Raw genomic sequence first — 43,042 nt, forward strand, 5'->3', positions numbered from 1 at the left:
TGGCGGGAGTTGAAAACGGGGTGCAATGTCCCCTGCATCGTTTGGTGCATGGTCGTCGGGTGCTTTTTGTGTCGCAACTCCAAGTAACCACGCTCTCAGCTCCAAACGATGCTTCTTTTAACTTCGGTATCCGGGTTGAACTGAACCAGGACATCCCCTAGACACCTCATTAAAACCGCCCTCGTTCCATTCTTCATCGCCCTGGGCTTTGCGTCCCTGCCAACGGCCCGCGCACAAGAGCTCAGCAGCGCTCCAGCCGGCCAGGGCATGAAATGAAAGGAGATCATCAACACCTACTGCGATTCGGTGTTCGCAGTGGTCATGGAAAAAATACTCCGGCAGCGGCTTCATTATCGAGCCCAAATACGGCGCTCAGGCGGAGCGTGCGGATCACTCCTTCCTCGTCACCAGCCTGCACCTGGTCCAGGGTGCCTCAGAAGGCCACATCCTGAACTCGGATCAGGTGACCTATCGTGTGGACGGGCTGGTGCATGCCGACATTAAAAATGACATCGCCGTGCTGCAGGTGCCGCAGCTCAACGTCAAAGGCGTGGAACTGACCGACCCCAGAAAGTCCCTGGAGAAGGGAGACGATGTGGCCGTGTTTGGTTTCCCGACCTATCCCGAGTTTTACGAAGGCTCGCTCTCCACCGGCATCGTCTCCGCCTACTGCCGCAAACGCGATGAACTCACCCACGTCGTGGTGCATGAATTCCTGCAGCTGACCACGCCGCCTGCCAAAGGTTCCAGCGGTTCGCCGGTGTTCGACAAACATAACAAGGTGGTTGAAATGGTGAATGCGCTGTACAATCCGAATTGAGGCGGCGGTGTTGGATTCGCCACGTTTGCAATCGCTGCGCTGGCCAACAAGGTGAACGACCTCGTGCCCGCCCTTCAGGAAAAAGGCAAGAACGGCCGCCCCGGCACCAGCTTCGCCGTGGTGCCTCTCAGCTACATTCGCAAAGGCGTGACCATTGAAGACATGGAGGCCCTGCAGACCGAGGAGTTCATCCAGTTTCGCAATGCCGACACCAGCGGCCAGCGCGGGCTGAAAAAAGAGCATGCCGAAGCACTCCTGAAAAAAGCCGAGCAGTCACCGCTGGCCCAGTACCTTCTGGCCAAGGCGCTCTACGATGTGAAGCTCGTCGATGAAGCCAAGAAGTCCTATGAACGCGCCACCGAGCTCGATCCGACTTACAGAGGCCTGGCACTATCTCGGCCGCACCTGCCTGGACCAGTACATGCAGGTCATCGATGACAAGAAAGCCGGCAAAACCGAACTCCTGGACCTAGCCATCAAAGCCTTGAGGAATGCCACCGAACGCCTGGATGTGCCGCAGACCCGCTACTATTTTGGCGAAGCCCTGCTCGTGGCGAACCGGTACAGTGAAGCCTCCGAGCAACTCGAAACGGCCTTTCGCATGAACGACGAAGAGCCCAACATTGCCGGTGCTTATTTCTACGCGCTCGTGAAGGCCAAATACTATGACCGCGCCCGGCAGATCTATCCCGTGGTGCAACGCATGCAGTCCAACATGCAGCCCAAGCAGGCTCAGCGCGTGGAAACCACCGCCAAAGACATTTCGAAAAAATAGCCCCGCTCAGCAATCCCGTCCGCCCGTCCCCCATGTGCTCCCGTATCTGTTCCTTTTTTCGCCACTCCACCCTGCTGCTCCTTCTCTTTGCGCTGACTTCCTGCGGTTCGCTCTGGGTCCAATATCAGCAGCGCAAGGTGAGCCTCCAAACCCAGATGGCCACGGGCAGAATCACCCGCCGCGTTTACAATCAGAAAATCGCGGAACTGGAAAAGTGGTATGAGCGTGGCGGCCACACCTCCTCCAGCAGCGGCAGAAAGTCCGGTTCCAGCACCAAGAAAGCCAGCGACAGCGCGAGTACTGAAACCTCGCCCATCATGTCTTCTTCTCCAAGCTCATCCTCTTCCAACGGTGCTTATCCGCGTTCCACTGATGGCATGCATGACGTCACCCGGAAAACCAAGAGCGGCATCAACGAATTCTGATCTCAGCCACGGGATGATGCGTACCGTCGGGTGAAGCTCAGGGATGAAGCGCAGAAACGCGGGCTTTGTCCACGCCTGGCGGAAGAATGTGGCTGGCTGCGGTGCGTACGAGTTTGCGTTTGCGCTGCGGGTGTGTTCACGCTGGGGGCTATACCCCTTTTGTCACGACCGTTGAAGCAGACCTGTTTTCTTCAATAGCCAAGGGTGTTAGACCTTGGCAAGGGCGAGGAGTGCTTTGATGCGGGGGAGGTCTGAGGCGGAGGTTTTGGCGACGAAGCCGCGGGCGTGGGCGAAGTGGACGTCTGGCTGGGTGCTGATGCGGGTGAAGTCGTAGAGGGGGCTGTCGTTGTGGCGGGAGAGGCCGTAGCCGGTGCCGCGGCGGTCGGGGTAAATGAGGGCGGCGGTGGTGGTGCTTTTGCTGATGCTTTCGAGATAACGGGTGATGCCGGCGGAGGGCTCTTCGGGGATGGGCTCGGTGCGCGGAAGGTAGAGGACGTGGTGATCGGTGAAGGTCCAGAGCTGGGCGTTTTGGGCGACGAAGTCGAGGCGGGAGCGGAGATCGCGGAGGTAGTCGAGGAGGTCCTGGCCGATGTAGGTGAGGAGTTCGTAGAGGGGCTCGCCGGGAGAGAGGCTCTTGGCTTTGGCGAAGCGGCGGAGGATGGTGATGTCGATGGGGGAGGAGAGTTTGTTCATCGCGGTACGATCAACGCCGAGCCACTGGGAGGTGACATTGGGGCCGCGGGTGTCGAACCATTCGGCGGGCTCCAGCCAGTCGCAGAACTGGCGGGCGTCTTCGTAGAGGCCGAGGTGCTGGAGGACGAGGCTGAGGGAGCAGACGGGCGGGTGATCGGCAGGAAACTGATGGTGGTCAAAGTTGTGCAGGGCGGGGTCGTGCTGGCCGCCGACATCGACGACAGCGGTGGCGGGATCGGCGAGGTCCTCAGGGGTGGGCTCGCGGCGGACGATGGGGACGCGGTGGACGGCGGCGAGGAGGGAGCAGGCGAGGAGCTCGTCTTTATGAGAGCCGCCGGGGTGGGTGAGGATGAGGGAGAGCAAAGTTTGAAGTTAAAGGTTTAAAGTTTCAGGTTTTGCTTCTTCGCCCGGCGAGTGCTCAAGGACAAGGAGGTTGTGGAGAAAGGGAGGTGGAGAGTGAGGGGTGGAGGGAGGCGGCGGGCGGACGGAAGGGGAAAAGACGAGGGTGGGTGCAGCGGCGCTTTGTGGGGGACCAGGATGGTCCCCCTCCTGCCGGAGGGCTATTTTGTGGTAGGACCTGCTATGAAAGGATGCTCCCCTGCCCTGCTAGAGTCTGCCTTGTTCCGGCGAGACGGGGCCGACGTCCATGCCGTCGTAGGAGGCGATGCCGCACTCGGCGGCGAGGTGGTAGAACTCCTGATTGCGGGCGTGGAGGGAGGCGGGAGTGTGGGTCTCGACGCGCTGGACGTGGAGGACGCTGCTGGTGCCGTCTTCGGTGAGGAAGATGCTCACTTTGTGGTAGCCGTCGGAGGCGAGTCTGCGAGCGAAGGTGGAGAGTCGCTGCTGGTCGCGGTCGGTGAAAAAGTAGGCCCAGAGGAGATCGCCTTCGATGTACCAGGATGCGTCACGGCGCATGCTGGCGAACATCTTTTGGACGGCGTCGAGGGTGATCACAGCGGGATGCTGTGCAGGAATGATGCCAGAGGGGGCTGGATGCTCGATGCTCGATGCTGGGGCGAGGTGAGTTAATGGACGATTGTTTTGGCCCCTCACCCCAACCCTCTCCCCGAAGGAGATTTTGGAGTTTGCCTTCGTGAGTCTGGGGCGGGGAGAGGGAGGACCGTATTTGGAGGCGCTTCGTTTGCTGGGGTACAGGGTGGAGATGAGCGGCCTGCTGAGGAACCGTGGCTGCGGGCGGGGATGGAGTACATCCTGTGGCTACTTGGCTTTGGCGAGGGGGAGCTTCTGAATGGAGAGCGTGGCGGTGCGGGTGCCGGCGCGGATAATTTGAAGTTCTTCGCCGACTTTGAGGCGGACGCTGCCGGTGGTGCGGGAGGACATGTATTGACTGCCGACGATCTGAGGAGGCTGGTTGCTTTTGGGAGGCACAGGGGTCTCCCAGCCGAGGTTGTAATTGACGAGAATGGAGCCGGACTCCTCCAGGGTGAGGTCGCCGCCGAAGTTGACACCGGAATCGGCAAGGACGGCTGTGAAGGTGCGGGAGGCGACAACGAGGGAGATTTCGAGGGGATCGCCGTCTTTTTCTTTGTCTTTTTCGGTGAGGATGAGGGTGATCTGGTAGTTGTCCGGGAGGGTAGTGGGGACGGCGGAATAACCGGGGGAGACGGGCATGCCTGGCGGCTGCATCGGCGGCACTGGTGCGAGCGGACGTGGGGCGTTCTGTGCGAGGAGGAGGCCAGGGAGAAGGAGGAGGAGGAGGGAGAGGAGAATGAGTTTCATGGCGGGATTGGGACGGGTGGAGGGGGCGGAAGATTCAGAGAAAGTGGTACGGAGACGCAGGCTCTAGGTGCGTCTGGCGGAGCGAGATGGGTACTGTGCGGCGGCGGTCCATGGGCAGTGGGCCGATGGGGGCTGGCTCAAGTGAAGGTGGTAACGAGCAACGTGATGAGGAACAGGACGAAGAGGAGGCAGATGGCGAAGCCGACCTTTGCAGCGGTATCGAGCCGGCGATGATGCCGGTAGCCCGTGGGGAGGACGAAACAGGGAATGGTGACGATGAGGGAGAGCAAGGGGACGAAAGAGAGGAGGCACCAGGCGGGATGCCAGCCGATGTTCCTGAGGCGCGAGCACACGGGCACGATACTCAGGTACATGAGGGACGTGGCCCATGGCTGGGTGGTGTACGAGGCGCAGATCTGGCTGGTGAGGGAGATGAGGAAGACGGAGGCCAGGAAGGCGAGCCGTTTGATACCGGGATAGAGCCGGGGATCGATGACGGGGACCTCCGGGAGAACGTTGGAGGCGGGAGGCTGGTAGGGATTGATGTCTTCGGGTGGAAGTGGTGGGGGTTGCGGGAGTGAGGGGGGCATGAGGGATTATGATTTATGATTTATGATTTATGATTTGCCGGAGGCGGGGAGGGCCTAAGAGGGGGCCGAGCGGGAAGACGCTGGCGCGTGAGGAGGGGGCTCAGGGGAGCGCGGAGAATTGGGGGATTGCGGGGCGCTGACCGACAGACAGGAGTGTCTGTCGTACTTCCGGGGCGGAGCGCTGGGGTGAAGCGGCGCGATTGGGAGCGAGGACGAGGACGATTGCGGAGGAGCGGTGCCGGTGGGAGGACGCGAGGCCTCAGTGTGAATGGGTGTGAGGATGTAGCAGGGAGTGGTAGCCGGAATAGGCCATGTAGAGGGCTAGAATGGTGAGGAGGACGCAGGAGATGTAGGGGGCTTTGCGCATCCAGTCGCCGAAGCCGGTGAAGCGTTTTTGGGCGCGCTGGACGCTCCAGGCGGCGGCGGCGCCGACGGTGACCATGGTGAGGGCGAGGCCGAAGCTGAAGGCGCCGACGATGGCGAAGCCGAGAGCGCCTTTTTTGAGCTGCAGGCATACCAGAAGAATGGTGAAGGCAGCAGGACATGGCATGAGGCCGCCGGTGATGCCAAAGAGGATGATCTGCGGGGTGGTGACGCTGCGGGAGCTGAAGCGGCGGGCGATGTCTTCGGCGTGGGCGCGCTCGTGGGCGTCCTGATAGACGTCATCGCCCTCGGCTTTGATTTCTTCGGCGATGACGGGGGCGGGTGACTGGCCGGGGGCGGGTGACTGGCCGGGGGTGGGCGAGGAGGCGGCGGCTTCGCTGAATTTGAGGCGGTAGGTGTGGGCGTGGTCGGAGTGGCCGAGCGTGAGGGTGGCGGTGAAGGTGTGGGGAGCAGGGAGCGGAGCGGTGGCTTCCCAATAGCCTGCGGCGGTTACGGCTTCGAATTTGAAGAGCTGGGTGCTGCCATCGAGACGCGCGGTTTCGAGGGTGAGGTGGTTGCCTTTGGGAAGTGGCAGGGGTGCGCCCGTGGCGGTGCAGGGATGGATGCGAAAGCGGGAGGTGGCGGTGGCGCTGTCTGACGCGATGGCGATTTCGAGCCAGCCGTGGCCGGTGTCTAGAAGCATGCCGCCGTGGGGTGTGGACGGGGCGTGGGGACGCTCGGGCGGAGGCTTGGGACAAGCCTCCCTACCTTCGGAAAGGGTGGCGAGGGCGGTGAGGCGTTTGGGGACTTGAAAGCCGGCGGGGAGGGCGAGGTCGTGCTCGAAGGGGGGATCGGGGATGTGGGTGAAGCGTGGGCGCTGGGCGGACAGGCTGGCAGCCTGTGTCACGGGCGGATGGCTGTGGCCGTGGGGCTCTTCGTGGGGATGGGCGTGTGCGGATTGGTGGGAATGTGAGTGAGCGTGTTCGTGCGCGTGGGCTTCGGCGACTTCGCGGCGGGTGCGGAGGTACATCCAGACGGCGAGGCCGAGGATGAGGATGGCGGAGCCGATTTGCAGCCAGGGCTCGACGGTTTCGGCGTCCCACTGGCTGCCGTAGTTGAGCGCGAGGGCGGCGAGCACCCAGATGAGGAGGCTGTGGGAGATAGCGGCGGAGAGGCCGAGGAGAATGGCCTGCCAGATGGTGCCGCGGATGGCGATGATGAAGGCGGCCATCATGGTTTTGGAGTGGCCGGGCTCGAGGCCGTGCAGTGCGCCGAGCAGGATGGCGACGGGGACGTAGAGCCAGACGTGGCCGCTGCTGAGGTAGTCGGAGAAGTTTTGCATGGCGGCTGAGAGTCAGGTGGAAGGTTGCAGGAGATCCCAGAGGTTGCCGTAAAGATCTTGGAAGACCGCCACGGTGCCATAGGGTTCTGTTTTGGGCGGGCGTACAAACACGACGCCGCGAGAGGTGTAGGCGGCATGGTCCCGCCAGAAGTCATCGGTGTAAAGAAACCAGCCGACGCGGCCTCCGGTCTGGGTCCCGATGCGTGCGCGCTGCGCGTCCGTGGATGCCTGCGCCAGGAGCAGGCGCGACTCACCTGCTCCAGGCGGTGCGACGACGACCCAGCGCTTTGACTGCGCGGGAACGGCGCTGTCTTCAATGAGAACAAACCCAAGAACGCCGACGAAGAATGCGAGTGCTTCGTCGTAGTCCCGCACGACGAGTGAGATGAGTCCCAGGGATTGTTTCATGTGAAGGATGTTTCGGCGGCCGGGATGAGGAGGCAGATGAGGCCGCTGCTCTCAAGCCGTCATCGCGCACGAGTGTGACTTTGCGGCCATAAAGATTACACACAGCTTATTTGTCGTGCTTCGCGTGAATGATTAAAAAAGATGAATGGATCTCGAATAGGCGCAGGCATGCCGCGTCAGATGTGGACGCTGCACGAATGCGGCGACTCATCAAAAAACAAAAACGAAAACAAAAAACTCCTCCTCCCATCATGAAAAAGATTATCGCTCTCCTCGCAGCCAGCGCCAGCCTTGCTGCTTTTGCTCCTGTCAATGTGCAGGCGTTTGACGGACACGGACATGGACATGGCTCCAGCTCGAATCTCAGCTTTTGGAACAACTGCAGATCCTGCGGCACGGCCATGTATCGCGAACGCGTCGTAGTCGGGCATGACCGGCATGGGCATCCGATTTTTGGTTATCGTGCGGTGAGTCATCAGTGCCGCCCGGTGAGTCATCATCATGGGCATAATCACGGAGGCAGCATGGGACACTTCGGCCATCGCTGATCGGACGTGAATGAATGCATCAGTGTGCGGCCCGCCGGGGAACGAGGGTTTTCCGGCGGGCTTTTATTTGGTGCAGGTGAGAGAGGAAGTGGGCGTTTGGGAACTTGTTTTCGAAAAGGGGCCCGCGAGACGTTCGGCGGAGGCTTGGGACAAGCCTCCCTACCTTGCGGTAGAGCGTTCGAGTGCGGAGTGGGAGTTTGGGTGCTTGTTCCAAAAGCGGCGGGTGGGGCCGGAGGACGGGCGAAGAGGCGAATGCCATCAACGGACAAACAAACCGATCACCACGAGGACGAGCACGAGCATGCAGAGGGAGGCGATGATCTTGGCTGGAATGTCGAGCGTGCGATGCTGCTGGTAGCCCGCAGGCAGCAGCAAAGCTGGAATGGTGACAAACAAGCTCACGAGAGGCACGATGCCGAGCAAGCACCAGGCGGGATGACGCCCGATGTTTTTGAGACGTGACTGAAGCGGTACGAGGGCGAACAAACCGACAAAAATGCCGACGCCTATCGACTTGGAAGCCGCCTGCATGACGGCTGCCGCCACGTTGATCAAAATAGCCAGCAAAAAATACATTGCGCGACCAATGCCCGGGTAGCTCTGCGGTGCGGCATCCGCTCGCTCCACGACGATGTTGGCCTGTGGTGCCTGATATGGATTGAAGTCCGCAGGCGGTGTCTGCACCAGTGCCGGGGACGTGGCGGGAAAGAGACTGGTGTAAGCGGCCCAGCTGCCGCCCTCCGCGCAGACCTGGACGTCAGGCGCCAGGCTTTGGTCTGCGTGGATGTTTTGGAGTTCAAGCTCTGTGTAAGGGCCCTGAACCTGTCCGTTCAAATGCAGGTAGTAGTTAGGCATGGCGTCCCGGTGGTGGCTAAGTCGAAGATGGGTGGTGAACGCGGGTTTGCCAAGGGTTAATGAGGATGGGGATGCCGGGAGACTTCGGAACGCAGCAGAAAGATCAGCGTGGTTGGGATTTTACGATGAGGTTTGATGAGATCAGTTGAGAATTTTCTGTTCCGTCTCTGCCACGCCAAACTGGCCGACTGCGAGGATGTTCGCAGGCTGACAGTGTTTGCGGCGCGCTCGCAGACGGGCGGGCTTACGCCACGGCCGTCCTACGTGCATGGCTGAGCGTCTGCATTAGTCGAGAAAGCCACTTTCTGCTCGTGCGCTTGTCCAGACTCGTTTTTAACTGCCTCTGGCTTCAATCGAGAAGTTGGGAGCCGGACCGGCTGCTGCGAAGCGAACCCGGCACCTCGATTCTTCAATGGCTGGTGCGGGAGCCGCGAAGGCGCTTACTTTTTGGCTTTGGGGGCTTCGTGTTCGTGGTCGTGATCGCAGATGCAGGCGTATTCTTTGTATTTGCAGGTGGGGCATTGCTCGAGGTTGAGATTGAACTTTTCGTTCACGGCTTTGGCGCCTTCTTTGGCGCGGATCTGGACGACGGTGGGGTGGTCGTTGCCAGAGGGGATGGTTTTGTCGCTGATGAGCTTGTTGCCGTCTTTGGTGAAGGTGAGCTTGGTGGGGGAGGAGCGCTCGCCGAGGGTGACGGTGACGACTTGCTCGGCGGGAGGGACGACTTTGTTGTCGTCATTGACGAAGCGGATTTCGACCTTGTTGTCCTTGTTGACGAAGAACTCAGCGTGGGGCTCGACTTCGGTGATGAGACGGCCACCGGTGGGGCCGGCTTTGATTTTTTCGTGGTCGTGGTCGTGTTTGGGATCGGCGGCGTTGAGGGTGAAAGTGAGGGCGAGGGTGAGGAGGGTGGTGATGAGGATGTGTTTCATGGGTGTGGTTCTTGGTTCTTTGTTATTGGTTGGTGGATAGGAGGGATGTGCGGGTGTTTGGATGAGGCTGGAATTTGCAACCACTAATCGGACCCTAATGGCACACTAATGATTCAATTAGGGGTGTGATGTGGATGGTAGAAGAAGTGGATCGGATTAGTGTTTTATTAGTGTGTGATTAGTGGTTTAGAAATATGTGGGAGGAGTTTGGGGCGGTGGGATTGAAAACTGAGAATTGTAAACTGAAGACTGAAAATTGGGGCGGGTGACAGTGTTGCTGGCGGTGGCTGAGGAACCGGATTCCGGCTAAAGCTGGTACTACAATACGAAGAGGCAGGGGTGGTTAGTGGAGGTGGGGATGTTGATCAGAGGTTCGAATTTCATGCGAAGTGGAATGGTCGAGGACGAAGGCGGGGGCTCAGTAGTTTGGTTTCATCCTTCATCCTTCATCATTCATCCTTTGTTTTAATGGGAGGCAGCGGCGTTTTGGGAGATGGCATGAGCGGCGGCTTTACGGCCTAGGAGCCAGAACATGGCGGGGGTGATGGCCATATCGAGGAAGGTGGAGGAAACGAGGCCGCCGACGATGACGACGGCGACGGGATGCAGGATCTCTTTGCCGGGTTGATCTGCGGCGAGGACGAGGGGGATGAGGCCGATGCCGGCGCTGAGGGCGGTCATGAGCACGGGGACGAGGCGCTCGAGGGTGCCGCGCTCGATCATGCTGCGGGTGAATTTTTCTCCTTCATGACGCATGAGGTGGAGGTAGTGGCTGATCATCATGATGCCGTTGCGAGCAGCGACGCCGCCGACGGCGATGAAGCCGACGAGGGTGGCGATGCTGATATTGTTGAGCTTGAAATAGGTGAAGGCGAGGCCGCCCATGAGGGCGAGAGGGATGTTTACCAGCACCTGCAACGCGAGGGAGGCGCTGCGGAAGTAACCGTAGAGCATGAGGAAGACGGCGATGAAGACGACGGCGGAGAAGAGAACGATGTCCTCGGTGGCCTCCTGCTGTGCCTGGAACTCGCCTTCAAAGGTGATGAAGTAGCCCTGGGGCAGTCTGACCTTTTCGTTCACTTGTTTGCGCAGGCGTTCGACGAGATTGGTGACGTCCTGCACGGTGGGCTTGATGGCGAGGGCGAAGCGGCGCTGGCTGCCTTCGCGGAAAATGACGTTGGGGCCTTTGGCTTCGCGGACATCGGCGACGAGATCGAGGGGGATGTGCTGGCCTTCCTCGGTCTCGATGGGGAGGGAGGCGATTTTGTCTGGGGAGTCGCGCCACTCAATGGGGAGGCGCATGACGAGGCTGACCTTGCGCTGGCCTTCGCGAAGCTCGGCGAGTTCCTGGCCGCCGATGAGGGCGGAGAGCATGCTGTTGAGCCGGCCGGGGGCGATGCCGTAGGCCTTGGAGCGGTCGCGGTCTGCCTCGATGCGGAGCTGGGGGATGGAGGCGGTCTGATCGAGCTTGCAGTCTTCAAAGCCGGGGATGGCTTTGGCGATTTTTTGGATCTCGATGCCGATGGAGCGGAGCTGCTCGAGATCGGGGCCGAAGATCTTGATGGCGACGGGGGCGGAGACGCCGCTCATCATGTGGCCGATGCGGTCTGCCAAGGGGCCGCCGACGACGGCGAAGACACCGGGGACGGTTTTTATGCGGGAGGTGATGTCGGCGAGGACTTCTTTGCGGGTGCGGGTGCGGGAGTTGGCCAGTTGCGCCGCATCTGGCGTAGAAGGGGCGGAGGTGGTGGAGCTGGCGGGAGCGGTGCGACCCAGTTGCGGCGCAACTGGGCTACTTGGCTCGCGAAAATCGACGTCGAATTCGGCGGTGGAGACGGGGACGACGTGGTCGCCACGCTCGGCGCGGCCGAGGCGGCGGCCGACTTTGCGGACTTCAGGGACACTGAGGATCTGCTGCTCGATGACGTCGGAGATTTTGTTCATCTCTTCGAGTGAGGTGCCGGGTGCGGCGGTGGCGGCGACGAGGGCGGTCTCTTCCTGAAACTTGGGCAGGAAGTCTTTGTTCATCTGCGGATAAAGGGAGAACGCGGCGACGAGAAGGAAGAGGGCGAGGGTGAGGACGAGTGCGGGCTGGGCGAGGGCGAAGCGGAGGAGGGTGCGGCGGAGAAGGCCTTTCATGGCGCGGGTGAGCGGGCCGTCGGGATGGGTGTTCTCGGTTCGCTGTTCTTGGTTCGCTGTTCTCAGTTCTCGGTTCGTTGTTGTTGGGTCGGGGGAGGCCGGAGTATTTGCAACGCAGAGGTTAGAAGACCGCAGAGATGAGGTTTCTGATTCTGTTTCTGGACTCTGCGGTGTCCCCTGCCCTGTGGGTTTGGATTTGAGCTTAGACTTGGGATTGAGGAGGAGGGAGCAGAGGACGGGGATGGCGGTGAGGGAGACGATGAAGGAGGCGACCATGGAGATGATGGTGGCGATGGCGATGGGGGCGAAGAGCTTGCCCTCCACTCCGGTGAGACCGAGGAGGGGGAGGAAGACAAGGATGATGAGGACGGTGGCGTAGAGGATGGAGTTCCGCACTTCGCCGGAGGCCTGGGCGATGACTTGGAGGCGGGGCTGGCGAGTGGCTGTATGTGGGGGCAGGAATGCCCCCGGTACGGGTTCGGGGAGTGCGGCGTTTTCTTTGAGGCGGCGGAAGACGTTTTCGACATCGACGATGGCGTCATCGACGACCATGCCGATGGCGACGGCGAGGCCGCCGAGGGTCATGCTGTTGACGCTGATGCCGAGGGCCTGGAAGATGAGCATGGTGATGCCAAAGGAGAGCGGCATGGCCATGAGGGTGATGAAGGTGGTGCGGAAATTGAGCAGGAAGAGAAAGAGGACGAGGGTGACCATGATGGCGCCTTCGGCGATGGCGCTTTTGAGATTGCCAAGGGCGTTGTCGATGAAGTCTTTCTGCTGGAAGAGGAGCGTGGTCTCCACGCCGGGGGGAAAGGTGGGCTTCAATTCATCGAGCGCTTTTTTGATCTGTTCGGTGAGCTTGCGGGTGTCGAAGCCGGGGGCCTTGGTGATGGACATGATGACGCCGTAGGTGGGCGATTTCTCGGGGGCCTGGCTGACGGTGGCGTCTCCACGCATGGGCTCGATGCCCCAGGCGACGGCGGCGACATCGCCAATGGCGACGGGGCGGTCGTTGACCTTTTTGATCATGGTTTTGGCGATGTCTCCGAGATCGGTGCTCATGGCGAGATTGCGGACCATGATCTCGGTGGGGCCGGTGTTGATGAAGCCGCCGGTGGTGGTGTTGGCGGCTTCGGTGATGGCTTCCTCAAGCTCGGCGAAGGTGACGTTGTTGGCCTGCATTTTCCAGGGGTCGGGCTGGACTTCGATGCGCTTGACGCCGCCGCCCATGTTGAGGATTTCGGCGATGCCGGAGACGTTTTGCAGGCGGCGTTTGATGGTCCAGTCGGCGAGGGAGCGGACTTCGCGCGGGGGGATGTAGCCGGGCTCGCCTTCTTTGATGGTGCTGCGGACGCCGACGAGGAGGATTTCTCCCATGAGGGAGGCGACGGGGGTCATGAAGGGCTGGACGCCGTCCGGGAGATTTCCGCGTGCGCCTTGCAGGCGCTCCTGCACAAGCATGCGGGCGCGGTAGATGTCTGTGTCCCAGCCGAACTCGGCGTAGACGAGGGAGAGGGAGACGTCTGAGTTTGAGCGGAGGCGGGTGAGGCCGGCGACGCCCATGAGGGCGCTCTCGATGGGCTGGGTGACGCGCATTTCCACTTCCTCGGGGGCGAGGCCGGGGGACTCGGTGAGGATGATGACGGTGGGCTTGGTGAGGTCTGGCAGCACCTCCACGGGAAGCTGGGTGAAGGTGCGCAGGCCCATGACCATGAGGATGATGGCGGCGCCGAGAATGAGGGCGCGGTTGGCAAGGGACCAGCGGATGAGGTGATTGAGCATGGCCTAAACTGGATGAGGCAGAAGTTTAAGGTTTAAGGTTTCAAGTTTGGGGAAGCTCAGGGGGATGCGGAGTGGTGGGAGGAGCTTGGTCCGGAGGGAGGGTAAAAAAATTAGGGGTAAAAAGATTCTCTCCGGAGGGGACTTGGATGGGTGGGTCGCTCGTGTGCTATTTGCGTTTGATTTGTGGTATGAGGTGGTGGGATGCTGTGGGTGAGGCAGGTGCGGGGAAGCTGGGGGCGATGCGGAATGGCGGGAGGAGCTTGGTCCGGAGGGAGGGTAAAAAAATTAGGGGTAAAAAGATTCTCTCCGGAGGGGACTTGGATGAGTGGGTCGCTCGTGTGCTATTTGCGTTTGATTTGTGGTATGAAGTGGTGGGATGCTGTGGGTGGGGCAGGTGCGGGGAAGCTGGGGGCGATGCGGAATGGCGGGAGGAGCTTGGTCCGGAGGGAGGGTACAAAAATTAGGGGTAAAAAGATTCTCTCTGGAGGGGACTTGGATGGGTGGGTCGTTCGAGTGCTATTTGGGTTTGATTTGTGGTATGAGGTGGTAGCAGGCTTTGAGCTCCAGTTGCGGCGCAACTGGACAACTTTAGGTGCGTTGCTCGGAGTGGTCGTGCTCGTCGGTGTGAGGGGGGCGGCGGGTGAGGAGGGAGATGAGGAGGAGGACGGAGAGGAGGGCGGTGGTGTATTTCCAGATGGGGCTCTGGGGAGCGGTGGTGGCGGATTCGTGGTCGTGATCGTGATCGTGGCCTTCTTCGTTTTCGTCTTCGTGGTGATGAGGGGTGCCGCTTTTTTTGGCTTTCATTTCGGCGAGTTTTTCGGGGGTGAGTTCGGAGCCGTCTTCGGCGTGCTCGTGGCCGTGGGCGGCATCGAGGGCTTCTTTGAGGGAGATGGCGCTGGCGCCGGCGAAGGAGAGGGAGTAGGCGCCGCGGGTGACGACTTCATCGGCGGGGAGGAGGCCGTTGGTGATCTCGACGTAGCGGTCATTGATCTCGCCGACGGTGACGGGGCTTTTGATAAAGGCGTTTTTGAGATCGAAGTCTTTGACGTAAACGAAGCGGTTGCCGCCTTCTCCTTGAAGAGCGGAGCGTGGGACGGCGACGACGCCTTCGCGCTTGCTCATGACGATGCTGAACTCCGCGCGCATCTCGGCGCGGAGCTGGCCGCCGGTATTGGGGAGGCGGAAGATGGCGTCGAGGGTGCCGCTCTGGCGGTCGGCACTGGTGCCGAAGCGGAGGAGCTCGCCTTCGAATTTTTCATTGGGCAGGGCGGCGACTTTGATGTGGGCTTTGGTGCCGGGCTTCATCTGGCCGGCCTGGTGCTCGGGGACACGGGCGACGGCATAGACTTCGGTAAGATCGGTGATTTCGAGGACGGCATTGCTAGGCTCGATGGGTGCGCCGGGGTGCTGATTGACCTGGGTGACGAGGCCGCTGATGGGGGCCTTCAGGGTGATGGTGGGCGGGGGATCGCCGGGCTGGCGGCTTTCGACTTTGACGATGTCATCGCCTTCTTTGACGGTATCGCCAGGGGCGACGCGGAGCTCGACGATGCGGCCGGCGATGCGGCTGCTGAGGTCAGCGATTTTTCCGGGGATGGCCTGGATTCGCCCGAGGGAGAAGAGGGTGGTCTCGAAATCGGCCTCCTCGACTTCGACGGTCTCGATGCGGAGATTTTTGACGCCGGTTTCATCGAGGACGATGGTGTTGGAGGCGCGCTTGGTGTCCTCGGCCGCGTGGAGCGGGAAGGTGGTGGCGAGGAGGAAGAGGAGGATGGGGCGCATGGGGGCGGATGCTGGATGCTGGATGGCGGAAATGGTGGGAGGTGTGGAAGCGGTGGGATCGAGGACGAGTTCGAGGAGGAGGACGAGGAGGAGGACGAGGACGAGGTGTGTGGAGCACTGGGGCGAACAAGCGGCAGAAAGGGAGGAAGAGGAGGAGTAGGAGGAAGAGGAAGATTGTTTTGAGGTGGGAGGACTATTTGGCAGGTTGTTGGGGGAGAGCGGGGGCGTGCTGGCCGGTGGCGGCTTCGTAGCGGATGCGGGCAAGATGGAAGTCGCGGAGGGCGTCGAGGGAGGAGGATTCGAGCTGGAGGCGCTGGTCGCGGGCGCGGAGGACGGAGAGGAGGGGGGACTGGCCGGATTCGTAGGCTCGCTGCATGGCGGACATCTGCTCTGCGGCGAGAGGGAGGAGGGTTTCGCGGGTCTCGCGGACGATGGCGGCATTGGTCTCCATTTCGCGGCGGGCGGTGCCGGCTTCTCCGGTGATCTGCACGGCGAGGGCATCGCTCTCCAAACGGGCGCGCTCGGCGGAGGCGGCTTTTTCTGCGATCTCGCCCTGGTTGCGGTTCCAAAATGGGAGCGGAAGGGAGATGCGGAAGCCGGTGTAGCCGGTGTGGACGCGGTTGCTGGGGGCGACGTCCTGGAATTCATTGGAGGTGAAGAAGCCGGCCTTGATATCGGGGATGCGCCGGGCACGGGCGAGCTGCTGGTCTGTCTGCGCGGCGGCGATCTTGGTCTGGGAGAGCTGGAAGTCGGGCCGCATTCTCCAAGAGGAAATACCAGGAAATGTCATGATGGTGAGGTCTCCGGAAATGATGAGGCTGTCCTCAGGGCGGAGGCCGAGCATGGGCTTGAGCTGGCCGAGGAGGCTGACGCTCTGGGCTTCGAGGAGGCGGGCTTCGACGCGGAGGCGCTGGGCATCGAGCTGGATCTGCTTGGCATCGAGGGGGGAGACTTCGCCGGCTTTGGCGCGGCCGGTGGCGAAGTCGGCAAGCTTTTGCGCGAGCTCGGTCTGCTGCTGGCGAAGCTCGCGCTGGCGGGCGAGGGTGAGGAGGCGGATGGCTTTGTCCTGGGCGTCTGCGATGAGGCGGCGCTCGGCATCGCGGACTTCGAGCTCGGCGCTGGTGACGAGCTGGGAGGTGAGTTTTTTCTCGAGGCTGAGGCGGCGCGTGAGAGGGAAGGTCTGATCAAAGGAGTAGATGGCGGTCTGAGGGCTGACGCGGCTCTGGCTCTGGAAGTCGTAACCGACGGTGGGATTGGGCAGTCTGCCGGAGCCGAGCTGACGGCCGCGGGCCTCTGCGATGGCGAGGCGCGCAGCGGTGAGGTCGGGGTGATAGACGCGGACGCGCTGTGGGATGGAGGAGAGCGGGAGATCGAGCGCGCGCGCGGGGACGGCCACGAGCACGGTGCTGAGCGTGAGCAGCAGGAGGGGGAAGATGCGGAGTGGCTGGGAGTGCATGGGGGGCGGAAGGGTTGGCCGAAAGAGGGGGAGGTGAGTCGGTGCGTCAGTGAGCGGGTAGCGGGAGATGGGGGCCAAGGAGGCGTGTGAGGGAGGGCGGGAATGATTGACCGGAGCGCTACGCGGGAATGGTGAGAGTCCTTGGGGCTGGCTATTGCACGGGATGGGGCCGCGAGATTTGAATGCGGTGCGGGCAGGGATCTTCGATGATGCAAGGAGGCTGCGCCTCCGTGGGCAGGATAGGATGATGAGTGCGTGACTCATCGAGCAAACGTGAGGGGCCGCGACGAATGGTGCGCTCCCCTGCCCTGCTTCAAATCCGCAGGACCATGCTATGGGCGACTTGCAGCGCGGCCGGTGGTGGCCGCTCGCTCTGAGCATGGGGAGGTGTCTTTAAAGAATGCGCGGGAGCGGGCGCGTGGAGGAGGAAGAGGTGATCGAACGCTGGCAGCTCGGTGATGAGGATGGCGACGAAGGTTGGCGTCGCGGCTTGTGCCTGGCTGGAGGTGGCGGCGGTGGTGGAGACTTTGAGAGGTACGTGGCGCTCAGAGTGCTCGTCGTGATATGGCTCTTCGTCCGCGTGAGCGTCCGCGTGATCGTCCGCGTGATCTTCCACATGCGTGGTGGTGCAGGGTGTGTAGCCGCCGCTTTCGGCCGCGTGGTGGCAGTGCTCCGCCGACGTAAGCACGGCGACGTCATGATGATGGCAGATGTAACCACGCTGCAAGCCGAAGACCTGCGCTCCAGCGACCAGCATGACCGCCAGTGTGGTGAGGATGCGCGTGAGGAGGGTCGGCATGACGGGAAGAAGATTAATGGAGATACCCGGGGGAGAGCAAGGGGGAAGTTGGGCGGAAAGGGGGCGGAGTTGACGGTGGTTTACGGTTGTTGACCGTGGTTGACAGTTGATGGGGCTGGGACGGAGTGGTGGCGAATGGGTGAAGTGATGATGAAGAGTGAGCGCGGGGCGAGTGACGGTGGGGTGCGGTTTATTCCGCGTCTGCGGGAGCGGGAGGCGGAGTGTCCGCGGTGGGGCGGATGGATCGGCCGAGGAGCCAGGCGATGAGGGAGGGGATGAGGGCGAGGAAGGTGACCGTGCCTGCGGCGACTGTGAGGATGGCGAACTGGTGGCGGCAAAGGGAACGGTAGTATTCGTCCAAGGCGTAGCCGAGGTTTAACATCGCGATGTTGGCCAGCAGGCCTGAGAGGGCTACCAGCCAAAAGCGTTTGGCGGACCATGTGGACCGACCTGCGCCCATGTGTGCGGCGGCGCGGAAGATGAGTGACGCCAGGGTGACATTGAATGCGAGCTTGATGTAGTCGAGGGGTGTTGCTGACATCCCAAAGACCTGCCGGAAAATCTCCTGCATCATCCCTTCAGCACTCTGGAGATCATGAACCTCGGTGGAGACCCTGATCGACGCGGCAAGGCCTTGGAGCAGGAGTGGTTTTAGGAAGGTGCTCATGCGGAGTGGTGCAATGCATCACAGCGAGGGGAAGGCGTCAAGGATGGGAGGTGTGATGGGGTGAGCTTGCTCTGGTTCTAGCGATGGTGGGGAATGGGTGGTCCAAGGCCGTGTTTGGCGTCGAAAGTATTTTTTGCTTCATCGCCTCACCGCTTCACCGCCAAACTGGCCGACTGCGAGGAGGTTCGTAGGCTGCCAGTGTTTGCGACGCGCTCGCAGACGGGCGGGCTTACGCCACGGCCGTCCTACGTTCATGCCAGCGCCGTGTGGGAGGCGCTATTCTTTGATCGGGGCTTGGCCCGCGCTCCTCGGACCGCATGCGCAGCGGCTGATCATCAGGTTTTTAAATACGGCCGAGGTTTCGCCCGCAGCAAAGTCGTGCCTGTCACGAAAAAGAATGCAGATCTTCAAACTTGTGAAATGCTCTGAAAATACCCGGTAAATGAGTGATTTTCTCCCTCGCCCCGATCAGCTTTCCAAGCCTTCCGATCCTTGGAGGGGACTCACATTCTACTATGTCACCGCGGCGGTTTTTTTCATTGCATACGTTTTTCTGTATCCTGTCTATGCCATCCTGGACTACTTCCGATTCATCAATTCCGATCATGGCGTAGGCCATGTGCTTTACATCGTTTACATGCCGCTGGCCTATTTGGAGATGCATAGCGAGACTGTCTCAGCGTTCTTCAAGTGGCTGAAGGAACTTTACACGGATCCCTTTTTTGGACCGCTGGAACGACCATGAGCCCAAGCACCGGACTGTGGAAAAAGAGGCCGGGCGTGAGTGTCGGTGAGGGAGAGGGTGAGCGCACGCAAGGGCGGGGAGTTGCATTGGACTTGCGAGGAGCGCTCTTGAGTGGCTGGGTGATGGATGAGTGTGGATGAGGAGCATGAATTTGAGATCGAGATGCTGACGACGCTGGAGGCGATTCGGAGGCGGCCGGGGATGTTTGTGGGGGCGGATGGGGTGTGCGGGGTGGCGGAGCATTTGGTGTGCGGGGCGCTGTGCCATGGGCTGGCGGAGCTGGCGTGTGGTGCGGCGACGGGCGTGGAAATCGCGGTGGATGGTTTGCGCGTGCGAGTGGCGGATGATGGGACGGGGTGGCCCGTGCATGTGGGGACGGACGGGCGGCGGTTTGCGGAGAGGGTGCTGACGGATCTGTATGCGTGCCGTGATTTTAAGCAGCACGAGGAGCTGGCGCATGAGCTGTGCCGGGTAAGCCTGCCGGTGGTGGTGGCGCTTTCGAAACGCTTTGTGTTTCAGACCTGCCGCGAGGGCGCGGTGTGGCGGCAGGTGTATGTGGAAGGGGTGGCGGAGGGGCCGCTGGCAGAGGTGAATGAGGAATCGAAAGCGGGCACGGTGATGGAGTTCGTGCTGGATGAGGGCTTCTGCGGCGCGGCGCGGATTTCGGTGCCTGCGATTGAGGCGTGGGTGAAGGCGCTGGGGGCGAAGGTGCCGGTGGGGAGCGTGAGGGTCAGGGGGAGTTGACGGTTGTTGGCGATTGTTGACAGTGGTTGACGGTTGTTGGCGTGGAGTGACTTGGGGACGAAGGCTCAATGACGAATGACGAATGACGAGTGACGAATGACGAATGACGAGTGACGAGTGACGAATGTGGAGGGCTGGGGATTGTGCTTGAGGGGGGAGCGACGCGGGGAGTAGAATCGCGGGCATGGGACTTCGATTTGTGATTGTGTTTGGCGCGGGGATCGTGTGCGGGGTGGCTTTGAAGTGGGGGCTGGAACTGCGGCAGGCGGGTGGTCGGCCCGTGGACGGCACCAAGAAGGAAAATGCGGAGGTGGCTGTCGCAAACAGATCTGGAATGACGACGTCGGCAGTTGCTGCGAAGGCATCTGCCGGGGTGGCGGGCGGTGAGTCGCTGATGATAGATGTGCCGTATGTGCCTTCGTCTCCGGATCTGGTGCCGAGCCTGCTGCTGGTCCTGCTGGCGGTTTATAGAGAGGATGGCAACGAACCAATCCCTTTAGTACGATACAGCGACCGCATGGTTTCAGCGCTGGCTCTAACTGAGAATGAGGTCAAAGTGACTTCGGCGTATCTCAGGCGGGTGGTGGACAACTGGACCTATGTGGTGAAGTTGTCCAAGTCGGGAGAGTCGCGATGGGAGCTGAGTTATTCCGAGAGTGCGGCGAAGGCTACTCTGAAAGACATCGCGCAATGGGCGGAGGAAACGCTGGGGGCGCGACGCGGCTACCTTTTCATGGTGCTGATGGAGCACGATTTCCGCGCTCTGTTTCTACCGGAGGACGTGATACTGGAGCGAGAGTCCGATCTCGTTTGGAGCCTCACCGTGGGGCAGGAGGGGCACACCTACGAATTGAAAGATCACCAGGCGGGATCGCCGATGATGAGGCTGAAGGCGAAGTGCGAGGGGAGGTAAAGGAACTCTGAAAAGGGGTGTCAGATTGGTTGCTGTTGGAGGGCGGTTTTGGCTTCCTTTGTGCACATGCACCTCGCAGGACAACGGAACGCTGGGTGATCGCGGAGCGTTGAGGGATCAGGATGATCCCTCTCCTGACGAAGGCGCTGGGTGGGCGGGAAGTTGGGGATACCACTTCATACCAAGGATCCAGCTACGTCTTTGACGTCAAACACACCCAACATACGACTGGTTGGCGCCTGGGTCTATTCGGGTTGGATGCCGAGCCTGCGGTCGAGGAGTGTTGTGCACATGCACCTCGCAGGACAACGGAACGCTGGGTGATCGCGGAGCGTTGAGGGATCAGGATGATCCCTCTCCTGACGGAGGCGCAGGGTGGGCGGGAAGTTAGGGAGGATGGGGATACCATTTCCTACCAAGGATCCAGCTACGTCTTTGACGTCAAACACACCCAACATACGACTGGTTGGCGCCTGGGTCTATTCGGGCTGGATGCCGAGCCTGCGGTCGAGGAGGGTCATGATTTCGGTGATGTCGAACCAGACTTTCTGGCCGCTCTCGGTGGTCATGACGTCATAGGCTCTGCCGTCTTTTTTGATCAAGGCCTGCTGGGTGGGACGCAGCTCTTCGACCATGAGGAGGTCGTATTCGTCCGAGGTGCGGGTGACGTGGTAGGGCTGCTCCTCGGTGCCAGCGCCGGTGCTCTTGATGCCATCGAGGAGGGCGGTGTAAACGACCTGCTCAAAGCGTGATTCTTTTTCGCGCCCGAGCTTGTGATAGGCAAAGCCGAGGGACATGTGGGCGCCGGGACTGAGGAGGTGATTGGGAAAGAGGCTTTTGGAAATGGTCTCGATGACCTGCTCCCAGCTGCCGGCTTCCATGAGCGCGGAGATGCCGTCGAGTTCCGAGGAGTAGGGATCGAAGCCCTCGGAAGAGAGGGCGGCCTGGCGGAGGGCCATGAAGGTTTCCAGAGAAGGCTGCTCCAGGTAGGTGAAGAGGTGTTCGCGCATGAGAAAGGGGAGGGATTTTTAATTATGAATGATGAATGATGAATGATGAATGATGAATGATGAGGACATTCTGGGGAGGGATGTCAATGGCGAGGCGAAGGGCAGAGTGGGGTGGGCGGATTGTGAGGGCGCTGAAATGACGATGGCACGAAGAGGATTGCGGGATGAACGTGTCGGGCTTACCAAGTCTCTGACATTGACTGCTGCTGAGTTATTTTTTGTATGACCCCGATGCCGGCAACTGAGACTGTGACTGTGAACGCCCGCGCTGCTTCGCCGTATCGATGGCCAATGCGCCTGCTGGTGATCAGCCTGGGAATGATCGTAGTGTGGGCGATCGGGCTGGTGGTTTTTGGGGGGGAGCCGCTGAAGATGCTGCTGGGGGAGATGGGGAAGCCGGGGCCTGCGAAGCCGGAGGTGATCGGGGCGATCTTGGAGAAGTTTTTCACCGTGGAAATGATCGTGACGGGGGCGATCGGTGGGATTGGGATGATGCTGTTTCAGGTGGCGGCGGTGTGGTTTCTAGTGGTGTGCATTGTGAGGTTGAACCGGGGGAGCTAGATGCTGGATGCTGGATGCTGGAGGACTCGGAAGGGAGGAGGGCAAAAAGATTGGGGGGAAAAAAGATTTTTCCCGAGGGGGATTCGATGAGGGGAGCCGGAGTTGAGGTAGAAAGATTTGGGGTAGAAAAATTTTGCCGGAGGGGTGTTCGGAAAGAAAGAGGGAGTAGGAGGATGGGAGTTGATCAAATCGGCAGGTGTGGGGCGCTCTTCATGGGGGTATGGGGGAGTTGCGATGGGAGGAGGGCGCGGTTGGCAAGGGACCAGCGGATGAGGTGATTGAGCATGAAGGGGAATGCGAATACTGGATGCTGGATGCTGGATAGCGGATGCTGGATGCTGGATGCTGGATAGCGGATGCTGGGGCGCTGGGAGGGGCTGGCAGGGTGTGTCACGTCCGGAGGTTAGGCGCTGGTCTTATGGGGGTGAGGCGTTTTGGGCTTTTGTTTTGAATTTTTCGACGTTACAGGGAGTCACAAGGGGCCTGACGTGCTGTGTCTGTGTTAAGAGAGAGTTTTAATGCGGGCGGCGTGGATGGCTGCTTTTTTTTGTTCCTGCTGCTGCCGTTTTTTTTGATCGACTGACAAACCAACCAACTCGTTTTTTTTGGCTGAAGTCTGGCCGGATGCTGTGTGCCTGATGTGTGGGTGCGGGGCGGAGGGGCGGGCTGCGGCTTTTCCTTTTTTCCTCTTCTATTCTCTGCATGAAAACATACGCGCTGCTGATCCCGGGACTGATGCTGCAACTGCTGGTGGTGTGCGTGCGCGGGGCGGAGCCTGCGGGTGGGAAGGCGGCTGATGCCAAAGCGAAAGCGGCTGATGCCAAGGCGAAAGCGGCTGATGCCAAGGCGACGGCGCCTGCTGCCGCGAATGAGACGGTGGGGGAGCGGGGGAGCGTGAAGAGGCTGGAGTTCGAGGGGAATGTGACGTTCTCCACGGAGAAGGTGCGGAGGTCTCTGCGTTTGCAGGGGGACTGGATGCTGGCTGCACACCCGGCGGCGCCGCTGGAGGGCTATGTGAAGGCGACGCGGGAGGCGCTGCTGCGGGGCTACCAGCGCGCGGGCTTTGCGCTGGCGGAGGTGAAGGAGACGCGCTGGCTGGAGAATCCGCCACGGCTGCTGTGTGTGATTTCCGAAGGACCGCGCTACACGGCGGGTGAGGTGACTGTGTCCGGCGCGCGTACGGTGCCGGCGGCGCTGATCGTGGAGAAGCTGACGACGAGAGAAATACCTGCGCCGGCGGATGTGAAGCTGAGTTTTTCGGCCACGACCGGCTCTTCGCCTTCAGAGGGCGCGGCGAAATCGCCGGACACATCGAGTGCGTTGGGCCCGAAGAAGAAGATCGAATGGGAGAAGGGCAAGCCGGCGAAGATGGACGAGACGAGGCGCCGGGAGCTGAAGGAGGTGGTGGTGAAGATTTTGGAGAAGGCGGGGCTGATGCAGGCGCAGGTGAAGATCGAGGTGGAGCGGGATGATGCGGCGAAGACGGCGGCGCTGAAGGTGATCATTGTTTCCGAGGGACCGTCCGCGGTGCTGAATGACATCCAGGTGACGGGGCTGAAGCGGGACAGCCGGACGGCGCTGCTGAAGTACCTGGGGCTGAGGACGGGGCTGCCGTTTCTCTCGGGGCAGGTGCAGGAGATCGAGAAGCAGCTGCTGGAGAGCGCGCGCTACACGTCCTACAAGGTGAAGGCGACGCCGCACAAGGAGGGACAGGCGGAGATGGACCTGAAGCTGGAGCTGGTGGAGATGCCGGAGGCGCCGAAGCTGGATGTGAAGCTGTCCCAAACGCATGAGACGCTGATGAAGGCCTCCGCGTGGGTGAGCGAGGTGCTGAACTCCGGGCGCGAGGATCTGGTGGTGGAGGTGAGCGATTTCTCCATGGCGGGAGGGCGGATGGATGTGAAGGTGATCTACAATGCGCTGCTAGGCCTGCAGGCGAGCGTGGCGGTGGCGGACGATGTGGAGGGAAAGAAGAATGTGCGGAAGTACGAAGTGCTCTATGCGCGGGAGGGACTGCAGGCGCTCTTCTCCACGCATGACGGGCGCACGAAGCAGTGGCTGAACCAGACGGTGAAGACACCTGCCAAGGGAAGGCTCTTTGTGGAGATCAAGACGGATGAGCCGAAGGATGGCAAGACTTCGGGGACGCTGAATTTCGGCGGGGGGCTGCGCCAGAGGGATGAAGAAGGGGATCTGAGGCTGCTGAGATTTGAGCTGGGGATGACGCCGGCGGCGGCGCTGCTGAGGGAGCTGCGGCCGGGCGATGGGTGGCTGCACAAGGACGGACGGCTGACGCTGCCAGACATGGAGCTGCCGGGCGGGGATGATTTTTCGTTTGCGATCGATGAGGCGACGGGCCGCCCGCTGTTGATGAAGGGCGGCTTCTGGGACAAGAAACACACGACCCTCAAGCGCTACGCACTGCGCATGGAGGCGGGTGCGTGGGAGAAGGGGCTGCGGGAGCTGAAGAAGGAGGCGGCGGGGCTGCCGAACAGCCTGGTGGAAGGCGGGGCGCTGGCGTCGTGGGCGGGCATGGCGGTGGCGGGCTATCTGCAGGGGGATTTTGGGACCAAGGATGCGCCGGTGCTGACGCCGGAGGAGACGGCGCGGAAGATCGCGGCGGCGCAGGCTGTGGCGGAGAAGGTGGGCGCGTCAGCCTCGGTGCTGTGGGCCAGTGTTTTTGGAGGTCCGGAGGGAGAGTCGTTCGATGTGCCGGATGATCCTGAAAAGCCCAGGCGGGACAACGAAGCGACGAGCGTGATGCTGGCGAAAATGGGGATCCTGGTGGTGGATTCGCTGGCGCCGGAGGGGAGCTGGCCGTGGCTGCTGGCACGGGAGGTGTACTACAGCACGAACGGGAGAAACGAGTACACGGGCCGCATTCTGGCGCAGGCGCTGGAGGATCCGCGGCTGGGGCCGGTGGGGAGCTACGCGGCCTCCGTGCTGCTGGACTGGACGCTGCCGGCGGAGGCGGGGACTTTCCGCAACCTGGCGCATGCCAAGCTCTCGGCGGAGGACTTCCGGCGGGACTGGGGCATGCTGGTGGAAAATACCACGACGGAGCAGCGCGTGGCAGCCACAAACCTGCTGGAAAAGCTGCGTGACGGCGACGCCGCCGTGACGGGCTGGCTGAAGGACCTGAACCTGACGGCGGGAACCGGAACGAAGGCGGCCATGCCCGCGGTGATGGAGGTGTTTGTGGCGGAGCTGCGGCGCGACAAGGAGCGGCCGCTGGCCTCGGCGCTGACGGCGGCGATGGACCGGGTGTGGGACGAGGAGCTGGGCGTGAAGATGCGCATGCTGCTGGCGCCGAAGGGCCGGGACGGCCAGCCGGTGGACCCCGCGACGGTGGCGGCGGTGGTGGGCAATGTGGAGATCTCCCGGCAGTCCCTGGCGGAGGAGATGGCGCTGCAGCGGATGGTTTTCCTGGCGAAGCCGGGCGCGACGGTGGCCAGGCTGAACGCGCAGCGGGCGGAGATGGAGGAGCGGACGCTGCAGAGGATGATCGAGATGGAGCTGTACAACGCGGCGTGGAAGGCGATGGGGAATTTTGTGAAGGTGGAGTATGGGGACAAGGACCTGAACGACCTGATCGCGCAGGAGTTTGACGGCAGTCAGGCGCGCCTGGAGGAGCTGCTGAAGAAGGAGGGCACGACGCTGATGGCGTATCGCGAAAGGCTGGCGAAGAAGGCGGTGGCGCTGATGATGTGGAACAAGATCGGCGAGATGGCCGGGGTGCCGACGGAGGAGGACATCGCGAAGCAGATGGCGGTGATCAAGGACAGGCCGGAGGCTCAGCCGGAGCGGCAGGTGAAGCTGCGCACGATCTCGATGCCGAAGACGACGGTGGAACGGGACGCAAAGGAGCAGAAAAAGCTGGTGGACGAGGTGCGCGCGGCGGCGGCGGCGGCGAAGACGGCGGAGGAGTTTGGCAAGCTGGCGAAGAAGCACTCCACGGACAGTCGCGCGGAGGACGGGGGTGTGATGGACTGGATGCCCCCTGCCCTGCTGAGCCCGGCGATCGGCGGGCAGCTGGCGGCGATGGAGCCTGGCGGTGTGAGCGCGGTGCTGGACCTGGGCTCGGTATGGCTGATCGTGAAATACGAGGAGGAGCGCCTGCAGCCGAAGTCTGCGGCGGATCTGCGCAAGGCGGCGATGGCTGCGGCGAAGGAGCGCAAGGCGGAGGAGTTCCGCGAGCAGTGGCTGCGCAATGTGCGCGGGAAGTTCAAGGTGGAGATCCTGCCGCGGGCAGACTCGATGAACCGGGAGAAGGACGCAGGAACGAAGACGAAGAATACAGGGTGCTAGGGCTCGATGCTGAGGTGCTGGATGCTGGATGCTGGATGCTGGATGCTGGATGCTGGGCGGAGTTTGAAAACCTCCTCAATGACTGGCTTTAGGTTGTAGGAACAGGTCTTCAAGGGCAGGTGCGGAGCGTCGTGCGAGTGCGGAGCCTGCGGCATCGGAGTGCCGCGCTCCCAGGGGTGTCTGCCGGCGTGAGGCAGGCCTCATGGCGTACGGACGTCCTCGCAGTCGGGCGGTTTGGCGGAGGGTGTCTTGGAGCACTGCAACATCTTCGACGCCAAACACGGCCGACCTACGACCGGAGCGCTGCGCGGGAACAAAGACGTTGGCTGTCTGTCCAGGTTTTCAAATACGGCCTGGATGCTGGATGCTGGATGCTGAGGTGCTGAGGTGCTGGATGCTGGATATTGAGGTGCTGAGGTGCGGGGAGGGGAATGTTGTTTGGCGGGTGTTTTTTGGCTTGCTGTGGAGGGCGTTGGCGTAGGATAGTGGTCGAACTGAATAGAATATCTGATATATTTTTTTATGAACAATTTAAAGAAGACGTGCGCTGTGATTGTGGCGCTGGGAGGCTTTCTGGCTGCTGCATCGTCGCCTGAGCCGAGACAGAATTATGCAGGGCTGCTGCAGGTTGCGCAGGAGGAACCAAAGGCGGACAAGGATGTGTACGAGCGCTGGAGCGTGGTGGGTGAATGGCAGGTGACGCACCCGTACTGGACGGATGTGCTGACGCTGAACCCGAATGGCACGGCGATCGCACGGGACATGCAGACGACGGCGAAATGGACGCTGACGGCGGAGGGCGGGACGCCGCTGCTGGTGCTGCGATGGGACGCGTACGGAACGGAATCTCTGGCGATGGTGGGGCCGAATCACTTCCGAGGGCAGATCGCGCCGGAGTCGTTTATGGACATGCGGCGTGGGGAGAAGAAGGAGGCGGAGTAGAGAGCGGGTGGGGCTGTTTTTGGTTTTTGGTTTTTGGTTTTTGGTTGGCTGTTTACGGTACTCGGCTGGCAGCAGGTGGGTTGGCTGGAGGGGTGATGGAGGCGGCGGGGCGGAGGGTGAAGGGATCAGGATGATTCTTCTCCTGACGGGGTGCTGGGTGCGCGGACGCTCTGGAGGAGGGGGACCATCTTGGTCCCCTGGTTTGGAAGCGGTGGGCGATGCGCACGTGTGAGGGATCAGGATGATCCCTCTCCTGACGGAGTGCTGGTTGCGCGAATGCTCTGGAGGAGGGGGACTATCCTGGTCCCTTGGTTTGGAAGCGGTGGGCGATGCGCACGTGTGAGGGGCGGAGTGCTGGGTGCGCGAATGCTCTGGAGGAGGGGGACCATCTTGGTCCCCTGATTTGGAAGCGGTGGGCGATGCGCACGTGTGAGGGATCAGGATGATCCCTCTCCTGACGGAGTGCTGGGTACGCGGACGCTCTGGAGGAGGGGACCATCTTGGTCCCTTGGTTTGGAAGCGGTGGGCGATGCGCACGTGTGAGGGATCAGGATGATTCTTCTCCTGACGGAGTGCTGCGCGGAGGGCTTGGTGGTATGGACTAGGTTTCCAGGGATCGTGGTATGATGTGGTGGGCTCGAACGTTTTTCGGGACTGATCTCCGCGGCCATTTGAGTGCGGTGGAGGAATGAAAGGATGTGAGTGGCGCTTGGTGAAGAACTGGCATCGCTGATGAGGAGTGTCATGCGGGAGCCTGTGGTGACGGAGCATGGGGGGATGGGGAAACGAGTGGGGCTGTAGATCGGGCGATCCTGTCCGTGAAGAGCGCGTTGCTTACGGGCAGGATTGCCCGTGCTACTTTTCGCTTCGGTGTTCTGGGCTTTATGACACGACGAATGGGCTTAAGTGAGGGCGGTTTATGTGGGGCATCTTGTCTTATTTGATCTTTCTCATCTTAGATCGTCTCGTCTCATCTCAGAGACGCTCGGCGATACTCGGTGCGACTCGGTGCGACTCGGTGCGACTCGGTGCGACTCGGCGCGACTCGGCGCGACTCGACTCGGCGCGACTCGGCGCGACTCGACTCGGTGCGGCGTGGAGAGAGGAGTGGGGAGTGATAGAGGTGCTGATGATGCGGGATGCGCGATCATCCGATTTTGTGAACTTTGTGATGCTGTGAATCGTGCATGGTTGGTGATCTTTTATGGGCGCGCTTTGAAGGAAGGTTCAGGTTTTCTCCATCGTGTGAAGGCGTGAGAGCTGCTTTTCCCTTGGAGAGAGGGCAGGTGAAGAAAGGGATGAGGAAAAAAATGAGGGGCTGGAAAAAATAGACCCGGCCGGTTGCGAGGGTGCGGCGTTTTCAAAACTTGCAACCTGGGTGGTTGAAGTCGTGGCGCTTGTGCGTTTTGTCTCTACCCCCCTGCCCTTTCCACCTTTTTTGAACCTGACGCCAAGAGCCATCATGATGAACGAGAAAGGATGTGACGTATGATTTGGGGCGGATGTCTTGGGAGCCGGGGATATTTATCGCATGAGCACTGGAAGGCTGCGGTGGAGCAGCTGCGAGATCATAAGCTGAAGGTGGAGCTGGACGTGGGGGCTGGAGCCTCCGCGTGCTGGATTCAGCGAAGCGAGAAGTCCAGATCGGGCGTGCTGGTGCTGCACGATGCCGCCGGGGAACAGCAGGAGAATGTGCTATTGCTGTGCAAGACGCCGCTCCTGCGGGTGCCGCTGGTGTCTCCGAAGGTGTCCGAGGCCGAGGAGCTGCTGCGGGAGGTGATGGGGGTGTTCCGGCTGTATGGCTTTGTGGCGGGGCCGGTGTGAGCGGGGTTTGAGGCAGGAAGTTAAAAGTTTGAGGTTTAATGTTTAAAGTTGGGAGCGGAAATTGAGCGGGCTGTGGAGCGGTGTTTTGCTTCGTCGAGCGGTGCCAGACACGAGCGTGGGTTCGCAGGGGAAGAGTTCATACGGGAAGCCGTGATGAAGGTGCGCGAGCTGGGAATCCGGCACTTGGCAAGTGCCGCTCTTTGCTCTTTAGATAGAATAGAGCGTGCCGAACAAGGTCACGCACTTGTCATGATCCAGGAACCCACCGAATCGTCCGGCGAGCAGGCAGCCGCAGTCATCCTGACTTTGCCCCTTCATCTGGAGGTGATGTTCGACCAGGAGGCGGACCGGAAGTTTGTGCGCCTGGTCCATGGCGGGGCGATCAAACGGGAGCTGGCAGCGTTTTGGGCGAGGAATGGTTTTGGATACGCGGGGCTGCTTCTCGGCATCTACAGTTCACTCGTCAACGAGATGGTTTTCACGGCCTGCATGATCGTCGTTTTGGGGGCTTGGCTTCTGCAGCAGCACCGGGTGGTCGCGGTTGCGATTGCCGCTTCTCTAAATGCGGTCTCGGAGCCCATGCGCGTGAGCGTTGTGATCAGCGAAGAGGGAGTCGTTGAAGCGGCAGGCGGCATCGAGGCACGAATTGGCTGGTCTGCCATGAAGCAGTGGGTGCTTTCCGAGGGGATTCTTTGCATCCAGACGACCAACGGAAGATGGGTCTGGCTGCCTGGCCAGGGCATGGAGCCGGCGCTTCGTCTGGAGGATCTTGCGAGGCTTTTGACGAGCAAAGGGGTGCTTGAGCGCGCGGCGGCGTAGACCAACTCTCAAAAATCTTGTCACATTGCCCGGGCGGCGTAGCGGCCCCATTGGCTGCGTTAGTCGCTTGCCTGTTATTCTTCAATAGCAGACGGCGCTCCCGCCTTGCCACTGGGGCCGCTGCGCTCGCCGGTTCAATATGACAATCTTTTCGAAAACTGGTCTAAGAGCGCCAGCTGCCGTTCATCATTGTCCTTGTGAGAGTGATTGACGATGCATGAGCCATGGCTTTTGAGGTGCTGGCCTGGCTCAGGGTTTTTTGAGGGTCCGGGGGGCGGAGGGATGCTCGCTGCGGGTGCGCCATTCGGGCTCGGCGACGCGCTTGAAGGTGGTGACTTTGCCGTCCTGATGCTGGAAGAGGTAATGGGCGTGGAGGCCGCCGCCGATGTGGAAGGAGTAACCGAGCGCGGCGCCGTCCTCGAAGTCCGGGGGGCCGAGGTGGTCCTTCAGGTCGTCGAGGCTGCCGCCGATGATCTTGAGGGAGGTGAGGTGGGACTCGAGCTCGGTGTAAAGGCGGGCTTCGATGAGAATGCGGACATCGACTTCCTTGAGCTGCTTTTTGAGGTGGTCGAGGGCGCTGGCGAGGGTGGTGTCGTAGTGCTTCAGGGTGGGCTCGTGCCGGGGGGCGATGAGGTAGTACTCATGGCAGTAGCGGTAGGCGGGAGCGAGGTGCGGGGGGGCGACCTGGGCGGGAGCGAGGATGGTAGAATCTACCACGCCAAAGGGGTTCTGGATTTTGCTGCTGTCTCCTCCGCCGTCCGCGGGGGTGCCGGGGTGGAGGCGGAGATGCTCCTGGCGGCGCCTGGCGATCTCGGCCTCTGAGGGGTGCCGGACGTAGGTCTGGTAGATGCCGTCAAAGAGGTCCCGATGCTGAACGCGATGCAGGGCGATGAGGCGGATGCGGTCTTCGAGAAGGGAGGGGTTCAGGCGCTGGAGTTCGGCGGCGCTGAGCTTTGCGTCTGCGGTACCGAGCTGGTGCATGAGGAGCTCGAAGCGCTCTCCGTCTTCGAAGCTGGTGGAGTTTTTCTGATTGCTGAGGATGAGGGAGATGATCTCCCCGAGGGGGCTCTCCGCCGCGCAGGCATGGGAGAGGGTCAGCAATAATGCTGTCACAAAGCACAGAGTGGTTTGGAGGGGGTGGCTGGCGGGGCCTGTCTGCTTCTTCAAAATGGGGTGTGAAGCTTCGTGCGGGGCTAAAGGTTTGTCCAGTGGGGAGAGGTGGAGGAGGGGGTAGATATAGTACGCAGAAAGGTGAAAGATGACCTGAGGTGGTGCGTTCCGCGCGGGAGGAGGAGTGGAGGAAGGTGGGCTGAGCCTGAGACATGGGGCCTGGCGCTTGCGGCCTGGGAGCGTGGGCTGCTGATGATGGTCTGGGGCGGGGCGTGAGGCTGTGTGCCGGAAGGTGGCGCGGGAGTGCAAGAAATGGTGTGTGTTTGACAAGCTTTTTTCCGAGGGACGTCCGAATGATTGAATGAGGGCCTGCCGCGGGTGCGTGCGTGCCCGGGCTATGGTGCCTGATTTCTCCAACCTTCCCCCCTTCCCTTCCCTTTTTTACTGCCATGAAAACGATCGTCGCGCTGGTGGACCTGTCTGACCTGAGTTTCAAAGTGCTGAAGCAGGCGCATGCGCTGGCCTCTGCCTTCAAGAGCGAGGTGGTGATCCTGCACGTGGTGCCGAAGGAGCCGGTGGTGGTGGACGTGGGGATCATCTCTCCGACGGTGATGCGGGCGCCGAGCCCTGCCTCTGTGGAGGTGCAGCTGGGGCAGCTGGAGGAGATGCGGGAGTCGCTGACGAAATTCGGCGTGAATGCGCGGGTGGAGCAGTTTCCGGGCGCGGAGGTGGACACGGTGCTGGCGGAGATCCAGCGCCTGGAGGCGGATCTGGTGATCGTGGGTTCGCACCAGCACAGCCGGATTTACAATCTGCTGATCGGGAGCGTTTCCAATGATGTGCTGATGAAGTCGAAGTGTCCGGTGCTGGTGGTGCCGCCCTAATTATGAATTATGAATTATGAATTATGAAGGGTGAAGGGGTGGTGGGAGAGGTGAGGTGGCGGCTTGACGGCGGGATGGCGCTCTTTTTGATGAGGCGACCCTGCACCTACTCATGCCTGCCAAACCTCAAGATGCCGCTGCTGCTGCCGCCAAGAACGATGACAAGCTCCCGCCGACGCCTGCGTGGGTGATGACGATCCTCATTCTGGTGCTGCTGGGACTGGCGGCGGTGACGACCAAGCTGGCTCTGTATCCCTCAATGCCGGCCGAGTGGAAGAAGATCTTCAACACGCCGCAGATGCCGATGGCGGACGTGAACAAGCAGCTGGCGGAGAGCCATGCGGTGATGGAATCGGTGAAGGCGGCGCTGGACGACACGGTGGAGACGTGGACGCTGAAGCACAAGACGGGCGCGTGGTCCGCCAAGGTGACACTGGTGAAGTCTGACAAGGGCCTGGTGTACGGCCACGCGGAGGTGAGCTGCGATGTGACGAACCTGCCGAGCTTTAAGCGGACGTGGGTGTTTCCAGAGAAGGATGGTAAGTGAGGGCGGCTGGATGCTCGATGCTGGATGCTGGATGCTGGATGCTGGATGCTCGATGCTGGATGCTCGATGCTGGATAGCGGATGGGGGATAGAGGAGTGATGCTGCGAGCGCTTGGAAACGGGGCTGTTTTTGTGCGCAGGTGCTTCGGTGGGAGGTGGGTTGGGTTTGGCGGCGGGAGAGCTTCCATGCGGCAATGGTTTTTTGGCCGAACCGACGAATGCGAGGATGTTTGTACGCCATGGGGCTTGCGGAAACGCTCGCAGACGGGCGGGCTGTCGCCACGCCCATCCTACGGCTGGCATGGGGGCGGCTGTTTGAGCTTTGGGGGGAACTTTTAGACGTGGTTGCTTTTGTGGCCGGGGCGGCTCAAGCCGGAACTGCCATACGAAGGGGCTGGGGTGGAGTTCGAGTTCGAGTTCGAGTTCGAGTTCGAGTTCGAGTTCGAGTTCGAGTTCGAGGACGAGGACGAGGACGAGGACGAGGACGAGGACGAGGACGAGGACGAGGACGAGGACGAGGACGAGGACGAGGGCGAGGGCGAGGGCGAGAAGGAAAGGGAGGAAGAGGAGGAGTAGGAGTAGGAGGAAGAGGAAGATTGAGGGGAATTGGGTGGCTAGGGAGTCTTTGAAGAGAGGTGGCGGTGGAAGAAGGAGAAGACTTCGGCGAGCTGGGCGTCATCGAGGCGGAACCAGTGGAGCTTGCCGGGGACTTCGATGAGCTGGACTTCTACGCCGGCGGCGCCGAGGGCTTCGAAGAAGCGCTCGCTCTGCTCGACGGGGACGACGTGGTCGTGGGTGCCGTGGATGAGGAGCACCGGGGGCATGGCGGTGGCGTAATTGATGGGGCTGGCGGTGGCGGCGAGGTCGGTCTTTTCGCTCATGCGGCCGCCGAGGAATTTTTCGATGAGATTGATCTTTTTGCGCTTTTCGTAGAGCCAGCCGAGCTCGACGAGATCGCTGGGAGAATAGAGGGCGCAGACGGCGCGGACGCGGGATTTGCCTTCTTTGGAGGCGAGCAGTGCGGCGAGGTGGCCGCCGGCGGATTCGCCCGCTGCGCCAATGCGGTTGGGATCGAGCCCGTACCGGGGGCCGTTTTTGCGCAGCCACTGAAAGGCGGCGCGGCAGTCGTCGAGCTGGGCGGGATAAGGGGCGGTGCCGCTGAGGCGGTACTGGATGGAGGCGACGGCGATGCCGCCGCTGGTGAGATCGCGGATATTGATGTGGTAGCGCTTGCTGCCAAAGGCCCAGCCGCCGCCAAACATCCACATGACGACGGGAACGGGTTTGTCGCTGCGGGGGACGTAGAGGTCCATGCGGAGGTCATGCCCGCCGGGGGAGGAGAAGACGAGGCTGCGGTAGATTTTTTCATTGGGCCGCGCGGGGCCGTAAGGCGTGCAGCTGGCGAGGAGGAAGAGGAGGAGCAGACCGAGACTGGTGAGGTGGTGCAGGCGGGACGCGATGGGGGTTCGTGAATGAGGCGGCAAAGTCGGAGGCTGAGGCGGGCATGGGGTCATGGCTGACGGGAATTCGTGGGTGGATGGGCCGCAGGCTTTGTGTGGTTTGCGAGGAGATGCTGGAAAAGCGAATGTGACGAGAGGGGCTATGGAGACGCTGGTGAGACGCGGGAATGCGGAGGATGATTCAGCGAAGGGTGTGAGGCATGTGAAAAGACCTGGGCAGCTTGGTGAAACTGAGACTGTCTTTAAAAATGCAACCGGCAGGCCGAAGGAAAGACCGGAGGTGGATGAGCGCTGCTAGGCGCGGAGCCGAGGGGCGGGTGCGGAACATGGCCCGGCGAGCATGTGACCTGTTTTCTCATGCCCCAGATCTTCCATGTTCAGAATGAAGCAGGCACGACATCAAGATGATGAGTGCGAACCCCAAGGTGAGCGCTTCAAAGACCGCGACCTCTAAGGCCGCACAAACCGCAACTCTTTTTAGCCGGTGGGAATGGCGGGTAGGGAAATGGCAGACTCAAGACATTGGGATTATGGGACTAATGATGTTTTTAGGCATGTTTCTCTTATCTGAACCAATGTTTGCTTGCAAAGGCTGGCGGCGGGAACTTACTGCCGGGGTCCATTGTTCAGGTTTTTTGTTCTGCGTGCAACGTTATGAACTGTGCTTTCCAACTACGATGGGATGCCGCCTTGGCGGGGAGTGGGATTTTTCGAGGGCCTGAATGGCGTGCGCAGAGGGGACTGCATGATTGCGGGCGGGCGAGCTGGTGGAACGAATTTCACGGAAGCTGCCGAAGGCAATGAACCTGAGACTTTTTACTCCAAGAGAATCCAACAACGACAACTCATCTCTCCACCACCAGTGCTTATGAATGCAACGCTCCCAACCCAACTGATGAACGCCGCCACCTGTGCCGCCCCCGAGAAGAGAACCTCGCCGCTGCGTGCGGCGGGCAGGGCGGTGTGGGGACCGCTGTGTGCGCTGGGACTAATGGTACCAACCGCTGTGCTGGGATTTGGGAATGAGGGACACCAGACGGTGGGGGCGATCGCGGACAGGCTGATCGCGGGAAGCCCGGCGGCCAAGCACGTGAAGAAGCTGCTGGGGGATGAAACGCTGGAGCACGCGGCGACGTGGGCGGACGAGGTGAAGCATGGCCCGAAGACGGCAGAGACAGAGGCTTTTGCGGTGCGGAACAAGGAGCACCACAACTACCACTACACGGATGTGCCTGTGGGCCTGAAGAAGTATGCGGAGGGCACGCCGGGCACGGGCGTGAATGATGTGGTGCATGTGATCAACCGCTGCATCGCGGTGCTGGAGAGCGGAAAGGACTCGAAGGAGATGACGCAGAAGGAGGCGCTGAAGGTGCTGGTGCATCTGGTGGGAGACATCCACCAGCCGCTGCATGTGGGTGCGGCGTATTTTGATGCGCAGGACAAGATGGTGGTGCCGCAGACTGAGGCGGAGGCAAAGAAGGAGTCCGACCACGGGGGGAATGACATCGAGTTCCGCAGCGGTGTGCTGCATTCCTACTGGGATGACAAGACGGTGCAGCATGCGATGAAGCTGGAGAAGGCGAAGACGGTGGAGGAGATGGCGGAGGCGCTGAAGAAACAGGAGCCGGCGGATTTGAAAACGGGCGGCGCGCTGAACACGTGGTCCGCCACGTGGGCGACGGAGATCCTGCCGGACGCGGAGAAGGCTCACCGGGATCTGAGCTTTGGGCCGCTGCACGCGGTGACGAAGACGGAGTTTGGCAAGAAGAAAACGGTGATGCTGCGAACGGCCACCACGGCGAACGCCCAAGCCGCCAAGGACTACGATGAATGGAGCGCCAAGGTGGTGCACGACGGGCTGGCGAAGGCGGGATTCCGACTGGCGGCGGTGCTGAAGAAGATCTGGCCGAGCGAGTAAGGAGTGGCCTGAGGGGCCTGCCCCCTTCCCCTCCCTTTTCAATTCCATCCTATACCTGCCTTTTCCATCCCCTCTCCATTTCAACGTTCCGCACTCTCCACTTAGCCTTTCAGATTCCTCCCAGCGGCACCGTGAGTGAAGGAGCCTTTTCATTGAAGTCCAAAATTAACCACCCAAGAATGATCCACCTATGAGCGCGAAACTTGTCAAAATCATCAAGGAAGACACGAAGTACTCGGCAACGATCGATGCGGGGCCGAAGTTTTATGTGTCGCATGCCACGAAATACCAGAAGTACCGGGGGATCACGAATGATGCGCATCCTTCAGCGCCGTTTTATGATCCGGCGGAGTTTCCGACGCTGGGATACTGGGCGAAGTTCATGCTGCCGACGGGGTATGTGGAGAGCGTGCTGGCGCTGACGAACCTGAACACGTATGACTCGGCGGCGTTTACGTTCGGCTTTCTGCAGTTCGCGGCGCATGTGCCGAACGGGGATTTTGTGCGCTTCTTCCGCAGCCTGCTGGCGCGGCCTGAGGCGGCGGATTACTTCCCGGATCTGTTTCTGCAGAACGGGCGCATCATGCGGAAGCTGATCAATGGGACGACTCAGCTGGAGGATGACAAGAGCACGCAGGCGCTGATGGATTACCTGAACCCGAACGGGACGGTGATCGATGACATCGAGGTGATCAACGGGGCGAAGTTCATCGACTGGACGAAGAACGTGCCGGAGGCGCGGCAGCTGCAGGTGGCGGAGGCGCTGAACACGGTGAGAAACATCCTGAAGCATGCGGATCTGGTGATCGGGCTGGGCGGGCGGCTGGACACGATCTGCCTGGTGATCATGGACATCATGCACCAGGGGCGCGGGAAAACTTCGGCGATCATCCAGGCGCTGCACAGCAGCACGGTGGAGTCGAAGCAGCTGACGGCGCTGCTGAAGATCGGGGCGGCGTCGTACCCGGACCGGATCGCGGGGCTGAAAAAGAAGATCAATGAACTGGTGGCCTCCGGGGATCTGGGGGTGAAGAGATACCGGAGTGCGACGGGGGATTTTGGGTAGGAGGGTAGCGGAATGACGAATGTGAACTGTGAATTGATGACGAACTTAACAACCACGAACGACCATGAGTGAAATCATTCTAACTGAAAGCCCCCTTCCCTCCGGAGTGAATGGAAATACGCCGCCTGCGGGCGGGCAGGCTGAGCATGTGACCGAGGTGCCGATGGTGGATTATGCGGCGGTGGAGAGGATGGCGGTGGAAGCGGCGCAGCGCTCCGTGGCGGAGCGGGTGGAGGCGGTGCAGCGCAACGTGGCCGAACGGGTGGAAGACATGCAGCGCAATGTGGCTGAACGGGTGGAGGCGATGCAGCGGGCCGCGGCGGAACTGCATGGAACGAGCGACATCGCGGGACTGCGCGAAGGCGGCAGGGACACGGTGCTGAACTGCGAGATCCGCGAGCTGATTTATCACAGTGCGATCTTCATTGTGTACCTGGATGAGAAGCTGCGGGTGCAGTACCGGGGTGACTGGAGGTTTCCGGAGGGGAATGATGAGATCTGCTTTGAACTGGCTCGGCTGGAGGCGCTGACACTGGGCAATCAGTCGTTCTTTGGCATGAAGGCGGATGAGGAGCAGATGCTGGCGATGCGGAGGCTGATCGGGGAGGTGTTTGCCAAGCTGCATGGAGCGCCGGACACGGTGCGGGCGCAGGCCTGCCTGACGAAGGCGGACGCGGTGATCACCGGGATAGTGACGGACAACACGCGGCTGAAGCGGGTGGTGGCGGCGGTGTTTATCACCGCGCTAACAGGCCTCATCGGCTGGATCTGGGTGCAGTGCCATGACAAAGGGACGGGGCTGAACCCGGAGAATGAATTCGGGCTGTGGATCCCGCTGGGGGCCATCGGCGCGCTGCTCTTCAGTGTGACGCGGATGGGGACGATGGAGGTGAAGCCGTTTTCCAGCAACTGGCTGGTGCTGTGGGAGAGCACGGCGCGTATCCTGGCCGGGGCGATAGGTGCGCTGCTGCTGGTGGCGGCGGCGAAGGCAAACCTGCTGCTGGGGGTGCTGTCTCAGGCGACGACGAATGCCTCGGCGTTCTGGGGTGTGCTGACGCTTTCGATTCTGGCGGGTGTGAGCGAGAGGCTGGTGCCGGATTTCATCACGCGCATGGATGGAAGCAGCAGCGGTGCGGCTGGCGGTGCCGGTGCGAATGCGGGTGGCAATGTGAACGCGGGTGGAAATGCGAATGCTGGCGGGAACGCGAACGCTGGGAGGCGCTAGTTTTTATATGGTTAAGCGTCCGGTGAGATGCGGAGCGGGTCATTGTTCCGCAGGAACAAAGCTACTTTGCTTCGCCAAGGGCCGGAGCCCAAAGCAGCTCAGTTCCTGTGGAACTGAGGAGAGGCACCGCCACGCCGGACGCGTGCGCGGCCCTAGCAAGCCAATTGCTGGAAAACATTTCGTATGTTTAACCATACAGAATCGGGTGCGTGTTTGCCCATGGGAATACTATAAACCACCATTTCATGATACCTCTGAAATGAGAGTGGCGGCTTGAACGCAGCCGCGAAATGATGCCCAAGGCTGTAGCGGGCGCGCTGCCTGCGTGGCATGTCTCCGGCTCATAGACTGCAGGCGTGGGCCCTCCGCTTTTAGATTTTCCCTTTTCGACTGCGAGTTTTTCTTTTGAGATTTCATCGGCTGCTTATCTTCTAACCATGGCTTTTGCGCTTTCCACTGTGAGTTATCATTTGGGTCTGCCGGATGGATCGGCGGGGGTGGCGGTTTCGAATGAGGCGTTCATCGGGGCTTCGGATGAGAGCAATGTGCTGCACCTGCACCTGACTGCGGATGGGGAGCGGGGGAAGCCGGTGCTGGATCTGAATGAGGAGTTTCCGGGGTTTCCCGCGAAGAGGAAGAAGAAGGCGCCGGATGCGTGGCGTGAGTCTGATCTGGAGAGCGCGGCGCAGGTGGGAGAGCTGGTGTACTGGATCGGCTCGTGCAGCCGGGGCCGGGATGGCAAACGGGCGAAGGAGCGGGAGGTGCTGTTCGCGACGCGGCTGGTGAAGAGGAAGGGCGGCGTGAAGCCGGTGCCTGCGGGCAAAGTTTACAAAGGGCTGCTGGATGATCTGGTGGCTGCGCCGGCGCTGAAGAAGTATCGGCTGGCGGAGTCGGCAAGGCTGGGGCCGAAGGAGGGGCCGAGTGATGAGCCGCCATGCTGGGGCGGGCTGAACATCGAGAGCCTTTGCGCGGAGCATGGGGGCGGGCGGCTGTTTATCGGCTTCCGCAATCCGATCCCCTGCGGGCAGGCGCTGCTGGTGCCGCTGCTGAATGCGGCGGAGCTGACGCAGAAACGAAAGAAGAAGCCAAAGGCGAGGATACGCGCGAAGTTTGGCGAGGTGATGCTGCTGGATCTGCACGGGCTGGGCCTGCGGGACATGGTGTGGTGGCGCGGGCGGTACCTGATCCTGGCCGGGTACTATGACGAGTATTTGAACCGGCAGACCAAGGCGCCGGTTTCGCGGCTGTTTCAGTGGACGGGAAAGCCGGAGGACAAGCCGGTGCTGCTGGAGGACGTGGACCTGAAAGGGCTGAACCCAGAGGCGCTGGTGGTGTTTCCCAACAAGCGGGTGCTGATCCTGAGCGATGACGGCGGCCTGAGGGACGCGGACGGAAAGATTCTGAAAAAGGCGGGAGAGGCGATGTGGAAGTTCCGAAGTGTGTGGCTGGAGGAGGTGTGAGGGCGGAGCGGGAGATGAAGATGATGGGGACCGATTAGCGCGTAGGAGGGCGCGAGGAGGTCCGGCATGAACGTTCCTTCGTCTAAGCGACAGTGAGGCTCCGCCGTTTATGGAGCAGGCGGGTTCGGATTATGAGGCCGGGGGTGTGTTTGTCTGCTGTTTGCACCGTGGCACCGTTTTCCTGCAGTTGTGGGAGCGGCGGCACACAAAGCTAAACTTAACATTTTGGTGGAAGATATTTCAGGTGCGGATGAAGCTGGTCCGATAGGAGTAGAAGAAATTTTCGTGCCACCTCAAAACCCATGAAACACGCGTTCTTATTTTTACATCTTCTAGGTTCATTGGCCATTTCTTCTGATTCAGATACCAAAGAACTTTTTTTGAACTGCCGTAGCGGAGTTACCTTAGCCCAAGAGCTTAGCAAAAACAACTTCGACCCATCCCTTTGGCGTTTTGGTGATGTCCTCACAAAAGATGCGGGCTATGTGGATGTGCTATTAGCCGATGAGGCACCTGCTTTGGCATCTTTGAGACAGGTTTTTGTGGCAAAATCCCCACTTTTTTCACCTCAAAACCAGTCCCCCTGGAACGAGATCTCATTTTCTGTGCAAGGAAGGCCTTTTCTAAAAGACGCAATCACACACGGTGGAGGGAGTTTTGGCTATGTGGAACTGGAACAATGGCGTTGGCACAACATTTCAGGCTCCTTAGTTTTTCAACTCCTCCCTGGTGATGGCAAGGGTGAAAGAGTCATTGGGATGCCCTGCAAACTTCCCAAGTCCTGGATGCCCATTTTCAACCCGGCTGCTTCGCTTCGAAACGAGCGTGCGAGATGGTTCTCACCGGGACTGACTGATTTGGACATCAACAAGATGAGAGAAAACATCACAGCAAATAATCCCTTGTGGAGGTTGTGCATCACTCAACGATTGATTGAGCTCGGCCGCCTTCGGGAGGCGGATGTAAAAATAGCATTGGAGACTGCGACAGCTCAAACACTCGAACTGGGTTGCATGCTTGTCATCTTATTTAACGACAAGTCCCCTCATGAGTCCGCCATTATGGAGTGTGTTAGGAGAGCGGAGCATGATCAAAAAAGAGCCGAAGGCCTGGCGCTTGGATGCCTTACAAGTGCAGCAGGCAGGCCTAGGTCTATTGAAAGGGCATTCGAAAGTTTAGATTTACTCAATCAACTAAAGAAGAAAGCCTCCGACCCCATGGAAGACAAAGAAAAGATGATCGATGGCATTTTTTCAAAAGATGCAGATATTGAATATCGAGTTGGTCATAAGCTTCATGCACTGGCAGGGGGACTTAACAAGGATTTGAAGCAAAAGATTAGCGACATTTTATCCTATATGCTGACACCGTAGCGCTTGAATAATATGAGTCCACAAATCAACTACTGGCCTTGGCCTGGAAAAGTGGGCGGGGGGGCAAATAATCGACAAATAGGGAAGCTGACATCAGGTGGTGATTTGGAGCTGATCCAAAAAGCTGCGGAGTGGGGCTGGGGCTTTGGCGCGGGTCCTTTTGAGGTCGAGGCGGCGGAGTTGCTGGCTGACGTTGGCGGCGGATTTCATGGACAGCTTTTGGGCGAGCCATGGATGGGAGACCGTGGTGCGGCGGGATAAGAAATGGGCGAGGAGGAGCTTTCGGGGATCTGAGCCTTTGAGGTCGGTGAGTTCGGAGGGCTTGAGGCCTGCGGCTTTGAGGCCCTGGGCGAGCCAAGTCACCGCCTGCTGCTCGCCGTGGGCTGCGAGGTGGGGATTGCCTTTGTGGTTGCGGGATTTGGGGCTGCGGTTTTTGAGGAGCTTTCCGGCGAGCTTGCGCATGGACTCGCCGAAGGCCTGGGTGCCCCAGTACCAGCCGCGGCGGAGGTGGCTGGCGCGTGCGTCCACCTCGGCGGGCAGCGGGGGGACTCCGCAGCTTTTGATTTCCTCGGTGATGGCGCGGCGGTCGAGGCGCTTGATCATCTGGCGGCGGCCTGCGGCGGTGTCCGGGAGATTGAAGGTTTTGAGGCCGGCGGGGGCGTCGAGCCATTGGGGGCGTTTTGTGGGTGGCAGGGCGTAGCCGCCGGCGATGCTGCTCCAGGGGTAGTCGAGGATGCTCTGCTTGGCCTTGGGCCGGATGAGACGCGCGCGCACGGGGTTGAGGTGGATGTAGTCCATGAGCGTCTGGTAATGGTAGGGGTCATCTCCCTGGACGAGGACGGCCTTGTAGCGGTCGCCAAAGAGGCGGCCCCACTTGCTGTGGCGGACGTTGTAACGGCGGGTGAGGGTGTTTTGGAGCCAGGCCATGCCTGCGACGAGGTTGGGCTCGGGGGTTTCGATGAAGAGGTGATAGTGGTTGTCCATGAGCACCCAGGCATGGACGCGCCAGCCGGTCATCTCGCAGGCCTGGGCGAGGGTGTGGAGGAAGAAGCGGCGGTCGTCGTCGTCAAAGACGATGGCCTCCCGGCGGTTGCCACGGGCCATGACGTGGTAGTAAGCGCCGGGGGACTGGATGCGGATGCTGCGTGGCATGATTGACAAATAGACGGGAGCAGGCAGCCTTGTCAATTCTTTGCACCCTGTCCCCGGTTTCACGCAATGGACTGACGCGAATGGAGTGCATGTGCATGCAGGAGCCGGGGCGTTGCGTGCGGCGGAGACACATGCAGCCTGCTTCGGCGTGGCGGGAGGACGCTGCTGGGGGACGCGGTGTGTGAAGAAGGCGCTGGGTTTGCTGCGCTGCTGCTGGGACTGAACCCAGGGCGGCGCTCGCTTAGGCTCGCTGGCCCTGGGCTACGCTAGGCCGCACCTTCGGTGCTAAATCATGGAGGCAAAGCCGACGATAACATGACTTAATCGGGGGGCCACGTCAGTCTATTGTGCAAAGCTCAATCATTGAGGCTTGTGCAATGGACTGACGCGAATGGAGTGCATGTGCATGCTGAAACCGGACCGTGTGGCGGAGGCACATGCTACCTGCTTCGGCGTGGCGGGAGGACGCTGCTGGGGGACGCGGTGTGTGAAGAAGGCGCTGGGTTTGCTGCCCTGCTGCTGGTGCTGAACCCAGGGCGGCGCTCGCCAAGGCTCGCTGGCCCTGGGCTACGCTAGGCCGCACCTTGGGTGCTAAATCATGGAGGCAAAGCCGACGATAACATGACTTATTGAAAGTTGCACAATAGACTGACGTGGCACTTCGTTATTGAGGCTTGCGCAATAAGCTGACACGATCGGAATTCGCTTGAGGGGGATGATGCGGGGAGGCAGCGACTGCGTGGCGGAATGGCGAGGCAGACGCTGCTGGAGGGCGCGGTGTGTAAAGAAGGCGCTGGGTTTGCTTTCCTGAAGGATGCACCACGTACCAGGGTAGCCTCGCCGAGGCTCGGCAACCCTTCGCTATG

Annotated in this window: 38 protein-coding genes; 21 read left to right on the top strand and 17 right to left on the bottom strand. The window is 60.8% G+C overall.

Translation table 11 applies throughout. The features are described 5' to 3' along the window. Window positions 1–349: 349 nt before the first annotated feature. From ACILSR_RS31545 to ACILSR_RS31560, 4 genes are all read left to right on the top strand, one after another. Window positions 350–820: a serine protease gene (locus ACILSR_RS31545; RefSeq protein ID WP_395753843.1), complete on the top strand. Its 471-nt coding sequence runs from the start codon at window positions 350–352 to the stop codon at window positions 818–820. A gap of 63 nt (window positions 821–883) precedes the next feature. Beyond that, entirely contained in the window at window positions 884–1,258 is a 375-nt protein-coding gene (locus tag ACILSR_RS31550) for a hypothetical protein (RefSeq protein WP_395753807.1), read from the top strand. Beyond that, window positions 1,167–1,595, top strand: a complete 429-nt coding sequence (locus ACILSR_RS31555; RefSeq protein ID WP_395753808.1) for a hypothetical protein — start codon at window positions 1,167–1,169, stop codon at window positions 1,593–1,595. Before ACILSR_RS31550 ends, ACILSR_RS31555 begins: the two co-directional genes overlap by 92 nt. 32 nt (window positions 1,596–1,627) lie before the next feature. Beyond that, a complete protein-coding gene (locus tag ACILSR_RS31560) occupies window positions 1,628–2,020 on the top strand; it encodes a hypothetical protein (protein WP_395753809.1) in 393 nt (130 codons plus the stop codon). 207 nt (window positions 2,021–2,227) lie between these two features. Here ACILSR_RS31560 and ACILSR_RS31565 read toward each other — a convergent pair whose 3' ends face one another. From ACILSR_RS31565 to ACILSR_RS31590, 6 genes are all read right to left on the bottom strand, one after another. Beyond that, window positions 2,228–3,076 carry an MYG1 family protein gene (locus ACILSR_RS31565; protein WP_395753810.1) on the bottom strand — a complete coding sequence of 283 codons (849 nt, stop codon included), beginning with the start codon at window positions 3,074–3,076 and terminating at the stop codon, window positions 2,228–2,230. Between the two features lie 243 nt (window positions 3,077–3,319). Then, window positions 3,320–3,640, bottom strand: a complete 321-nt coding sequence (locus tag ACILSR_RS31570; protein WP_395753844.1) for a ribonuclease E inhibitor RraB — start codon at window positions 3,638–3,640, stop codon at window positions 3,320–3,322. A gap of 291 nt (window positions 3,641–3,931) precedes the next feature. After that, window positions 3,932–4,453 (bottom strand): hypothetical protein, encoded by a 522-nt coding sequence (locus ACILSR_RS31575; protein WP_395753811.1) that lies wholly within the window; start codon window positions 4,451–4,453, stop codon window positions 3,932–3,934. Between the two features lie 137 nt (window positions 4,454–4,590). Then, the gene (locus ACILSR_RS31580) at window positions 4,591–5,043 is read right to left on the bottom strand and encodes a hypothetical protein (protein ID WP_395753812.1); all 453 of its coding nucleotides are present in this window, start codon (window positions 5,041–5,043) and stop codon (window positions 4,591–4,593) included. A gap of 259 nt (window positions 5,044–5,302) precedes the next feature. Further along, window positions 5,303–6,748: a sulfite exporter TauE/SafE family protein gene (locus tag ACILSR_RS31585; RefSeq protein ID WP_395753813.1), complete on the bottom strand. Its 1,446-nt coding sequence runs from the start codon at window positions 6,746–6,748 to the stop codon at window positions 5,303–5,305. Window positions 6,749–6,760: 12 nt separating this feature from the next. Then, window positions 6,761–7,156, bottom strand: coding sequence for a VOC family protein (locus ACILSR_RS31590; protein ID WP_395753814.1), 396 nt, complete (start codon window positions 7,154–7,156; stop codon window positions 6,761–6,763). Between the two features lie 251 nt (window positions 7,157–7,407). Here ACILSR_RS31590 and ACILSR_RS31595 point away from each other — a divergent pair, with 251 nt between their 5' ends. Next, on the top strand, window positions 7,408–7,704 hold the full coding sequence (locus ACILSR_RS31595) for a hypothetical protein (protein ID WP_395753815.1): 297 nt from the start codon (window positions 7,408–7,410) through the stop codon (window positions 7,702–7,704). A gap of 258 nt (window positions 7,705–7,962) precedes the next feature. On the opposite strand, the gene ACILSR_RS31600 is transcribed toward ACILSR_RS31595, so the two are convergent. From ACILSR_RS31600 to ACILSR_RS31630, 7 genes are all read right to left on the bottom strand, one after another. Further along, a complete protein-coding gene (locus tag ACILSR_RS31600; RefSeq protein ID WP_395753816.1) occupies window positions 7,963–8,559 on the bottom strand; it encodes a DUF4339 domain-containing protein in 597 nt (198 codons plus the stop codon). Window positions 8,560–8,999: 440 nt separating this feature from the next. Continuing rightward, on the bottom strand, window positions 9,000–9,491 hold the full coding sequence (locus ACILSR_RS31605) for a hypothetical protein (RefSeq protein ID WP_395753817.1): 492 nt from the start codon (window positions 9,489–9,491) through the stop codon (window positions 9,000–9,002). A 465-nt stretch (window positions 9,492–9,956) separates the two neighbouring features. Continuing rightward, entirely contained in the window at window positions 9,957–13,412 is a 3,456-nt protein-coding gene (locus ACILSR_RS31610; RefSeq protein ID WP_395753818.1) for an efflux RND transporter permease subunit, read from the bottom strand. Between the two features lie 588 nt (window positions 13,413–14,000). Beyond that, window positions 14,001–15,458, bottom strand: a complete 1,458-nt coding sequence (locus ACILSR_RS31615) for an efflux RND transporter periplasmic adaptor subunit (protein WP_395753819.1) — start codon at window positions 15,456–15,458, stop codon at window positions 14,001–14,003. Then, window positions 15,388–16,650, bottom strand: coding sequence for a TolC family protein (locus tag ACILSR_RS31620; RefSeq protein ID WP_395753820.1), 1,263 nt, complete (start codon window positions 16,648–16,650; stop codon window positions 15,388–15,390). The genes ACILSR_RS31615 and ACILSR_RS31620 overlap by 71 nt, the downstream gene beginning before the upstream one ends. Before the next feature lie 313 nt (window positions 16,651–16,963). Beyond that, window positions 16,964–17,449 carry a hypothetical protein gene (locus ACILSR_RS31625; RefSeq protein ID WP_395753821.1) on the bottom strand — a complete coding sequence of 162 codons (486 nt, stop codon included), beginning with the start codon at window positions 17,447–17,449 and terminating at the stop codon, window positions 16,964–16,966. A 190-nt stretch (window positions 17,450–17,639) separates the two neighbouring features. Continuing rightward, entirely contained in the window at window positions 17,640–18,116 is a 477-nt protein-coding gene (locus ACILSR_RS31630) for a hypothetical protein (RefSeq protein ID WP_395753822.1), read from the bottom strand. A 442-nt stretch (window positions 18,117–18,558) separates the two neighbouring features. Between ACILSR_RS31630 and ACILSR_RS31635 the strand changes: the two genes are divergently transcribed. The 3 genes from ACILSR_RS31635 (at window position 18,559) to ACILSR_RS31645 (ending at window position 20,518) form a co-directional block, all read left to right on the top strand. Further along, window positions 18,559–18,861 carry a hypothetical protein gene (locus tag ACILSR_RS31635; protein ID WP_395753823.1) on the top strand — a complete coding sequence of 101 codons (303 nt, stop codon included), beginning with the start codon at window positions 18,559–18,561 and terminating at the stop codon, window positions 18,859–18,861. 126 nt (window positions 18,862–18,987) lie between these two features. Then, on the top strand, window positions 18,988–19,605 hold the full coding sequence (locus ACILSR_RS31640; RefSeq protein ID WP_395753824.1) for a hypothetical protein: 618 nt from the start codon (window positions 18,988–18,990) through the stop codon (window positions 19,603–19,605). Between the two features lie 184 nt (window positions 19,606–19,789). Beyond that, window positions 19,790–20,518: a hypothetical protein gene (locus ACILSR_RS31645; protein ID WP_395753825.1), complete on the top strand. Its 729-nt coding sequence runs from the start codon at window positions 19,790–19,792 to the stop codon at window positions 20,516–20,518. Between the two features lie 479 nt (window positions 20,519–20,997). On the opposite strand, the gene ACILSR_RS31650 is transcribed toward ACILSR_RS31645, so the two are convergent. Continuing rightward, complete coding sequence (locus tag ACILSR_RS31650) at window positions 20,998–21,528, bottom strand: DUF4919 domain-containing protein (protein ID WP_395753826.1); 531 nt, start codon at window positions 21,526–21,528, stop codon at window positions 20,998–21,000. 255 nt (window positions 21,529–21,783) lie between these two features. Between ACILSR_RS31650 and ACILSR_RS31655 the strand changes: the two genes are divergently transcribed. The 5 genes from ACILSR_RS31655 to ACILSR_RS31675 all read left to right on the top strand — a co-directional run bounded on the left by ACILSR_RS31655 (window position 21,784) and on the right by ACILSR_RS31675 (window position 29,982). Continuing rightward, window positions 21,784–22,089: a hypothetical protein gene (locus ACILSR_RS31655; RefSeq protein WP_395753827.1), complete on the top strand. Its 306-nt coding sequence runs from the start codon at window positions 21,784–21,786 to the stop codon at window positions 22,087–22,089. A gap of 702 nt (window positions 22,090–22,791) precedes the next feature. Next, on the top strand, window positions 22,792–26,397 hold the full coding sequence (locus tag ACILSR_RS31660) for a peptidylprolyl isomerase (RefSeq protein ID WP_395753828.1): 3,606 nt from the start codon (window positions 22,792–22,794) through the stop codon (window positions 26,395–26,397). A gap of 522 nt (window positions 26,398–26,919) precedes the next feature. Further along, window positions 26,920–27,339, top strand: coding sequence for a hypothetical protein (locus tag ACILSR_RS31665; protein ID WP_395753829.1), 420 nt, complete (start codon window positions 26,920–26,922; stop codon window positions 27,337–27,339). Between the two features lie 1,551 nt (window positions 27,340–28,890). Then, entirely contained in the window at window positions 28,891–29,163 is a 273-nt protein-coding gene (locus ACILSR_RS31670) for a hypothetical protein (protein ID WP_395753830.1), read from the top strand. A gap of 150 nt (window positions 29,164–29,313) precedes the next feature. Then, a complete protein-coding gene (locus ACILSR_RS31675; RefSeq protein WP_395753831.1) occupies window positions 29,314–29,982 on the top strand; it encodes a YcxB family protein in 669 nt (222 codons plus the stop codon). A 249-nt stretch (window positions 29,983–30,231) separates the two neighbouring features. Here the strand turns inward: ACILSR_RS31675 and ACILSR_RS31680 are convergent, their stop codons facing one another. Beyond that, window positions 30,232–31,149 (bottom strand): hypothetical protein, encoded by a 918-nt coding sequence (locus ACILSR_RS31680; RefSeq protein ID WP_395753832.1) that lies wholly within the window; start codon window positions 31,147–31,149, stop codon window positions 30,232–30,234. A 392-nt stretch (window positions 31,150–31,541) separates the two neighbouring features. Here ACILSR_RS31680 and ACILSR_RS31685 point away from each other — a divergent pair, with 392 nt between their 5' ends. From ACILSR_RS31685 to ACILSR_RS31695, 3 genes are all read left to right on the top strand, one after another. Then, on the top strand, window positions 31,542–31,976 hold the full coding sequence (locus ACILSR_RS31685) for a universal stress protein (protein WP_395753833.1): 435 nt from the start codon (window positions 31,542–31,544) through the stop codon (window positions 31,974–31,976). A 112-nt stretch (window positions 31,977–32,088) separates the two neighbouring features. Next, window positions 32,089–32,523, top strand: a complete 435-nt coding sequence (locus ACILSR_RS31690) for a hypothetical protein (protein WP_395753834.1) — start codon at window positions 32,089–32,091, stop codon at window positions 32,521–32,523. 398 nt (window positions 32,524–32,921) lie between these two features. Continuing rightward, entirely contained in the window at window positions 32,922–33,098 is a 177-nt protein-coding gene (locus ACILSR_RS31695) for a hypothetical protein (protein WP_395753835.1), read from the top strand. A 38-nt stretch (window positions 33,099–33,136) separates the two neighbouring features. Here the strand turns inward: ACILSR_RS31695 and ACILSR_RS31700 are convergent, their stop codons facing one another. After that, window positions 33,137–34,036: an alpha/beta hydrolase fold domain-containing protein gene (locus ACILSR_RS31700; RefSeq protein ID WP_395753836.1), complete on the bottom strand. Its 900-nt coding sequence runs from the start codon at window positions 34,034–34,036 to the stop codon at window positions 33,137–33,139. An 814-nt stretch (window positions 34,037–34,850) separates the two neighbouring features. On the opposite strand from ACILSR_RS31700, the gene ACILSR_RS31705 reads away from it, so the two are divergent. The 5 genes from ACILSR_RS31705 to ACILSR_RS31725 all read left to right on the top strand — a co-directional run bounded on the left by ACILSR_RS31705 (window position 34,851) and on the right by ACILSR_RS31725 (window position 41,024). Continuing rightward, window positions 34,851–35,900 (top strand): S1/P1 nuclease, encoded by a 1,050-nt coding sequence (locus ACILSR_RS31705; protein ID WP_395753837.1) that lies wholly within the window; start codon window positions 34,851–34,853, stop codon window positions 35,898–35,900. A gap of 190 nt (window positions 35,901–36,090) precedes the next feature. Next, on the top strand, window positions 36,091–36,966 hold the full coding sequence (locus ACILSR_RS31710; RefSeq protein ID WP_395753838.1) for a hypothetical protein: 876 nt from the start codon (window positions 36,091–36,093) through the stop codon (window positions 36,964–36,966). A 64-nt stretch (window positions 36,967–37,030) separates the two neighbouring features. Then, window positions 37,031–38,191 (top strand): hypothetical protein, encoded by a 1,161-nt coding sequence (locus tag ACILSR_RS31715; protein WP_395753839.1) that lies wholly within the window; start codon window positions 37,031–37,033, stop codon window positions 38,189–38,191. Between the two features lie 437 nt (window positions 38,192–38,628). Beyond that, a complete protein-coding gene (locus tag ACILSR_RS31720; protein WP_395753840.1) occupies window positions 38,629–39,651 on the top strand; it encodes a DUF3616 domain-containing protein in 1,023 nt (340 codons plus the stop codon). Between the two features lie 302 nt (window positions 39,652–39,953). Continuing rightward, a complete protein-coding gene (locus ACILSR_RS31725) occupies window positions 39,954–41,024 on the top strand; it encodes a hypothetical protein (RefSeq protein WP_395753841.1) in 1,071 nt (356 codons plus the stop codon). Window positions 41,025–41,117: 93 nt separating this feature from the next. Here ACILSR_RS31725 and ACILSR_RS31730 read toward each other — a convergent pair whose 3' ends face one another. Beyond that, on the bottom strand, window positions 41,118–42,176 hold the full coding sequence (locus ACILSR_RS31730; protein ID WP_395753842.1) for a transposase: 1,059 nt from the start codon (window positions 42,174–42,176) through the stop codon (window positions 41,118–41,120). Between the last annotated feature and the right edge of the window lie 866 nt (window positions 42,177–43,042).

It is taken from the genome of Prosthecobacter sp. (assembly GCF_044222565.1).
Taxonomy (GTDB): Bacteria; Verrucomicrobiota; Verrucomicrobiia; order Verrucomicrobiales; family Verrucomicrobiaceae; genus Prosthecobacter.

What these genes read in the sequence shown, in the direction of transcription:
- ACILSR_RS31555 (WP_395753808.1), top strand. Translation starts at nt 1,167, where the DNA reads ATGAACGCGCCACCGAGCTCGATCCGACTTACAGAGGCCTGGCACTAT.
- ACILSR_RS31560 (WP_395753809.1), top strand. Translation starts at nt 1,628, where the DNA reads ATGTGCTCCCGTATCTGTTCCTTTTTTCGCCACTCCACCCTGCTGCTC.
- ACILSR_RS31570 (WP_395753844.1), bottom strand. Translation starts at nt 3,640, where the DNA reads ATGTTCGCCAGCATGCGCCGTGACGCATCCTGGTACATCGAAGGCGAT.
- ACILSR_RS31575 (WP_395753811.1), bottom strand. Translation starts at nt 4,453, where the DNA reads ATGAAACTCATTCTCCTCTCCCTCCTCCTCCTCCTTCTCCCTGGCCTC.
- ACILSR_RS31580 (WP_395753812.1), bottom strand. Translation starts at nt 5,043, where the DNA reads ATGCCCCCCTCACTCCCGCAACCCCCACCACTTCCACCCGAAGACATC.
- ACILSR_RS31585 (WP_395753813.1), bottom strand. Translation starts at nt 6,748, where the DNA reads ATGCAAAACTTCTCCGACTACCTCAGCAGCGGCCACGTCTGGCTCTAC.
- ACILSR_RS31590 (WP_395753814.1), bottom strand. Translation starts at nt 7,156, where the DNA reads ATGAAACAATCCCTGGGACTCATCTCACTCGTCGTGCGGGACTACGAC.
- ACILSR_RS31595 (WP_395753815.1), top strand. Translation starts at nt 7,408, where the DNA reads ATGAAAAAGATTATCGCTCTCCTCGCAGCCAGCGCCAGCCTTGCTGCT.
- ACILSR_RS31600 (WP_395753816.1), bottom strand. Translation starts at nt 8,559, where the DNA reads ATGCCTAACTACTACCTGCATTTGAACGGACAGGTTCAGGGCCCTTAC.
- ACILSR_RS31605 (WP_395753817.1), bottom strand. Translation starts at nt 9,491, where the DNA reads ATGAAACACATCCTCATCACCACCCTCCTCACCCTCGCCCTCACTTTC.
- ACILSR_RS31610 (WP_395753818.1), bottom strand. Translation starts at nt 13,412, where the DNA reads ATGCTCAATCACCTCATCCGCTGGTCCCTTGCCAACCGCGCCCTCATT.
- ACILSR_RS31620 (WP_395753820.1), bottom strand. Translation starts at nt 16,650, where the DNA reads ATGCACTCCCAGCCACTCCGCATCTTCCCCCTCCTGCTGCTCACGCTC.
- ACILSR_RS31625 (WP_395753821.1), bottom strand. Translation starts at nt 17,449, where the DNA reads ATGCCGACCCTCCTCACGCGCATCCTCACCACACTGGCGGTCATGCTG.
- ACILSR_RS31630 (WP_395753822.1), bottom strand. Translation starts at nt 18,116, where the DNA reads ATGAGCACCTTCCTAAAACCACTCCTGCTCCAAGGCCTTGCCGCGTCG.
- ACILSR_RS31635 (WP_395753823.1), top strand. Translation starts at nt 18,559, where the DNA reads ATGAGTGATTTTCTCCCTCGCCCCGATCAGCTTTCCAAGCCTTCCGAT.
- ACILSR_RS31640 (WP_395753824.1), top strand. Translation starts at nt 18,988, where the DNA reads ATGAGTGTGGATGAGGAGCATGAATTTGAGATCGAGATGCTGACGACG.
- ACILSR_RS31645 (WP_395753825.1), top strand. Translation starts at nt 19,790, where the DNA reads ATGGGACTTCGATTTGTGATTGTGTTTGGCGCGGGGATCGTGTGCGGG.
- ACILSR_RS31650 (WP_395753826.1), bottom strand. Translation starts at nt 21,528, where the DNA reads ATGCGCGAACACCTCTTCACCTACCTGGAGCAGCCTTCTCTGGAAACC.
- ACILSR_RS31660 (WP_395753828.1), top strand. Translation starts at nt 22,792, where the DNA reads ATGAAAACATACGCGCTGCTGATCCCGGGACTGATGCTGCAACTGCTG.
- ACILSR_RS31665 (WP_395753829.1), top strand. Translation starts at nt 26,920, where the DNA reads ATGAACAATTTAAAGAAGACGTGCGCTGTGATTGTGGCGCTGGGAGGC.
- ACILSR_RS31685 (WP_395753833.1), top strand. Translation starts at nt 31,542, where the DNA reads ATGAAAACGATCGTCGCGCTGGTGGACCTGTCTGACCTGAGTTTCAAA.
- ACILSR_RS31690 (WP_395753834.1), top strand. Translation starts at nt 32,089, where the DNA reads ATGCCTGCCAAACCTCAAGATGCCGCTGCTGCTGCCGCCAAGAACGAT.
- ACILSR_RS31700 (WP_395753836.1), bottom strand. Translation starts at nt 34,036, where the DNA reads ATGACCCCATGCCCGCCTCAGCCTCCGACTTTGCCGCCTCATTCACGA.
- ACILSR_RS31705 (WP_395753837.1), top strand. Translation starts at nt 34,851, where the DNA reads ATGAATGCAACGCTCCCAACCCAACTGATGAACGCCGCCACCTGTGCC.
- ACILSR_RS31710 (WP_395753838.1), top strand. Translation starts at nt 36,091, where the DNA reads ATGAGCGCGAAACTTGTCAAAATCATCAAGGAAGACACGAAGTACTCG.
- ACILSR_RS31715 (WP_395753839.1), top strand. Translation starts at nt 37,031, where the DNA reads ATGAGTGAAATCATTCTAACTGAAAGCCCCCTTCCCTCCGGAGTGAAT.
- ACILSR_RS31720 (WP_395753840.1), top strand. Translation starts at nt 38,629, where the DNA reads ATGGCTTTTGCGCTTTCCACTGTGAGTTATCATTTGGGTCTGCCGGAT.
- ACILSR_RS31725 (WP_395753841.1), top strand. Translation starts at nt 39,954, where the DNA reads ATGAAACACGCGTTCTTATTTTTACATCTTCTAGGTTCATTGGCCATT.
- ACILSR_RS31730 (WP_395753842.1), bottom strand. Translation starts at nt 42,176, where the DNA reads ATGCCACGCAGCATCCGCATCCAGTCCCCCGGCGCTTACTACCACGTC.